Annotated in this window: 34 protein-coding genes (1 of these 34 cut by a window edge); 19 read left to right on the top strand and 15 right to left on the bottom strand. The window is 61.8% G+C overall.

Features of this window, described 5'->3' with window-relative positions:
- Window positions 1–395, top strand: a 395-nt coding sequence (locus MKZ40_RS13525; protein WP_282627931.1) for a DDE-type integrase/transposase/recombinase, incomplete at its 5' end; no start/stop codon positions are given.
- Window positions 396–834: 439 nt separating this feature from the next.
- On the opposite strand, the gene MKZ40_RS13520 is transcribed toward MKZ40_RS13525, so the two are convergent.
- On the bottom strand, window positions 835–2,256 hold the full coding sequence (locus MKZ40_RS13520) for a sodium:solute symporter family protein (protein WP_254627180.1): 1,422 nt from the start codon (window positions 2,254–2,256) through the stop codon (window positions 835–837).
- A 70-nt stretch (window positions 2,257–2,326) separates the two neighbouring features.
- Entirely contained in the window at window positions 2,327–2,632 is a 306-nt protein-coding gene (locus MKZ40_RS13515) for a hypothetical protein (RefSeq protein ID WP_175090360.1), read from the bottom strand.
- A 398-nt stretch (window positions 2,633–3,030) separates the two neighbouring features.
- On the opposite strand from MKZ40_RS13515, the gene MKZ40_RS13510 reads away from it, so the two are divergent.
- The 4 genes from MKZ40_RS13510 (at window position 3,031) to dkgB (ending at window position 7,306) form a co-directional block, all read left to right on the top strand.
- Complete coding sequence (locus MKZ40_RS13510; RefSeq protein ID WP_175090361.1) at window positions 3,031–4,212, top strand: MFS transporter; 1,182 nt, start codon at window positions 3,031–3,033, stop codon at window positions 4,210–4,212.
- A gap of 118 nt (window positions 4,213–4,330) precedes the next feature.
- Window positions 4,331–5,245, top strand: coding sequence for a TIGR03571 family LLM class oxidoreductase (locus MKZ40_RS13505; RefSeq protein WP_175090362.1), 915 nt, complete (start codon window positions 4,331–4,333; stop codon window positions 5,243–5,245).
- 72 nt (window positions 5,246–5,317) lie between these two features.
- Window positions 5,318–6,328: an alcohol dehydrogenase catalytic domain-containing protein gene (locus MKZ40_RS13500; protein WP_175090363.1), complete on the top strand. Its 1,011-nt coding sequence runs from the start codon at window positions 5,318–5,320 to the stop codon at window positions 6,326–6,328.
- A gap of 171 nt (window positions 6,329–6,499) precedes the next feature.
- The gene (gene dkgB, locus MKZ40_RS13495; protein WP_175090364.1) at window positions 6,500–7,306 is read left to right on the top strand and encodes a 2,5-didehydrogluconate reductase DkgB; all 807 of its coding nucleotides are present in this window, start codon (window positions 6,500–6,502) and stop codon (window positions 7,304–7,306) included.
- A 139-nt stretch (window positions 7,307–7,445) separates the two neighbouring features.
- On the opposite strand, the gene MKZ40_RS13490 is transcribed toward dkgB, so the two are convergent.
- From MKZ40_RS13490 to MKZ40_RS13445, 10 genes are all read right to left on the bottom strand, one after another.
- A complete protein-coding gene (locus MKZ40_RS13490; protein WP_175090365.1) occupies window positions 7,446–8,297 on the bottom strand; it encodes an SDR family oxidoreductase in 852 nt (283 codons plus the stop codon).
- The gene (locus MKZ40_RS13485) at window positions 8,294–9,142 is read right to left on the bottom strand and encodes an iron-containing redox enzyme family protein (RefSeq protein ID WP_175090366.1); all 849 of its coding nucleotides are present in this window, start codon (window positions 9,140–9,142) and stop codon (window positions 8,294–8,296) included. The genes MKZ40_RS13490 and MKZ40_RS13485 overlap by 4 nt, the downstream gene beginning before the upstream one ends.
- Before the next feature lie 10 nt (window positions 9,143–9,152).
- Window positions 9,153–10,853: an AMP-binding protein gene (locus tag MKZ40_RS13480; RefSeq protein WP_175090367.1), complete on the bottom strand. Its 1,701-nt coding sequence runs from the start codon at window positions 10,851–10,853 to the stop codon at window positions 9,153–9,155.
- 1 nt (window position 10,854) lies between these two features.
- On the bottom strand, window positions 10,855–11,673 hold the full coding sequence (locus MKZ40_RS13475; RefSeq protein WP_175090368.1) for a thermostable hemolysin: 819 nt from the start codon (window positions 11,671–11,673) through the stop codon (window positions 10,855–10,857).
- 160 nt (window positions 11,674–11,833) lie between these two features.
- The gene (cydC, locus tag MKZ40_RS13470; RefSeq protein ID WP_282627930.1) at window positions 11,834–13,579 is read right to left on the bottom strand and encodes a thiol reductant ABC exporter subunit CydC; all 1,746 of its coding nucleotides are present in this window, start codon (window positions 13,577–13,579) and stop codon (window positions 11,834–11,836) included.
- The gene (cydD, locus tag MKZ40_RS13465) at window positions 13,560–15,347 is read right to left on the bottom strand and encodes a thiol reductant ABC exporter subunit CydD (RefSeq protein WP_282627929.1); all 1,788 of its coding nucleotides are present in this window, start codon (window positions 15,345–15,347) and stop codon (window positions 13,560–13,562) included. Before cydD ends, cydC begins: the two co-directional genes overlap by 20 nt.
- Entirely contained in the window at window positions 15,334–16,332 is a 999-nt protein-coding gene (gene cydB, locus MKZ40_RS13460) for a cytochrome d ubiquinol oxidase subunit II (RefSeq protein WP_175090369.1), read from the bottom strand. Before cydB ends, cydD begins: the two co-directional genes overlap by 14 nt.
- Window positions 16,333–16,336: 4 nt before the next feature.
- On the bottom strand, window positions 16,337–17,743 hold the full coding sequence (locus MKZ40_RS13455; protein WP_175090370.1) for a cytochrome ubiquinol oxidase subunit I: 1,407 nt from the start codon (window positions 17,741–17,743) through the stop codon (window positions 16,337–16,339).
- Window positions 17,744–18,308: 565 nt separating this feature from the next.
- The gene (locus MKZ40_RS13450; RefSeq protein WP_175090371.1) at window positions 18,309–19,553 is read right to left on the bottom strand and encodes a GGDEF domain-containing protein; all 1,245 of its coding nucleotides are present in this window, start codon (window positions 19,551–19,553) and stop codon (window positions 18,309–18,311) included.
- On the bottom strand, window positions 19,550–21,049 hold the full coding sequence (locus MKZ40_RS13445) for a GGDEF domain-containing protein (RefSeq protein WP_175090372.1): 1,500 nt from the start codon (window positions 21,047–21,049) through the stop codon (window positions 19,550–19,552). The genes MKZ40_RS13450 and MKZ40_RS13445 overlap by 4 nt, the downstream gene beginning before the upstream one ends.
- 544 nt (window positions 21,050–21,593) lie before the next feature.
- Here MKZ40_RS13445 and MKZ40_RS13440 point away from each other — a divergent pair.
- The 4 genes from MKZ40_RS13440 to MKZ40_RS13425 all read left to right on the top strand — a co-directional run bounded on the left by MKZ40_RS13440 (window position 21,594) and on the right by MKZ40_RS13425 (window position 25,113).
- Window positions 21,594–22,529: a 3-keto-5-aminohexanoate cleavage protein gene (locus MKZ40_RS13440; RefSeq protein WP_131432243.1), complete on the top strand. Its 936-nt coding sequence runs from the start codon at window positions 21,594–21,596 to the stop codon at window positions 22,527–22,529.
- Window positions 22,526–23,479, top strand: a complete 954-nt coding sequence (locus MKZ40_RS13435; protein WP_175090373.1) for an L-carnitine dehydrogenase — start codon at window positions 22,526–22,528, stop codon at window positions 23,477–23,479. Before MKZ40_RS13440 ends, MKZ40_RS13435 begins: the two co-directional genes overlap by 4 nt.
- Complete coding sequence (locus tag MKZ40_RS13430; protein ID WP_175090374.1) at window positions 23,479–23,946, top strand: thioesterase family protein; 468 nt, start codon at window positions 23,479–23,481, stop codon at window positions 23,944–23,946. The genes MKZ40_RS13435 and MKZ40_RS13430 overlap by 1 nt, the downstream gene beginning before the upstream one ends.
- 120 nt (window positions 23,947–24,066) lie before the next feature.
- Window positions 24,067–25,113 carry an alpha/beta hydrolase gene (locus MKZ40_RS13425; RefSeq protein ID WP_254627175.1) on the top strand — a complete coding sequence of 349 codons (1,047 nt, stop codon included), beginning with the start codon at window positions 24,067–24,069 and terminating at the stop codon, window positions 25,111–25,113.
- A 99-nt stretch (window positions 25,114–25,212) separates the two neighbouring features.
- On the opposite strand, the gene MKZ40_RS13420 is transcribed toward MKZ40_RS13425, so the two are convergent.
- Window positions 25,213–26,136: a hypothetical protein gene (locus MKZ40_RS13420; RefSeq protein WP_175090375.1), complete on the bottom strand. Its 924-nt coding sequence runs from the start codon at window positions 26,134–26,136 to the stop codon at window positions 25,213–25,215.
- A 138-nt stretch (window positions 26,137–26,274) separates the two neighbouring features.
- A complete protein-coding gene (locus MKZ40_RS13415; protein WP_054557162.1) occupies window positions 26,275–27,231 on the bottom strand; it encodes a GlxA family transcriptional regulator in 957 nt (318 codons plus the stop codon).
- 539 nt (window positions 27,232–27,770) lie between these two features.
- Here MKZ40_RS13415 and MKZ40_RS13410 point away from each other — a divergent pair.
- From MKZ40_RS13410 to tdh, 6 genes are all read left to right on the top strand, one after another.
- Window positions 27,771–29,573, top strand: coding sequence for a BCCT family transporter (locus MKZ40_RS13410; protein ID WP_282627926.1), 1,803 nt, complete (start codon window positions 27,771–27,773; stop codon window positions 29,571–29,573).
- A gap of 465 nt (window positions 29,574–30,038) precedes the next feature.
- Window positions 30,039–31,736: a BCCT family transporter gene (locus MKZ40_RS13405; RefSeq protein ID WP_175090376.1), complete on the top strand. Its 1,698-nt coding sequence runs from the start codon at window positions 30,039–30,041 to the stop codon at window positions 31,734–31,736.
- 280 nt (window positions 31,737–32,016) lie between these two features.
- Entirely contained in the window at window positions 32,017–33,495 is a 1,479-nt protein-coding gene (locus MKZ40_RS13400) for a BCCT family transporter (RefSeq protein WP_175090377.1), read from the top strand.
- A gap of 434 nt (window positions 33,496–33,929) precedes the next feature.
- Window positions 33,930–35,441, top strand: a complete 1,512-nt coding sequence (locus tag MKZ40_RS13395; protein WP_175090378.1) for a Na+/H+ antiporter NhaC family protein — start codon at window positions 33,930–33,932, stop codon at window positions 35,439–35,441.
- 124 nt (window positions 35,442–35,565) lie between these two features.
- A complete protein-coding gene (locus MKZ40_RS13390) occupies window positions 35,566–36,804 on the top strand; it encodes a glycine C-acetyltransferase (RefSeq protein ID WP_175090379.1) in 1,239 nt (412 codons plus the stop codon).
- Window positions 36,801–37,826 (top strand): L-threonine 3-dehydrogenase, encoded by a 1,026-nt coding sequence (gene tdh / locus MKZ40_RS13385; protein ID WP_175090380.1) that lies wholly within the window; start codon window positions 36,801–36,803, stop codon window positions 37,824–37,826. Before MKZ40_RS13390 ends, tdh begins: the two co-directional genes overlap by 4 nt.
- A 15-nt stretch (window positions 37,827–37,841) precedes the next feature.
- On the opposite strand, the gene MKZ40_RS13380 is transcribed toward tdh, so the two are convergent.
- A complete protein-coding gene (locus tag MKZ40_RS13380) occupies window positions 37,842–38,783 on the bottom strand; it encodes a LysR substrate-binding domain-containing protein (RefSeq protein ID WP_175090381.1) in 942 nt (313 codons plus the stop codon).
- Window positions 38,784–38,914: 131 nt separating this feature from the next.
- On the opposite strand from MKZ40_RS13380, the gene MKZ40_RS13375 reads away from it, so the two are divergent.
- From MKZ40_RS13375 to MKZ40_RS13360, 4 genes are all read left to right on the top strand, one after another.
- On the top strand, window positions 38,915–39,376 hold the full coding sequence (locus MKZ40_RS13375) for a DoxX family protein (RefSeq protein WP_175090382.1): 462 nt from the start codon (window positions 38,915–38,917) through the stop codon (window positions 39,374–39,376).
- A gap of 49 nt (window positions 39,377–39,425) precedes the next feature.
- Window positions 39,426–40,151: a pirin family protein gene (locus MKZ40_RS13370; RefSeq protein ID WP_175090383.1), complete on the top strand. Its 726-nt coding sequence runs from the start codon at window positions 39,426–39,428 to the stop codon at window positions 40,149–40,151.
- Window positions 40,152–40,370: 219 nt separating this feature from the next.
- Window positions 40,371–40,775: a YkvA family protein gene (locus MKZ40_RS13365; protein WP_175090384.1), complete on the top strand. Its 405-nt coding sequence runs from the start codon at window positions 40,371–40,373 to the stop codon at window positions 40,773–40,775.
- Between the two features lie 184 nt (window positions 40,776–40,959).
- Window positions 40,960–41,295, top strand: the start of a protein-coding gene (locus MKZ40_RS13360; RefSeq protein ID WP_217485932.1) for a hypothetical protein. Its footprint extends 339 nt past the window's final position; only the first 336 of its 675 coding nucleotides appear in the window; its start codon is at window positions 40,960–40,962; its stop codon lies off the right edge, out of view.

The following is a 41,295-nucleotide window of genomic DNA, read 5'->3' as shown; positions in this document are numbered from 1 at the left end:
CGCCGAACACGGAGCTGGTAAAGAAAGCGCTGACCATGGCCTACGAATCGCGTGGAGAGCCACGGAATATCCTGTTTCATTCGGATCAGGGTTGCCAGTACACCAGCCGGGCATTCCGGCAGATGCTCTGGCGCTACCGAATGACACTGAGTCTCAGTCGCCGTGGCAATTGCTGGGACAATGCCCCAACAGAGCGCTTCTTCAGAAGCCTGAAAACGGAATGGATACCAGAGATCGGCTATCCCGATGTTGCTGCGGCGAAGCGATCTGTCACTGATTATATGATCGGTTACTACAGCAGCCTCCGACCGCACAAGCATAACGATGGGATACCGCCGAATTTGGCAGAAAAGAACTACTGGAATGCTCAAAGCTCGGTGGCCAAAAGCACTTGACCACTACAGCTTCCCGCATGTGGTCCGGTCGCAAATACCAGTCATTGAACAGAAACAACACATAGATACCTATCGCCACCAACCCCATCAAGGCGAGCTTATGACTACGAGCCTGATGAATATCCTGCTCGAAGCGGGCCTCAATCTCGACCGGGAAACGCACTCCAGGACCGCCCTTATGCTGTATCTGTCGTTCCACCTGCACCATCAGGTCATTCATTAACATCCCCTCCAAGAGGAGTGACAATCAATGAGCTCATTCTAGGTGTGGCGATTCAGATCGTTAAGCAATCAGATACAAACGTGACAATCGTTCACAACCTCGCCATACGCAGAGTCTGTCAACATATTTCAGACAACTGTTCTTGAGCCAAACGCTCGGTTATCAGCGGAGTGATGCCCCCCGACATCACTCCGCCATGACCTACCAGGCTGCTTATCAGCGCTTGAGACTCCAAGGGGCGGCGATGCGGAAGAAGCGCAACGTCACCGCCTCATCCACCGGCCGGGTCAGCAATGACACCAGCACGAAGACCGGCAGGTTGAGCATCAGCCCCCAGAAACCGGCATGCAGGCCCAGCGGATGCGGCCATACGACGGTAAACAGCACCGTGACCACGAAGCCGGCACTGATGCCGCTGATGACACCTGACGCCGAAGCGCGCGGCCAGAAGAACATGCCTAGAAATGCCGGCAATACCTGAGAGGCAAAGCCCAGCCCGATCAAGAGGATCATCACCAGGTTGCCCGGCTCCCAGATCGCAAGCGGCGCCACGATCAGGAACATCACCGGGAAGATCAGCCAGCGCGCCAGCCTGCCAGCGCGTTGGTCATCAAGCTTGAGGCCCGGCTGCAGCACATCACGACTCAAGCTCAGGGCCACCGAGTGGATGAAGGGCTCGCTTGAGGACATCGAGGCCGCCAGCGTGCCCGCGCCCAACAGACCCACCAGCCAGACCGGCATGTTGGCCATCGCGTATTCGAGCACCACGGTGTCGGCGCGCGCAAGCTCTGGCAGGCTATAGATACCGATGAAGCCGACCACCACCAGCGGCAGGATCACCACATAGTAGGTCGGCAGCCAGCTGGCACTGCGGCGGATGGTGTCGGCGGAGGCGGCACTCATCCATTGGGTCCATACCGGCGGCATGAAGGACAGCATCGAGACGATGATCGAGGTGGTCCAGAAGCTGAAGCTCATGTCGCCGCCGGCGCCGGGCAGACGCAGATACTCCGGGTGGCTGGCCTCAAGACGCGTGAACACGCCACTGAACCCCCATTCGCCGGTGGAGAGATAGGCCGCCCACAGGCCGATCACCCAGGCAACGACCAGCATCAACACGCCCTGGAAGGCATTGGTACGCCCGATGGCGCGCTGGCCGCTGACGAACAGATAGACGGCAATCGCGCTGAGCACCAGTAACACGCCAGCCCAGAGCGGAATGCGCCCGCCGCTCATCACCAGCAGGATGTAGGCCGAGCCGATGGTCTGCAGGACCGCATAGGCGATGGAGGCAATCGACATCACCAGCGCCGACAGCGCGCCCAGCAGCGGGCTTTGATAGCGGTCCGCGATCGCGCTTGCCTGGGTGACATGACCGAACTGCTCGCCGAACTTCCACACCTTGGGGCCGAAGTACCAGGCCACCAGCGCCAGATAGGCCAGATAGATGGCGACATAGAACACCGGCACGCCCTTGCTGTAGGCCCAGCCCGGCGCGCCCATGAAGGTATAGGCACTGACGCTGCCGGCGGCGATCAACAGATAGAGCGTCACAGGCCCCATCGAGCGCCCGGCAACTCCCCACTGCTCCAGCGTGTCCATGCGCCGGCCGCCCCGCGCCCCGAGACCGATGGCCATGGCGAGGACGACATACCCTAGGGTGACCAGCAAGGGCACGCTGTCATGCACGGGCGAAAAGGCATGCGGATCAATCACGCGGCGCCTCCGTCTCATTCGCCAGCGGGTCCTTGGTCATCAGGCCTTTGGCCCACGGGCCTTTCGTCAGCGCGTCGTCACCGTGGCGACGGCGCAACAGGCAATTGCCCAGCAGCATCGCACCACTGCAGGCGAAGATGATCAGGTAACTCCAGATGATCAAGGACGGCATGCCCCACAACAGGGTCTGCTGGTTGATCCAGCCGATCACCGGCCAGACGCCCATCACGACCAGTAGCAGGAAGATCACCAGCAGGCTCCAGCCCCGCCAGGTCGAGGGCACGACGAGGCGTGGCAAGGAACAGGGGGTCTCTGCAGCCCGGGCATCAGGCTGAGAGGAAGACAAGGTGTCAGGCGCGGCCAAGACGATCTCCGATGTGAACAGGGAGTGAATGAAAATTCTCGGCGCGCAGTGTAGCCGCTGCGCCCCGCCCTGTGGAGTCACCCTGGTGAATCCCGCTGTTGAGTCGCCCGGTTGAATCAGCCAGTGGCGCCACGTGACACGAAATCGCGCTCGATAAGGCGACACAAGCTGACAGGGACAGCCGCTGCAAGGATGGGAAGAAAAGAAGCTCTCAAGGGTCGTCTTTACGAAAACTGCAAAAGTCTTTCATCATTTGGCGCGTTTATCACAAAGGTAACTCACGGCAGACTGCACAGCATCCAAGACCCACCCATTGCTGATGGAGAACTGCCATGCCCCTTGCCCTGCTGGCGCTGACATTGAGCGCCTTTGCCATCGGGACCACCGAGTTCGTGATCGTCGGACTGGTACCCACCATCGCTCAGGATCTGAGCGTCTCTCTGCCTTCCGCTGGCCTGCTGGTCAGCCTGTATGCCGTCGGTGTCGCCATCGGCGCCCCCGTGCTGACCGCCATGACCGGCCGCTTCAATCGCAAGCTGGTACTGCTGGGGCTGATGGCACTGTTCATCGCCGGCAACCTGCTGGCTTGGCAGGCACCCAGCTATAGCTCGCTGATCACGGCGCGCATCCTGACTGGCCTGGCCCACGGGGTCTTCTTCTCCATCGGCTCCACCATCGCGACAAGCCTGGTGAGCAAGGACAAGGAAGCCAGTGCGATCGCCATCATGTTCACCGGCCTGACCGTGGCTCTGGTCACTGGCGTGCCGCTGGGCACCTGGATCGGTCAGCACTTCGGCTGGCGCGCCACCTTCCTCGTGGTCTCGGTCCTCGGCGTGCTGGCACTGATCGGTAGCGCCATTCTGGTGCCCAACAATCTCAAGAAGAACGTACCGGCCACCTTCGCCCAACAGCTCAAGGTGCTGACTCATCCGCGCCTGCTGCTGGTCTATCTGATCACCATTCTCGGCTACGGCGGCACCTTCACGGCCTTCACCTATCTGGCCCCGCTGCTGCAGAACGTCAGTGGCTTCAATGAAGGCGCCATCAGTCTGATCATGCTGGTCTACGGTGTCTCGGTCGCCATCGGCAACATCCAGGGCGGCAAGCTGGCCGACCGCATGGGCCCGATTCGCGCCCTGACCCTGATCTTCGGTGGCCTGATCGTCATCCTCGGCGTGCTGACCTTCACTGCCGCCAACCCGATCACCGCCGTGATCACCATACTGATCTGGGGTGCCTTCGCCTTCGGCAACGTGCCGGGCCTGCAGGTCTACGTCGTACAACAGGCCGAACGCTTCGTGCCGCAGGCCGTTGATGTGGCCTCCGGCCTCAACATCGCCGCCTTCAACATCGGCATCGCGCTGGGCTCCATCGTCGGTGGCCAGGTGGTCTCCTCGATGGCACTGACCGACACCGCCTGGATCGGCGCGCTGATCGTCACCGCTGCCCTGCTGCTGACCCTGCTGGCCGGTCGCCTCGACAAGCGTCACGCGTCTTCCATCGCGACCGCCTGACTCGTCACCTGCCCGCCCGCAGCCTAATGCCATCACGACGTGCCCCCGATTCCGACAGCTCAGCCTGCTGGCTCGGGGGCACCGTCGTCTACATACCCACTTGCTGAAGGATTCCATCATGATCTCCCCGACCCGCCCGCTGGATCGCCTCACCCAAGGCCCCCTGACCCTGGGCGTCGAACTGCCTCTCGACAATGACTGGGTCCGCACTGACAGAGCCCCCTCCACGCCCTTCGGCGTGCCTGACATGCGCGCCCATGCCGAGCTGATCAAACAGGTCGACAGGCTCGGCTTCCGCGCCGCCTGGCTGCGTGACGTGCCGCTGTTCGACCCCGCCTTCGGCGATGCCGGTCAGGTCTTCGAGCTGTTCACCTACCTGGGCTATCTGGCCAGTCACACCGACAACCTGCTGCTGGGTACCGCCGCCGCGGTGCTGCCGCTGCGCCAGCCGTGGCTGGTGAGAAAGGCCGCCGCCAGCGTGCAGGCCCTGAGCGAAGACCGCCTGCTGCTGGGCGTCGCCAGTGGCGACCGACCGGCGGAATATCCACTGTTCGGCGAGGAGTTCGCGACCCGTGGCGCCGCCTTCCGTCACGCGGTGGATGTCATCAAGGGCCAGGCGGATGATGCCCTGCGTGAAGGTCAGGCCATCCTGCCTGCCGCAACGCGCCCGCCGCTGTTGAGTGCCGGGCTCTCGCAGCAGACGCCGGAGTGGATCGGCCGCGAGATGGACGGCTGGCTGGCCTACCCAGGCACACCGGACGATCACATCCGCCGCGCGGCGCTCTGGCGTCAGGTCGCCGGCGACAAGCCCTACGTCAGTTTCATCCACCTCAATCTGGAAGAAGACCCGCACGCCCCGGTGCGTCGTCATCGCTTCGGGTTGTCGAGTGGCCGCCTTGCCCTCATGGAAGAACTGTCTGCCATGCAGAATGCCGGGGTAAATCACATCGGCTTCCACCTGCGTCGCAATCGCCGCCCGCTCACGGAAACCCTCGAGGAACTGGGTCGTGAGGTGCTGCCGCACTTTTCATGAGGCTGATGGTTCACACTGATCTGCCCCCGCCATGGCGCAAAGGATTACCGTTCACGCTTGCAAGGAGATCCCATGTCAGATTCCACAGAGACCACTACCCCGCAAGACATCAGTCACAGCGCCACTCGGGTACCCGCCTGGATATGGCAAGGCCCGGGAGAGCCTGAGGCGCTCGAGCAGTCAGAGGTGGACATCGGTGCCCCGGGTGACGACGAGGTACTGGTCGCCACACGTGCCATCGGCCTCAATCCCGTCGACTGGAAGTTCATGGCGATGGACAGCGAGCTGTGGCAAGCCGGCCAGATACCCGGCGTCGATGCCTCCGGCGAGGTGATTGCCTGCGGTGCCAATGTCCGCCACGTATCGCCGGGCGATCGCATCGCGGTCCACACCACTCTGGCGGGGCCGGGCACCTTCAGCAAACGCCTGCGTGTCCCGGCGCGCGCCGTGATGCGCCTGCCCGTCACCCTGGGCTTCAATGACGCCGCCGCCTTCCCGTGCCCGGCACTGACCGCCTGGCTTGCCATCGACAAGCTGCCCGTCAAGACCGGGCGACGCCTGCTGATCACCGGCGCCTCCGGCAGCGTGGGCCGCTGGTTGATCCAGCTGGCCAGACAGCGCAACTTCCACGTCATTGGCGTTGCCTCCGAGAAGCGCCACGCGGACCTCAAGGCGCTGGGCGCCGACGAGACGCTTGCGGACGCCGAGCAACTGGACGCGCCGGTCTTCGCCGTGATCGACACCGTCAATGGTGATCACGCCCACAAGATGACCCGCCATCTGGGGGCCAATGGCCACATCGTCTGCATTCAGGACCGTCTGGAGCAGGCGGCCACGCCAGCCTTCGATCGCGCCATCTCGCAGCATGAAGTCGCGCTGGGTGCCCTGCACTGGGCGGGTGATGACGAGGACTGGGCACGCCTGGTCGAGGCGGGGGAAGGTCTGCTCGAAGCGATTGCCGATGGCTCCATGAATCAGCCGGCGCCCTGCGTCGAGTCGTTCACGGCACTGCCGACCTGTCTCGCCGAGCTGAAGGGCGGTGAGCGTCGCGCCCTGAAATTCGTTATCACGGCCAACGAATGAGGTGCATTGCGGGAGGCTCAGGTCGAGAAATGCAGCATTGTTGCGAAAACGGCACTTGACTGATGCGTAGGTACGCCATTGTCGCGCCACTTTTACAGCCCCAGTAAACACGACACCACACATGGAAACGCTCCCGTCATTCACGACGGAAACGTCAACAGGAGTTACCGCATGTCGACTACCCTACCGAATCCCGGCTTTGGCACTTTCCGTCTGGAAGGCGATGTCCTGCGTGACAGCATGCAGGCAGCGCTGGACGCCGGTTATCGTCACTTCGATACCGCTCAGTTCTACGGCAACGAAGCCGAAGTGGGACAGGTGCTCGCCGACAGCGGCATTCCGCGCAGCGAGCTGTTCGTCACCACCAAGATCTGGCACGACCGCCTGCAGCCGGGCGACCTGGAGAAGAGCGTCGAAGAGAGCCTTGAAAAGCTCAAGATGGACTACGTCGACCTGCTGCTGATTCACTGGCCGTCGCCGAATGACGAGGTGGCCATGGAGGATTACCTGCCGGCACTCGCCAAGCTCAAGGCTCAGGGCAAGGCCCGTCACATCGGCGTCTCCAACTTCACCTGTGCCCAGTTGGAACGCGCAGTGGGCATTCTGGGGCGTGACGAGCTGATGACCAATCAGGTCGAGGTGCATCCCTTCCTGCAGAACCGCAAGGTACTCGACAAGTGCCACGAGCTGGGTATTCAGGTCACCGCCTTCATGCCACTGGCTGTCGGCAAGGTGATGGATGACGACACCCTCAAGGCCATCGCCGAACGCCACGATGTAAGCCCCGCGCAGATCGCGCTGGCATGGCTCAATATGCAGGACATCGTCACCTTCCCGTCCTCCACCAAGGCGAAGAACATCAAGAGCAACTTCGAGGCCTTCTCGCTGACACTGACCGGCGAGGACATGGCCAAGATTGCCGAGCTGGATCGCGGCGAACGTATCGCCAACCCGGACTTCGCACCCGACTGGGACTGATGACCCTCAGGCCTGTGCCTGATGCCACGTCAAAGAAATGAAAAGGCCTCCCTCGGGAGGCCTTTTGCGTTGCTGTCCAAGGATACTGGCAGACAGACCCCGATCCCGCTCGCACGAATTTGACGTGTTATTCGCATCCTCACGCCTTATGGGAGGTAGCCCCTATCTTTTCATTCGTCTGTGAGAGCGGACCGAGATGACGTTCCATCACTTGACGCTTGCCTATCAATCCACGGTCCAATAGTCTCGGCCACAAACTATTGAGCACAGCGAAGGATCGCTCTGCCCACCCTATCGTTTGACGCACTTGTCCACTAGCCAACTGCTTCACCACAAGTCTCGCAACGCTTTCTGGCTCATCAATGGCATTGCCCAATGCCGCGTTCATCTGCTCAACATGTTGTGGATTGATGGGAGTACGAGTTGCCCGAGGTGCAATGTACTGTATCTTCACGGAACTGCCCGCGAGCTCTCGCGCCAATGCCTCACTGAACCCCCTGAGTCCTGCCTTCGAGGCACAATAGGCAACATTGCCAGGGTGGCCGATATGACCAAGCATCGACCCCACCAGCATCAACTGTGCTTTTTCTGCCAACGCCAGGATCGGCAAGAGCTGCTGGGTCAGCAAGATCGTGCTGGTCAAGTTGATGTCGAGCAATCGTTCCACCTTCTCGCTCGACTGTTGGGCAAACCAGCCAACCTCATTCACACCCGCCAGATGTACCACCAGAAAAGGTCGCTGAGACTGAGGACAGGTCAATAGTGCATCACTCAATGCCTCACGGGCACTGACGTGGGTCAGATCAAGTGCCAGCAAGCTGGTTACCACGCGCTTGGGCAACTCATCACGCAATGCCTCCAACGTGTCACGACGACGCCCTACCAACCATAGTTCACAGCCGAGCCTCGCCAGCTCATGGGCCAGTGCCCGTCCTATCCCGCCACTGGCCCCTGTGATCAATACTCTGGATGCGTGAAGCGAGTGGCTCATGCCAACGCCTCCTTCTCCATGGCGCAATCCGCTGCAAGCGCCGCATCAGTCCAGTGGAATGCATCCTCGAGCGCAGCCTGATGGACACTGGAATAGAGATGATAGAAGGCCTTGGCGGCATGGATAATTGCCTGCTGCTCTCCTTCATCGGTGATACTGTCCATGAGGTTGGCGAAGAACTCCATGTGAGAGATATCAAGCTCGCCATGAGAAAAAAGATAGTGGAAGGCATCATCTCCAAGCCCCAGACTGTCACGCACGGCTCGTCCGGCCCCGCTGGCCACAGCAGTACTGGTCCCCTCCAGCACCAGCACCATCCCGAACATGCTGAGTGGATGACGCCGACGTATGCTGTCGTAGGCATAAGCCACCATCAGCTCGGTTGCCAACAGTGGCGCTCGTTGCACCGCCCTCTCACGAGGGACTCCCGTCGCAGCGAGATCATCCAGTACCCAATGCTCGTGCCCCTTCTCTTCATCAATGTATTCCGCGACGGCCATACGCAGCGCGTCTCGCGAGACATGAGCGGGTTCTGACAACTGCGCCCCACAGGCCATCATGAGCGATACGGTATGGCGCACATGGTGATAGGCTTGAGCCAGGAAGGCGCGATATTCCGCCAGGGTGATCTGACCATTCAGTGCACGGGCCACCAGAGGACCGGATAGCAACTTCTCGCGTTCCGTGGCCGTGGCAGCGACCAACTGGCGGTAGAACCCATCAGGCCGGCCATTGTCGGAGGGGATGCCAGCTCCAGAGGCAGCAGGAGTCTGAGTAGCGACTTCGCCAGTATCCGCCTGCCGATTGACAGATTGGTATGATGAGACGTTGTTGTTTAAGGACATGATCATTTCCTCAGGAAGCACTGTGATGACGTGACAATACGTCAGACTCTTGGGAAGAAGAGGGGCAGGGATAAACGGTCGATGGCGTCGAGATGCGTTGAGCCAATCGCTTGAGATCATCACCACGCCGTTCACGAATACGCGCGCGCCTGAGGCGCCCGTTATCCGTCATTTCACCACTGGCAATCGATAATGGCTGCGTGGTATCCGGTGATGCTTCCAGTACCTGCCAGGCAACAAGTCGGGCGTAATCAGGCAAACGAGAATTGAGCAGGGTAATCGCTCGAGCAATGGCATCCTCCGTACACGTGGAGTCTCCGTTGAGCACCGGTGCCAGCAAGGCAATCAATCCGCATAGACCATCACCCTCCACGAAGGCCTGTCGGATACCGGGAATGAGTGCCAGCTCTGCCTCGATCCATCCTGGCGAGACATTTCGGCCCGAGGAAAGGATCAGCACGTCTCTTTGTCGCCCTTCCAGACACCAGCCCCCGGTTTCGAGACAGCGAGCAAGGTCACCACTGGGCCATGGCTGATCGGCTGACAAGGGATTAAGTTCCCCCAGATAGCCCAGCATGCGACGGCCGTGGATCATCAGCTGTCCCGTATCATCGAGTGAGAGATTCAGGCCCTCAAGCGGCTGCCCGACACTGTCAATTTCGCCTTTTTCCTCCCCAGGTAACGACAGACACACCACGGACCCCAATTCCGACAAGCCATATCCCTGGGCGACCGGCAGGCCAAGCCTTATGGCACGCGCCAGCAGCGAAGCGGGGACCTTGGCTCCACCGACCGCGACCAGCGTCAGTGAGTTGCGCCAAGGTGACTCAATCGGTGAGCTCTCACACAATGCAACCAATACCTGCAGCAGATTAGGGACCAGAATCAGGCTCTGGGGCCGACGTTCATCAAGCCAGGATTCAAGCGTCAGGGCATTGAGCCCTCCACTACCAATCAATCCAGTGCAACTAGCGGTATCCACGATGGCGCAGCGGCCTTGCCACAGTGCCAGCAGACCACCAGCGAGGTTCTCCAGTAGCACTGCCAGCGGCAGGAGAACGCCATGCCGCTTGAGCGTCACGGGCTCCAATCGTACCGATAGACCCTCAAGAACCTTTTCAAGATGCTCAAGCGACAGACAGACTCCCTTGGGCGCCCCTGTCGTCCCAGAAGTGAACGTGATCAATGCAGTGCCGGCAGGGACGGCAGCAGGGACGGATGAGCGCTGTATCAGATAGACCGCCTCACCCTTTTCCAGCGACAGACAGCGGGACCTCCATTCGCCCTCGCCAATCTCATGATCCAGCTGAGCATGCCATGACTCATCGGCCAGACTCTCATTGGAAACTTCTAAATTGACCAGACGAGTCAACGCCCCCGGTTCAGCGCTCGCGATGGCATCAAGTGCCGTAGTAGCCAACAGATGTTGGCACTGTTCGGAACTGAAGAAATTCGCAATAGGGGTAACGACAATACCCGCCCGCCAGGCGGCAAGTTGGATGACAAGCCACTGCGGACTGTTGTCCCCCGCCAACCCCAGATGGCGAATACCAACGGCATTGAAGGCGCCTCCAAGTACCTCGATCGCCTCCCATAGTTGCTTTGCCGTGTAATCTCGATCCTCATGGATGGCATCGCGCCCTATCAGCAAGACTCGCGCAGGGTCGACCTCGGACAGGAGCTCTAGCGTCTCCAGCAGTCGTGAGTTCATCTCAGCACCCTCCGTTAGTGGTAGGAAATGCCGGGAATGGTGAAAGACTTGTCTGCAGAAAGCGTGGTGCTCCAGCCAGCAATCGGCGTCCCAAGGGAGAGCTGCCCATACGCTGAGCCTCATCCAAGGGACGAATCACGACGACGCGAGGATCATGTGCATAATAGCTTCCCCAATCATCCTGACTGTCAAGGCATGTGGGATCGGCCTTGCCCATATCACGCATGGCGATACCCAGACGTGACAGACCATTTCTCACCTCGCGCGAAGCCGTCACCACCAGCCACTCGACCTCGAGACTCGCCAGCACCTCAACCAGAGCCAACATCAGCATCCGTCCTGCACCCGCAGTGGCGCTGCATAGTGCACCGATTTCCATGATCTGATGCCGTTCGATCTGACGTTGCTCAGTGTCGGCCAGCAGCGTCTCGATGCGAACTCCAAGATAGGCTTCCACCCTCAAGGGACCTTCATCGGCGCGCATCAGCCCAGTCACTGCATGAATGTCGACATCTCCGATATCAAGCGAATGGCCATCCTCTGGCTCACCCTGCATCACCAGTAGACGAGAATAGTGGACGTGAATGCGCGCACTATGGTGACGCTGGAAACAAGCTTTCACGAAGGCCTCTGCCTGAGGCCGGCCAGCTATATCGCACCAATACAACTCGTTGCGCACCGTGACATCGGATGGCGCTGGCGTCTCTGAAAACGAAGTGTCTGTTGCTACAAGAGAAGAACTACTGGAACGGATAACAGGCGAAACATCATTGCTGACCGCAACCGTCGCTGTCGTAAGCTGAGAGCTTGAAAATTCCATGGGGCACCTCATCGAGGAAGATGTCCCCAGACTAGGGTCGCCAGCTTAGCGAAGGCTTAAGACAGGAAAAAAGATCGTCACTAGGAAATGCACGGCCTGAGAGGTAACCGTGCATGTCATTCTGCAAGCCAGGTCGATGGCCACAGAGAGGATTCCGGGATCAGAGTTTCTTTTGCGCCAGAACGCTACTCGTTACCGGAAGTGAGTGAACCCGAGTGATGCTCTGCGTACCGGGGCGCGGTGAAGCCAAGTCATGCTCATGCAGCAGATAGATCACCGTTCGCGCCTTGAACCAACCCTCCAGACGCTGTGCCATACGCTGTGTGGTGCGCGCATCCAGGCCGGAAAAGGGTTCGTCCAGAATCAGCAATCCCGGGTCCGTCAGCACGAGACGCGCCAACCCCAGGCGCCGCGCCTGCCCCCCCGAGACCTGCCGGCCGCCCTCACCCACTCGGGTGGCGAGCCCCTGCGGCAACTGGCGTGCCCACCCGGCAAGGTCCACCGCTTCCAGAGCCTGCCAGACCTGCGCATCGCTGGCCTGACGCGCGCCCAGTCGCAGGTTGTCGGCAAGGCTAGCATCCAGCAGCTCCACCTGCTGGGTCAGACAGCCCACCGCATGGGAAAGCGCCTCGGGCGAACAGGCCTCGATGGGCTGATCATTGAGCAGGATGCTGCCGCTCTGCAGGCGCGTCTGACCAGTCAGCAAGGCCGCCAGCGTCGACTTGCCGGAACCGGATGCTCCACAGATGGCCAGTTGGGTACCTGGGACGATATCAAGCGTTACCTCATGCAGCGCCTCGAACCAGGCACCGGGATAACGCCACGACACCTGCTGTATCTGTACCCGGACGGCTCCGCTGGCCAGAGCCTGCTGCCCCTTCAGCGCGCGAGTGGCGAAGGACAGCTCATTGAGACGTTCGGCAGCCCCCAGGCTGGCGCCGGCCTGGGTGAAGGCAGCAGGCAAACCCGCCAGGCCCTCACTCAAGGCCATGGCCGCGAGCGGCAGCATGACCATCACCGCCGGTGTCAGTCGCTCATCCGCCATCCCCTGCATGGCGGCCGCCAGCAACAGCAGCCACGCAAGGCCGATCACCAGACTGGCCAGCCCGTTGCCGATGGCCGCGATCACCGCCAAACGCCACTGATCCTTCAACAGCCGCGATTCGATCTCGTCCAGCCGCTGGCGGGCACTGCCCAGCGCCGCATAGGCTTCAAGCTCCGCCTGACCGCGTAGCGTTTCCATCAGTGCCGAGCGCAACGCCTCCAGGGTCGTGACGCGTCGTCGACTGGCAGCCAGCCCCCAGCGCGCCTGGCCCAGCGTCAACCAGGCCCAGCCCAGCACGAGGAGTCCCGCCAGCCACGCCGCCGTTACCGGCAGCCAGACAGCGACCAGCCCCACCAAGACCGCGATCAGCCCCAGCGCCATCAGTGGCGGCGCTGCCAGACGCAGGTAAAGCGCATCCAGGGTGTCGATATCCGCGGTGAGGCGATTGAGCCAGTCACTGGAACGCCGCGCCGCCACCCGCGCGGGGTCCATCGTCACCAGTGCGGCAAACGCCGTGCCGCGTAGACTGGCCAACAGACGCAGGATGGTGTCGTGGTTGTAGAGCCGCTCCAGATAGCGCGACACGGTGCGCACGACGGCGAACAGTCGAATGCCGCTGCCCGGGGTGTAGACATCGAGTGTCATGGCCGCGCCAGCGGCCAACGCCGCCCCCGTCAGGGCGGACGCGGTGATGAACCAGCCAGACACCGCCAACAGGCCGAGCGCCGAGCAGGCCGTGAGCAGCATCAGCACCACGCCGAGTATCAGGCGACGGCGATAGCGATCATGCAGACGCCACCAGGGAGCCAAGCGCGTAAGCGCCTCGCGCAAGGTCACACTGTCAGTCTCGGGATGTGTCACGCTCGTCCTCCTGTTGGCTCGTCGCTCCGGCTGTCACTGGCAGGATTCGCCCCTCCTCCAGCACCAGGTGGCACGTCGCCATGGCGATCAGCGCCGGATGGTGGGTCGCGATCACCAGAGTTCGCCCTTGCGCGCTCAATCCCTCGAAGCCCGCGATCAGATGACGTTCCGTCTCGGCATCAAGACTAGCGGTGGGCTCATCGAGCAGCACCAGCGCGGCATCGCTCAGAAATACCCGCGCCAACGCCAGGCGCTGTGCCTGACCACCGGACAGCCCACGTCCGCCCTCGCCAAGCGGCGTGTCGATGCCGTGGGGCAAGGCGGCAAGCACGGCCTCAAGCCCGGCGCGCTCAAGCGCGCGGGTGATCTCGGCGTCACTGGCCAGGGGAGCAGTGATCCGCAAATTGTCGGCCAGACTGCCCTGCATCAGCAGCGGGCGTTGATCCATCCAGGCAAGCCGCGTGGAGGGGGCTATCTGACGCTGACCGCTGTCCGGGGCCACGAACCCGGCGATCACCTGAAGCAGGGTCGACTTGCCTGCCCCGGACGCCCCGCTGAAGACCAGCACCTCGCCCTCCATCAGTGCCAGATCCAGCGGCCCGAGTACCTGACCGCGCTCGGGGTGGCTCAGACAGACCTCCGTCAGGCGCAACAGCTCATCTGTCGCTGAGGCGGCAGCGTCACCAGGCGCAGGCTTCGCCACAGGGTCGGCATGGCGCGTCGGCGCGCCATCGGCAGCGGCGAGAATCTCCATCAGCGTCTCGGAGGCGGCCAGCGCCGCAGCGCGATCATGATAGAACTGCGACAGGGTGCGTAACGGCTGGAAGAACTCGGGCGCCAGCAGCAGGATCACCAGTGCACTGAACAGCGTCAGCTCATCGGCGGGCCCGATGGGGATGTCGCCGAGCAGGCCGAAGCCGATGTAGATGGCGACCACGGCGATCGACACCGAGGCAAAGAACTCCAACACCGCCGATGACAGGAAGGCGAGCCGCAAGGTGCGCAGGCTGCGTTTGCGGTAATCATCGGCCACCAGCGTCACCTCACGAGTCGCCAGATCCCCTAGCCCGAACAGCCGCAGGGTGGTGATGGCACGCACCCGATCGACGAAGTGACGCGACAGCCGAGAGACCGCCTGAAACTGGTCACGATTGAGCGACTCGGCCCCCATGCCGACCAATGCCATGAACAGCGGTATCAGCGGCGCGGTCAGCGCCAGCAGGATGGCCGCCAGCCAGTCCTGACTGAGCACGATGACAAGAATCACCAGCGGCGTGATCACCACCAGGCGCATCTGCACATGAAAGCGCGCGAAGTAGCCTTCCAGCGCCTCGACCTGTTCCACCCAGCGCTGGGCGAGCTCGGCACTGTGATAACGGGCAGCGCGGACCGGCCCCAATGTCTCGAGCGCTGTCAGCACCTCGCCACGAATGGCTTGGCGCAGTCGCTGGCTGGCACGCTGGGCCAGCAGCTCCTGTGCCCCCGTCGCCAGCACCCGCGCGCCCAGGAGCGCCAGCAGACCGACGAAGGGCCATATGAGCTCTCCCAGCGCGGCGGGAGACGCGATGGCTTCGCTGATCACCCAGGCGGCAAGCACCAGCTGGGCGACCGTCAGGCCGCCGGCCAGGATGCCGAAGCACGCCGCAAACCCAAGCAGGCGACGCTCTCGCGTCGCCTGCTGTCTCAGCCATCGACCGGCCTGGCTGCATTTTCGGGTGCCCCGATCAGCGTTACCGACCGGGGACTTGACTGATTCAGTGATAGCCACCTTCCTTGACCTTGCCGCGGAACACCCAGTAGCTCCAGGCGGTATAGCCCAGCACCATCGGAATGACGAACAGGACGCCCAACAGCAGGAACAACTGCGATTCCGGCGCGGAGGCAGCGTCCCACAAGGTGATATCCGGTGGCACCAGATACGGCCACTTGCTGAAGATCAGCCCGAGATAAGTGAACAGGAACAGACCCAGCGTCGCCACGAAGGGCTGTCCTTCCAGGCGCTTGCTGGTGGCCCGCCAGATCAATGCCGCGCAGCACAGCGCCAGTACCGGGAAGACCCAGAACACGCCCAGATGATCGAACCAGCGCTCCCGCACATAGTCATCCACGAACGGGGTGTAGAGACTGATGACCCCGAAGCCGACCAGCACGGCAATCAGCAGTTTCGGCGTGATGCGATAGGCCCACTCCTGCACCTCGCCCTCGCTCTTCATGATGGTCCAGGTGGCCCCCAGCAGGGCATAACCTGCCACCAGCGCAAGCCCGGTGATCACGGTGAACGGGGACAGCCAGTCAAAGGCGCCGCCGACATAGACGTGCCCTTCAGTGGCGAAGCCCTGAATATAGGCACCGACCACCACGCCTTGACAGAAGGTCGCCAGGAAGGAGCCGCCGCTGAAGGCGATGTTCCACCAGTGACGATTGCGCGAGGACTTGAAGCGGAACTCGAAAGCGATGCCCCGGAAGATCAGCCCCGCCAACATCAGGAACACCCCCAGATATAGCGCCGGCAGCAGGATGGTGTAGACCGCTGGGAAGGCGGCCAGCAACCCGGCCCCACCCAGCACCAGCCAGGTCTCGTTGCCATCCCAGATGGGCGCGACCGAGTTCATCATCACGTCGCGGGCGTGCTCGTCAGGAGCGAAGGGATACAGGATGCCCACCCCGAGATCGAAGCCATCCATCAGGATGTACATCATGACGCCGAAACCGATGATCAGCGCCCAGATCATTGTCAGATTGATCATTTCCATCAGCTCAACTCCTCACCGTACGGCTGGCATCGTCATCCAGGCTCTCATGGGCGGCAGACAGCGGACGCATCGCGGTCTCGACTTCGTCATGCGGCAGTTCCGGTTGCATGCCACCGCGGATGACGCGGGTCAGGTAGTAGCTGCCGGTCACGAAGACCACCAGATAGACCAGGAAGTAGCCGATCAGAGTGGTCAGCACCATCCATCCGGTGAGTGACGGCGTAACGGCCTCCTGCTGAGTCATCATCCCGTAAACCAACCATGGCGACCGCCCGGCCTCGGTCACGAACCAGCCCGCCAGCACGGCGAAGAATGGCGCAATGGACATCAGGCGCAGCGTCTGCAGGAAAGGACGTGAGTGATAGAGCCTGCCCCCGCGGCGCAGATAGAAACCGATGAAAGCCACGGCGATCATCAAGAGCCCCATCGCCACCATCACGCGGAACGACCAGAACACGAACCACACCGGCGGCTGCTTGTCAGGCGCGACCTCCTTGAGCCCCGGCACCACACCGTCGGGGTCATGAGTCAGAATCAGACTGGCAAGCTTGGGAATCGCGATCTCGAAGTGGTTGGTCTGGGCTTCCTTGTCCGGCCAGGCGAACAGCAGCAGCGGCGCGCCCGACTGAGTCTCCCAGTTGCCTTCCATCGCGGCGACCTTGGTCGGCTGATGTTCCAGGGTATTGATACCGTGCATGTCACCCACCACCGCCTGGGCCGGAGCCAGCACCAGCAGCAACCACATGCACATGGACAAGGCCCGCTTGTTGGCTTCCACGTCGCGTTTGATCAGCAGATACCAGGCACTTACCCCCGCCACGACAAAGCCACCGGTCAGGAAGGAGGCGATCGCCATATGGGCGAAGCGATACGGCAGGGAGGCATTGAAGATTGCAGCGGCCCAGTCCTTGACGAAGAAGTGGCCATCTACCAGCTCCACGCCTGCCGGGGTCTGCATCCAGCTATTGGTGGAGAGAATCCAGAACGAAGAGATGAAGGTCCCCAGTGCCACCATCAGAGCTGAGAACAGATGAACCCCTTCCGGCACCTTGCCTCGCCCAAACAACAGCACGCCGAGGAAGCCCGCCTCCAGGAAGAAGGCCGTCACCACCTCATAGCTGAGCATCGGGCCGATGAAGTTGGAGCTGGCATAACTGAAGTTGCTCCAGTTGGTACCGAACTGGAAGGCCATCACGATTCCCGAAACCACCCCCATGGCGAATACCACGGCAAATACCTTCACCCAGAAGGCGGCAAGTCGATCCCAGGCAGCATTGCCCGTCTTGTAATAAAGCCCGTGCAACAAGGCAACATAGGACGCCAGACCGATAGTAAACACCGGGAAGACGGCGTGGAATGACACGACAAAACCGAACTGTATTCGCGACAGCATCACGGGATCCAGTTCCATGGGCGACTCCTCACGACTTCAAGCTTCAGGATTGCACAGCGCGCGCCTCATCCAGAGACAGAGCACTCTGTGGCAGCGATATCACGGTCAGGCCGTGATCACACGATAGACAGGCTCAATGCTTTTTACTGACATACGGAGCATAGAAAACAACGTTCTAACATGCACGATGACGTATTGCCGCAGGCCTGGCCGTACCCATCATCATCAAATGCTGCGTGACAGGGCCCGCCATATTGCATGGCAGCATCTCCGTATTTTTCACTCAGATCACTTCCACTTACCACCTTTCTTTCGCTGCATAACCGTATTTATTGACGCATATCAAGATACCCAAACACCGAGCTTCAGACACGGCCAATGATAATCAAAATCAGTGCCGGAGCAGCTTGACTGCCATTGGACGCCCCCACTGATTCGAGCACTTACATTAATATAGACTTATGTAAAGACATACCCTTTCGAGAATACATGTTATTTGCTTCCATGCCTCGATTGCTTTTTTGCCAAACCTCTTACTTTGCCCTCTTCTTCTTGTTCTGTTCCACCACTCTGGCGCAGTCACTCACCCCACGACACACCGATCACGGCCCTGATGCTTGGCATCATATAATGCTGCATCGGCGGCACGTACAAGGTCGGTGAAGTTGGTGTGCTGCTCAGCCTTGTAGCACACCGCCCCGACACTGACGGTCAGTACTTTCGCCACGGAGCTTTCGGGGTGGATGAGCTTGAGCGCACGCACCTTGCGACGGATGCGTTCGGCGCAGGCCCGCAATTGCCGCTCGGTCACTGACTCCAGCAGAACCAGGAATTCCTCGCCGCCATAGCGCACCACCATGCCCGGCTGCGGGCCGATGGCGGCCTGGAGGGCCTCGGCGACCTGCCGCAGGCAGTGATCCCCTTCCACATGGCCATGATGGTCGTTGTAAGTCTTGAAGTAATCGACATCCACCATCAGGATCGCCAGCCCATTCTCACGGGTCAGGTCCGCCCAGCGCTGGGCCAGATCCCGTTCCAGGTGACGCCGGTTGTAGACGCCCGTCAGTGCATCGCAGTTGGCTTCTCGGGTAAGGCGCTGACCGGCAGCACGCTTCTCCTCCAGCAACAGTCGCTCACGCTGGCGCAGCAACCACACCTGCCGCTGATTGTGCTCGAGCTGGTAATTGGCCAATAGCGAAAGTCCCGTGGTGCTGACGAATATCACCATCGCCAGCAGCTCCAGCCCCTCCTGACCGGCAGGTTCCAACACGATCACCCCGGCCATGATGAGCGTGCAGGTCAGCGACGCCGTCAGTGCCTGGGGGAAGCGCAGCCGAAAGAGAATGTTGCCGACCATCGGAAAGAAGCCGAACAACAGCGTATCGACATGCGAAAGCTCGGTGCGCGAGAGCTGCAACAGGATGGCGCTGACCAGCATGGTGTTGATCACCAGCGCAGTCATCAGCCATTCCTTGAGCCGCATGGAAGACGCGCGCTGCACCAGCGGCAGCACCAGCATGGCCACCACGCAGACACAGCCCAGCCGCAGCATGGCGGCCAGTGCCAGGTCCTCACTGCGATGAATGGTGTCACTGATCAGGAAGGTGGCATACATCACGAAGGCGAAGATGCCGGAATACAGCAAGCCACGCGTGCGCGAGACGCGTGTCTCTTCCACATACCGGGTCTCGAGGGCATCAGGAAACATGAGCCGCCAGCGTGACGCGCCATGACCGTCGATCAGCCCCTCGACGACCCCGCGCTCGGCGGCCACCGCCGCGGGCATCATCGCCTCACGGCCGCCGGGGAGTCGCTTTTGACTTCTCATGACAGGCCCGCTCCGCCCATCGGCGGCCTGTGATCAGGCAGCTCAGCCTTCTGTTCATCGTGCTGCGCATTCTGCCGCTTACCCTGCGGCGCAGCCTGGCGCTCGTCATGAAGGCCATCACGCAGGTCATCACTGACCTGGGCGCGCGCCTTGTCATGGCCGTTGCCACGTTGCACGCAGGTACGGTTGCGGCCATGGCGCTTGGCACGATAGAGCCCCTTGTCGGCCTGATCGACCCAGCGGCTGAGCAGCGTCTCGACCGCCATGTCACGCGTCATCTCATCCTCCATCCCCTCGCCCTCGAGCAGGTACGACAAGGGGATGACGCAAAGCCCCACACTCAGGGTGACGACGCCGAGTTCCGACTCGCGGTGAGGCAGCTTGAGCGACTTGATGGCATAGCGCATCGCCTCGGCCAGGCTGCGCGCATGCTCGAGATCCCGCACGGCCACCAGGGCGGTAAATTCCTCGCCACCGAAGCGGACGACGCTGGCCAACGCAGCCTCTTTCCCCTCGAGAGCACCGGCGTTGCCAGCGCCTTTTTCTCTGTCCAGTGTTTCGTGCAAGGCCTGGGCGATCTGATACAGGCAGTTGTCGCCCGCAACATGTCCGTAGTGATCATTGAAGGCCTTGAAGTGATCGACATCCATCATCATCAGCGCCAGACATGGTAAGGGTGGCACCGGATGGGACGCTGACACGCCGTTCTTTGCCTGCTGAGCATCGCCATGGTGCTGCTTGAGCACCTCGATCAGATGACGGCGATTGTAGAGCTGGGTCAAGGGGTCGAAGCTGGCCATTTCCTGCAGCTCGGCATTGCGCGACTCGACATCCTGCAGACGCAGTTGATCGATGGAGGTCATCAGGTAGGCATGGCGGGCCGAGAACTCTATGCGAAAGCTGGCAACCAGCGAAAACAGGCAGAACGCCATGAAAACGAAGGCGATCGCGAAGTCCATGTGGGCATAGGGCATCGCGACACTCAGCGCTACGCTCATCACGATGGCCATTCCCCCTGCCGACAGCACCAGAGCCGAGACGAAACGAATCTGCATCAGGACGATACCGATCAGTGGCACCACGCCCAGCGCATAGAGTTCGAGGAAGCAGCGCAGGTGATTCTCGCGCACCGCCAGCCACGCCGCCAGGCCGATCACGCCCCACAGGGTCGCGACCAGCAGCGCCTCGCGCCCGGCGGAACGACAGACCTCGCTCTTGAGGACCAGCACGAGTATCGCGAGTGCGATGCAGACATACAGGCGCAGCATCACGGCGAGATTCTCTGTCACCGGCATCACGATCGGCGCATAGACGGTGTCATAGAGCACGAACATCAGCTGAAAGATGATCAGGCTCCAGCAACCCATTACGGCACGGCTTACCCGCCGACGATGCTCGAACTGCTCAAAGTCTCTCTCGAGTTCAGGGGCAAAGCTCAGCTTCGCAGGGGTCGTGGCACTCAGGTGCTGCTCCAATATTGCCATTCGTGAAGGCATGTCTGATTTCCCTTCAATCGTCCTGCTTTCTTTATCACATGCGCCGATGTTGAAAGCACGCTGACGGAAATGACAAACGCCTCAGGTCCGTGTTGATACCCCGCTGATGGACGAAAATCCAACGAAAACACCGGGCCTCGATGAGGCCCGGTGTTCTAGATACAGCTGACTGCGCTAACTGGCTCAACCGATGATGGCGTTGAGCAGCAACAGGATAATGATGGAAATGGCCCAGGCGAGTGTCGTCGGCTTAGATGCGCCCTCTAGCTGTACCTCCCTCAAGACGCAGCCCGATAGGCTCAGGCGCTAGGCGTCTAACCGATGCATTCGCGTCCATCAGGGCGGGTTGGCGCCCGGCCTGAGCAAAGTTGACGTAAAACGCAAAGTATCCGGCGTCTTCCGATCATCTCACTGCCCTCAACTTCACGACACTGTGTTCAACAAAGGCGCAGAGGCGATGCGACCGGGACGTGCAGGTTGACGTCTGGTGACATGGCCGCTGCGACTTACCGCAGACAAGTGTTCTGACACGTGAGGCCCGACGATGAATCGCAAGACTATCCTGACATGCGCCATCACTGGCGCGGGTGATACCGCCAGCAAGAACCCGAATGTTCCGGTGACGCCGAAGCAGATCGCCGATGACTGCATCGCGGCCGCCAAGGCCGGTGCCAGCGTGGCTCACATTCACGTGCGTGATCCGGAGACCGGCGGCATCAGCCACTCCACCGAGCACTTCCGTGAAGTCATGGACCGTGTGCGTTCCGCCGACACCGACATCGTCATGAACATCACTGCAGGTGGCGGCGGCGACTGGATTCCGGACGTCAACGACCCGACTCGCGGTGGCCCGGGCACCGACATCCAGACCCCGGCCGAGCGTCACGCGCCGATCCAGGAACTGCTGCCGGAACTGTGCACCCTGGACTGCGGCAGCCTGAACTTCGGCGACATGGTCTACATCAACACCGCTGACTGGCTGCGCGAGCACGCTCGTCTGGTGCAGGCCGCTGGCGTCAAGCCGGAGCTCGAGTGCTTCGATCTGGGCCACGTCTGGTTCGCCCGTCAGCTGCAGCAGGAAGGTCTGCTCGACGACGACCTGCTCTTCCAGCTGTGCCTTGGCATCCCGTGGGGCGCGGAAGCCGACACCGAAACCATGCTGACCATGAAGAACAAGCTGCCGACCAACTCCAACTGGGCTGCCTTCGGCATCGGCCGCATGCAGATGCCGATGGTCGCACAGGCCGTGCTGCTGGGCGGTCACGCTCGCGTCGGTCTCGAAGACAACCTCTATCTGTCCAAGGGTGTGATGGCGACCAACGCGCAGCTGGTCGAGAAGTCCTCCGGCATCATCGAGAACCTGGGTTCCAGCGTGATGACCCCGGCCGAGACGCGTGAATTCCTCAAGCTGCGTGATCCGTCCACCGGCAAGACCGCTGGCGATATCGCCGCACTCGAAACCGCTGGAGGTGTCGCATGAGCCAGTTGTCTGTCGTAGGAACCGGTGTCATCGGCAATGGCTGGATCTCTCGTGCGCTGGCCAATGGCTGGGATGTGGTCGCCTTTGACCCGGCGCCGGACGCCGAAGCCCGTACTCGCGCCTTCGTCGCGAATGCCTGGCATGCACTGGAAAAGGATGGCCTGGCAGAGGGTGCCTCCGTCGAGCGTCTGCGCTTCGCCGCGACCCTCGAGGAAGCCGTGATCGGCGCCGATCTGATCCAGGAGAACGTGCCGGAGCGCCTGCCGCTCAAGCAGGAAATCCTCAGCGCCATTGATGCCGCTGCCGAAGAGCACGTCGTGATCGGCTCTTCCACCTCCGGCTTCAAGCCGACCGATCTGCAGCAGGACTGCAAGAAGGCACCGGGCCGCGTCATCGTCGCTCACCCCTTCAACCCGGTCTATCTGCTGCCGCTGGTCGAGCTGGTCGGTGGCGAGCACACCTCACCGTCACTGCTGGAAGGCGCTCGCGATGACTACCAGCAGCTGGCGATGCGTCCGCTGATCGTGCGTCGCGAGATCGAAGGTCACATCGCTGACCGCCTGATGGAAGCGCTGTGGCGGGAGGCCCTGCACCTGGTCAACGACGGCGTCGCCACCACCGAAGAGATCGACGCGGCTGTCGTCTATGGCTGTGGTCTGCGCTGGTCGCTGATGGGCACCTTCCTGACCTTCCACCTCGCGGGTGGCGAGCAGGGCATGCGTCACATGCTCGAACAGTTCGGCCCGGCCCTGAAACTGCCGTGGACCAAACTCGAAGCACCGGAACTGACCGACGAGCTGATCGACAAGGTCGTGGAAGGCTGCGAATACCAGGCAGCAGGCCGCCCGGTCGCCGAGCTGGACCGCCGCCGCGATGACTTCCTGGTCGAGCTCTTGAGCCTGACCCGCAAGTACTGGCCGGAAGCCGAAGGCCTCGAGGGGCGTATCTGATGGACCTGCTCGAGATCACGGTGCCGCATGAGTGGGTCGACTATAACGGCCACATGAACGATGCCGAGTACGCGCGCGCCTTCTCGATGGCGGTCGAGGCGCTGATGGAGCACGTGGGCCTGGGGGAGGAAGGTCGCAAGGAGCACGATCTGACCATCTACACCCTGGAGACGCACCTGTGCTATCTGGCGGAAGCGCACGAGGGCCAGATGCTCAAGGTCAAGGTGCTGCTGCTGGACCATGACGCCAAGCGCCAGCACGTGCTGTTCACCCTGACCGATGCCGATGGCGGCGAGATCGCCACCAGCGAGCAGATGTTGATGGCGATGAGCATCAGTGGCGGTCGTCCCACCCCCTGCCCAGAAGCGGTCGCGGAGCGCATTGCCGCCCTGCCCCAGTCGGCAGACAGCGATGACTGGCCCAAGGCGGCCGGTCGTCGTATCGCCATCCGCCGCAAGACGGCCTGAGACATGTGACAATCGGTGTCCGATTCGGATAACAAGTCGCTGATTCAGCGTCGAAACCCGCACCCTGCCAGTCTTCTGGCGGGGTGTTATTGTCTTGGGACACCCGCCGAGAGCCGATTCATGACCATGACGCCTTCCCCCATCACCTGTCGTACCTTCATCAATGACTTCGCACGTGGCATGGATGAAATGGTAGAGATGCCGCTGGCAGACGCCCGCAAGCGCTATGAACAACTGTGCCAGCAACTTGGTGCGCCACTCGCGGAGGGCATCACGTCTCATGAAAATCATGTCGAGGTCGCCGGCCGCGCGACGCCGCTGCGCCTGCGCCACTTCATCCCGGAGGTGGCACGCAAGGCGGATGGCAACCTGCCGGCACCGGTAGTGTTTCTGCACGGCGGGGCCTGGCAGATAGGCTCGCCGGAGAGCCATCAGGGCATCGCCTCCAGTCTGGCCGCCCAGCTGGGGCGTGAAGTGGTCAGTGTCGATTATCGCCTGCTGCCAGAAGCCAGCTATCGTGACGCACTGGCGGATTGTCTGGCGACCATCGAGCACCTCTCCGCCACTGTCGAACCGGTGGCCATCGTCGGTGACAGCGCCGGCGCTCGACTGGCGATGGATGTGGCGCGCCGACTCGATACCGAGATGCCCAACATCGGCCTGCAGGGCACGCGCATGCAAAGCCTCGGCACCCACGGCGCGGAAATGGAGAAGGCCCACCATCAGGAGAATCCGCCCCCCGAGAAGCCCACACGCTATGTGCTGGGGCTGATCTACCCGCCGATGGACCCGGTCTTCGTGCTGGCTAAAGAAAATGAGTTCGCGCTTGGCTCGGACGCCCCGCTGCTTGGCCGTGAGGAAGTGGTCAGCATGTGGCTGACCGTCGCCGAAGGCGACCGCTCTGCCAGCTACTCGCCCTCGCCGGCCCATTCCCAGCAGCCGCCGGCACGCCAGATCGAAGTGCTGGCCGCCGAGCATGATCCGCTGACCCAACCGCTGGAAGCAGCGTTGGATGTCTGGCGCTGGCGCGGTGCCGATGTCGGTTATCGCTGCGCACGCGGCATGGTGCATGCCGCACTACATGCGCATCACGCGCTCCCCGAGATGCAGCACGCCTGGCGGGCCTTCTGTGAAGCCCTCGATCGACGCCTGTGCGACCTGGACTGACGCAGACTTCCCGCGCACATATGGATACCCAGCTACGCAAACGCCCAGCCGAGAGCACCGTGACTGGGCGTTTGCGTGACAGGCGGCAACGTTCGAGCCTCAAGTCGTCGCTTCCGTTCTCAGACTGGCCGCTGACATGAAGCGCAGCTCGATGGCGACCGGGCACTGACGGATGCGCTGATGCCACTCTTGCTCCAGCCGCTCCCGCGTCATGCCCTGAGACGAATCATCCGTCAGCACGACCACGACGATCAATCTGAAATTGGCCTCCAGGATGCGGTCCACCAACAGCGCTTCGTAGAGCAGACTTTGCAGCACCGTCTGCGCTCTGGCGTAGTGCTTGAGCACCTTCACTTCAATGAACGTGAAGGGAGCACCATCCCCCTCGAGCAGTGCATCAAAGCAGGCATCGGTCTCGCCGACACGCACATGCCGCGTCATCGCGCCGCTCGTACTACCGCCACCACCCGCCGTGGAGGACTCCTGCATCTGACGCAGCACCGCATCCTTCAGCCGGGTCACCTGCTGGCGATGATGATCCAGATGCTCGGCACGCGATAACGGCGCCTTCTCGTCGGTGCCGCCCTGAGGGCTCAACAGCTGCGCAACATCGGCATCGTCGACGGCCTGACCGCTATCCTCATCTGCGGCTGATACCTGAGCCTCGGCGTCTACTCCGCCCTGCTGCCAATCACTCTCCCCCAGCGACGCCTGCACCTCGCGAGTCAGACGCTGCTCCTGCTCAGCTGGCGATAGCGTGCGCATGAAGGAGCGGTCCTTGTCGTAATCCCCCGGCGCATACAACTTGCCGTGATGATGCGTCACGAGTCGATAGAACACCGCCAGCACCAGCAGCGGAAACACCACGATGAAACCGATCAGCGGCCAACGCTCCGCCACCGTCAGCATCTCGGCCGCCGAATTCAGCAACAGACTCGCGAAGCCATAGATCAACGAGATGAACAACGCGATGATCCCCAGCGGGTTTCGCGCCAACTGCCGGGCATATTTCACGAACTGCATGCGCGCTCCATTCCTTGGGGCTTGCTGAGAGCATCTTCATGTAATGGAGGCGAGCAGCCTGATAATGCAAGAGGCCCGCCTCACCACTGCATCACGATTAACGTCAGCGTCATCACGCCGATGGCGACCAGCCAGGCCTCAGCGCGTCTGGCGAGGAGAGTGCCCGAAGTGGTTGCGGTAGGCTCGCGAGAAGCTGGAGCTGGAGGTAAAGCCGCTCGACAGTCCGACCGAGAGAATATCGAGGTCGGTTTCCTTGAGCAGATGCCGCGCCCGCTCCAGGCGCAGCCGCAGGTACCAGGCTCGCGGCGAGGTCGACAGCTCCTGCTCGAACAGGCGCTGCAACTGGCGCAGCGAGACGCGACAGCGCTTGGCCAGCTCCTCCAACGACAAGGGGGTGTCCAGGTTCTGCTCCATCAGGGCGACCGCATCGACCAACTGGCGCTTGTGGGTGCCCAGGCGGCGCGCCAACGTCATGCGCTGCTGGTCCGTCCGCGTGCGCATGCGGTCGTGTACCAGCTGCTCAGAGACATCCACCGCCAGCGCCGTGCCGTGCCGGCGGGCAATCACATCCAGCGCCATGTCCATCGCGGCTGCCCCACCGGCACAGGAAAAGCGCCGCGCGCCCAGCTCGAACAGCTCATCCGAGGTACTGATGGTCGGGAAGCGCTCACGAAACGCCGGCAGGCTTTCCCAGTGCAGCGTGACGCGCTCGCCATCGAGCAGTCCTGCCGCCGCCAGCAGAAAACACCCGGTATCCAGGCCGCCCAGCACACAGCCTCCACCATCGAGACGATGCAGCCAGCCCGTCAGGGCACGATTGAGGTGCGCCTCGGGCTCGAAACCGCTGCACACCGCCAGCGAAGGCAGAGAGCGAATGTCGAGAATGCTGTGGTCGGCGACCAGCGTCATGCCACTGGAAGACGTGACCGGCTGGCCATCCTCACTGATGAGCAGCCAGCGAAACAGCGGCTTGCCACTGATGCGATTGGCGATGCGAAGAGGCTCCACGGCCGCGAAGAACGCCATCATCGAGAAGCGTGGCAGCAAGAGAAACCCGATGGTTTCCGGTAGTGGGCCGATGTAATCGAGTCGCATCGTGCAGTGGCTCCAGAGAGTGAGAAGGTGAATCCGCCCTGCCCGGCGACTGAGCGCAAGCAGCGTCAATGACATCCTGAGGGCAAGCCCCTGAGGTGCAGGCTCGGCTCACGCCCCTGCACCGCCGGAATGATATCCCGAAAGCGCCCATCAGACGGCCAACATTGTCGCTTTCGGGCAATAAAGAGTCGTATCACATCAAGAATATCATTGCATAATTTCTGTCTCTCAGACAGCTGCAACGCTCCTGCGCGATAGACCCTGCCAATGCGTCGGCGTGACCAAATGGGCTCGCTGGCGAACGCGCTCTCGCGACACAGCCAATTTTCCAGAAGCTGTAGCCATCAAAATCATTTCCATACATAATATATTGTAATGCTTTGAAGGAGTTAGCGTCTTTCGCCGCCTCTCGACAATCATTCACGTCTTCATCTCGTTGCCTTATCGACAACAATTTTTCGCAACAGATGAACGGTCATTCCGCCGTGACCGCGACAGGGAACGCTGGCCCTACGACCAGCTCGAACAGGAGATATTGCGTGACCCCACCTCAGCCTGATCCCGCCTCACCTGACATTGCCAGTACCAAAAACGCCAGTAACAAAAACGCCACCTCCAACAACACCACCTCTGGCGGCAGCGCCTCGGCAATCGTCGGTTCTCAGCGCTACCATTCACCGGACCTGAGCCTGCGCGTCGAGACCTCCGGCCCGCTCAAGGGCATGCACAAGGGCATGACCCTGACCTCCGCCGGCCTGCTGCTGCTTTTCGTTCTCGCCACCGGCCTGGCTCCCGAACTGTCCTCCAGCCTGTTCGGCGCCGCGCGCGCCTGGATCGAATCCACCTTCGGCACCTATTACCTGGTGACCATCGTCGGTCTGATCGGCCTGTGCATTGCCCTCGTCTTCTCCCCCTGGGGCAAGCTGCGCCTGGGCGCGCCGGATAGCCGCCCCGAATTCTCGCGCTTCACCTGGGTCTCGATGCTGCTCTCGGCAGGCGTCGGGATCGGCATCCTGTTCTTCGGCGTCGCCGAGCCGATGCTCTACTTCGACAATTCCGGCGGCTTCGGCTATCCCAACAACCCGCACGCTGACCTCGCCGGCCATATGGCGATGGATCACGCCCGCGCCGTCGACGCGCTCAAGCAAGCCTTCTTCCACTGGGGGCTGCACGGCTGGGCGGTCTATGTCATCGTCGGCATGACGCTGGCCTACTTTGCCTATCGCCGCAATCTGCCGCTGGCACTGCGCTCCGCGCTCTATCCGCTGATCGGTGAGCGCATCTACGGCCCCATCGGCCATGCCGTCGACATCATGGGCGTGCTGGGCTGCGTGTTCGGTATCGCCACCTCGCTGGGGCTGGGCGTCAGTCAGATCGCCGTCGGCCTCAACCGCCTGACCGGTATCGACTCGGGTATCGGCACCCAGGTCGTATTGATCGCGATCATCAGCGTCATCTCCATCGTCTCGGCGGTCTCCGGCGTCAAGCGGGGTATCCGCATCATTTCCGAGCTGAATGTCGGCGTGTCCGTCATCGTGGTCGGCAGCTTTCTGATCGGTGGCCCGACCCTGTGGCTGATCAGCATGTTCGGCGAGACGGTCGTTTCCTACGTGCGTGACGTCATCCCCATGGGCCTGTGGGTCGCGAGCACACCGGTCGAGCGCGACTGGCAGGATGCCTGGACCATCTTCTACTGGGCCTGGTGGCTGGCATGGGCTCCGTTCATCGGTCTGTTCATCGCGCGTATCTCCAAGGGCCGCACCCTGCGTGAATTCATCCTCGGCGTGCTGATTGCCCCGCCGCTGATCATCTTCATCTGGCAGACCCTGTTCGGCGGCACCGCCCTGCATCAGGAACTGAACGCAGCCATGGGTCCGGGCACCGGCCAGCTGATGGGCATGATTCGCGACTGGAATCTGCCAGAGGCGCTGTTCGCCACCGCAGATGCGCTGGTGAGCAATGGCATTCTCAGCACCGTGCTGACGTCACTGCTGATCTTCCTGCTGATCAGCTGGTTCGTGACCAGCTCCGACTCCAGCACCCTGGTCATCACCACCATCCTGTCGATGGGCGATGAAGACCCGCTGCCGCGTCACCGCATCTTCTGGGGTGTCTGCATCGGCTCCGTCGCGGCGGTGCTGCTGATGGCAGGCGGGCTCAAGGCGCTGCAGACGGTCCTGATGGCTGCTGCCTTGCCGGTCAGCTTCGTGATCCTCGCCATGACGCTTGGCCTGCTGGTCGCGCTGGTCGATGAATCACGCAGTGCAATCAAGTCGCGTCGTCGGCCCAAGAGCGGCCCGCAAGCCACGCCGCGAGCGGTCAGCCAGACCAACGCGGGCTAAGGACTGCAGAAGAGTCACACTCTTTGGTAGTGATTTGTCATCATCAAGTCACCAATGCCCGCTCAGGCCAACACCTGAGCGGGCATTGTCATTTCTGGCATCTTTTGCATGCCCTTGACGTCGTGTTGCGGCAAATAGCCGTCGCCTTTCTTCAACGCCCACACACCGCACCTGACTAGTCTGGAAGGCGCAACCCTCGGCCTGACAGCCGGTTGCGTTGCTGACAGGACACTGACAGCAAAGGTGCCCAGCTAGGCACGCATGACACTCTTGGCACTCTCGTGATTGGCCATCCCCGGCATTGGCCTGATCGAGAACACCACCCCCTACTTTCGCCACTGGCCTTGCCCGTACCGCTTTCGCTCTCAAGGCTTCAAGGCATTCAGGCCGCAGCAGGAGCGACAGCTCAAACAGCAATTAGAACGACAGCTCACACAACAACTACAACAATTCAGGAGTCTTCTCATGGCAGCGACAGACCATGATCCGCTCGGTGATCACGCACCACCCCCTTCGCAGAACAATGCCCTCACGGCACATCTCCATGTGGAAACCAGCGGCCCGCTCAAAGGCATGCACAAGGGCATGACCCTGACCTCGGCCGGCCTGTTGCTGGCATTCGTCGTCGGGGCCGGCCTCTCTCCCGATGGGGCGGCCGCCATCTTCGGTGCCGCACGCAGCTGGATCGAACATACCTTCGGTACCTACTACCTGGTGCTGGTGGTCGCGATGATCGCCCTGTCGTTGGCACTGGTATGCTCGCCCTGGGGCAACCTGCGCCTCGGCCCCAAGGATAGTGCCCCGGAATTCTCGCGCTTCACCTGGATCTCGATATTGCTGTCGGCAGGAGTCGGCATCGGCGTGCTGTTCTTCGGTGTCGCGGAGCCGATGTTCTATTTCGACAACTCCGGTGGCTTCGGCTACCCCAACAACCCACATGCGGATCTGGCCGGTGCCACCGCCATGGACCACGCCCGCGCCGTCGAGGCGCTCAAGGTGGCCTTCTTCCACTGGGGGCTGCATGGCTGGGCGATCTACGGCATGGTCGGCATGACACTGGCCTACTTCGCCTATCGCAAGAAACTGCCGCTGGCGCTACGTTCAGCGCTCTATCCGCTGATCGGTGATCGCATCTACGGCCCGATCGGCCATGCCGTCGATATCATGGGCGTGCTGGGCTGCGTGTTCGGTATCGCCACCTCGCTGGGCCTGGGCGTCAGCCAGATCGCGGTGGGCCTCAATCGCCTCACCGGCCTGGATGCCGGCATCGGCACCCAGCTGGCATTGATCGTCGTGATCAGCGCGATCTCCATCGCCTCGGCGGTCTCCGGGGTCAAGCGCGGCATCCGTTACATCTCGGAGCTCAATATCGGCGTGTCGATCATCGTGGTCGGCAGCTTCCTGGTCGGTGGCCCGACGCTTTGGCTGATCTCGCTGTTCGGCGAGACGTTGCTGGCCTATCTGCGCGATGTGGTGCCGATGGGGCTGTGGGTCGCCGAGACCCCGGGCGAGAGCAGCTGGCAGGAAGGCTGGACCATCTTCTACTGGGCCTGGTGGCTGGCGTGGGCGCCTTTCATCGGACTGTTCATCGCCCGCATCTCCAAGGGCCGTACCCTGCGGGAATTCATCCTGGGCGTGCTGATCGCCCCGCCGCTGATCATCTTCATCTGGCAGGCGCTGTTCGGCGGTACCGGCCTGTATCAGGAGCTGACGGCCAGCATGGGCGCCGGCAGCGGTGAGCTGATGACGCTGGTACGCAACTGGAACCTGCCCGAAGCGCTGTTCGCCACCGCCGATGCCCTGACAGGCAACGACGTGCTGGGCATCATTCTCTCGGCACTGCTGATCTTCCTGCTGATCAGCTGGTTCGTGACCAGCTCGGATTCCAGCACTCTGGTGGTCACGACCATCCTGTCGTTGGGCGATGAAGAACCGCTGGCGCACCACCGTATCTTCTGGGGCATCTGCATCGGGCTGGTGGCCGGTACGCTGCTGATGGCAGGCGGACTCAAGGCGCTGCAGACCATCCTGATGGCTGCCGCCCTGCCGATGAGCTTCGTGATCGTGGCAATGACGCTGGGCCTTGTGGTGGCGCTCTATCAGGAATCCGGCAACGCACTGAAAAGGTTCAGGAAACCTGCACAGCATCACACAGGCCCTTGAGCCCACTCAAAGCCCCTCACTCGACCCGAGTCCGTCGTGCCAGCAGGCAACGGCGGGTCTTGAGCCATGTCTTTCACGTCAGGCGTTGCACGAAACACATAATGTCGTGTTATGGAAAATACTGGTCGTCAATAAACAAAAATTCACCAGAGGGCAGGATAGGCTTATGAGGTCCTTGCCACCCACAGGAGTCAGCCATCGTTATCTGCCCTCGCTTGACGACTTATTGCTGCCGCCAGCTTGCCAGTTCGACAACAACAACTTCAGGAATCGCGCTCTCATGACGACCGACACTTCCTCCTCCCGCCAGCCCGAGGCCACCACGGATTCCGTCTGCGGCCTGGGGGACACAGACTCCGCCAAGGGCAAGTACCTGACCTCGATCGCCACCGTCGCGGTCATCACGCTGCTGATCGGCGCCGCCGCCCTCTTCCCGACGGGATTTCTCGCGGCCCTGGACGCCGTCAAGACCTCGGTGATCGGCAACTTCGGCTTCATCTTCACCTGGCCGGCCTTTGCCGTGTCGCTGCTGCTGGTCGCGGTCTGCTTTACCCCACTGGGCAAACTGCGCTTCGGCGAAGGCGAACCGGAATTCCATACCCTGAGCTGGATGGGCATGCTGTTCGCCACTGGCATGGGTATCGGCCTGCTCACATGGGGCGTGCTGGAGCCCAAGTATCATACCGATGCCGGACAGAGCACCGACATGGCGCTGCTCAACGCCTTCAATCACTGGGGCCTGCTCGCCTGGGCGGGCTACTTGGCCATCGGCGCGCTATTCGCCCACGCCATGTACAACATGCAGATGGCCAAGCCCGCCGAAGAACTGCTGGGCAACGGCCTGTGGAGCAAGCTCAACCTTGTCAGCCTCGTCGTTTCCACCGTCATCGGCCTGTCGCTGTCCTTCACCTACGCGACCACCCCGATCCAGCAGGGGCTGGTCAAGCTGGTCGGCATCGAGTTCAGCCCGACCCTGATCATCTGTGTACTGGCCATGTGCGCTATCGTCTCCTCCGCCTCGGGCCTCAAGCGCGGCATCAAGTGGCTGAGCAACTACAACACTCTATTCGCCATCATTCTGATGATCGGCGCACTGGTGCTGACCGTCCCCGGCGACATCCTCTCCACCTTCGTGCGTCTGGTGCCGGAATACCTGCTCAAGTACCCCGCAATGGCCACCGATATCGGCCTGGGCGATCCGGAGCGCAAGACATGGCTGGCTGACTGGCTGTATGCCTTCGAGGCGGCCTGGTATGGCTGGTTCATCTTCACCGGCGTCTTCATCGCCCGCATTTCCAAGGGCCGCACCCTGCGTGGCATGGTACTGGGCGTGATGCTGGTGCCGACCCTGTTCTCATGCCTGTGGTTCGTGGTGTTCGGTCTCGGCAGTCTGAGCCTGGGCGTCGATGACGTGTTCAAGCTGATCGATACCATCGACACCACCGGTATCCTCTCACTGATACTGACGCTCAACATCCTGCTGTTCTTCATCACCAGCGCCGACTCCGCGGGCTTGGTGTGCGAGATGCTGACCGTCAAACGCTCACGCGCCTTCTGGATCATCGCCATGGCCGCCCTGGCCGTCGTGGTCAGCTGGCTGGGCGGCGATGTCTACAAGACCCTCCTGAGCCTGATCTCGGTCGCCGCCATCCCCGTCGCCTTCGGCATCTTCGCCCTGGTGATCGCCTTCGTGATCCGCGTACGACGTGATCGGGCCTCCCAGGCAATCCCGGCACCGGCGACACTCGCTCAGCGCTGAACCGCCATGGCGTGAGGTGATCCGCAGCGCACACTAGTGCGATGCCGTCTGCCCAACACAACGGCCCTGCCCTCGAATGAGGTGCAGGGCCGTGTCACGTCTGATGGACACCTTTTTTCGCTACCCGCCACGAACGACACGTCTTGCGCCTTCGCCGCATTGACAGTCCATCAGCACACACTGATAGGCTGAAATGACTGGCAGAACGCTGGATTTTCAGCGCTTCATGCTGGAAAGACATCAAACATCCACAAGCCTTGCTGGCGTTTGTATTGCTGACAAGGCCATGCGGACATCGCCATTGCGCTCTGGCATGTGCCGAGTGCAATCCGATGCAAGGTGAAGCAAGTGCCTTGCCATTCGGAAGATCGTCTTGCCCAGCGACTGCCTCAAGTCGTCACCCAACAATCACAATGACGTAGACAGGTAATGACATGTCCCCGACTTCACAGCAGAGTCCTGGGCAGCAGAACGCTGCTCACCCGCCCAATGACGCATCACACGTAGCGCCTGGCTCCCCTTCGCTGACATTCCGCTTCGGTGCCTGGGGCGCCGCCATCCCGTTGATCTTCTTTGTCGTCTGGGCAATCACGACCAGCGTGCTGGGGCTGTCCTCTGAAATCGGCCTGGTCATGGGGGCACTGTTCGGGCTGACCCTCGGTCTGTTCTTCTGCACCAGTCGCTGGGAGGACTATGCCAACGGGCTGTTCGATGGGCTGACGCAGCCCATCGGGGTGGTCGCCATCGTCGCCTGGTTCTATGCCGGGATGTTCGCTCAGGTTCTGCAGGTCGGGGGACTGGTCGAAGGGCTCGTCTGGCTGGGCGGCATCTCGGACATGACCGGGGGCTGGTTCGTCGGGCTCACCTTCCTGCTCGCAGCCGTGTTCTCGACCGCTGTCGGTACTGGTTACGGCACCACGGTCGCCTTCTGCACGCTGATGTATCCGGCCGGTATCGCGGTGGGCGGTGATCCCACCCTGCTGTTTGCCGCAATTCTGTCCGGTGCCATCTTCGGCGATAACCTGGCCCCGGTGTCAGACACCACCATCGTCTCCGCCACGACCCAAGGCGCGGATGTCCCCGGCGTGGTGAAAAGCCGTTTCAAGTACTCGATTGCAGCAGCCTTGCCGGCGCTGGCGTTGTTCGTGATCTTCGGCGACAGCGAGCAAGGCGGAGTCACCGACCCCGCGGCGGTTCAATCGATGCAGGAGGCCGCCGATCCAGCGGGACTGATCATGCTGGCGCCCTTTGCACTGGTACTGATACTGGCACTGCGTGGACAGCACCTGCTGACCTCTCTGACCTGGGGCATCCTGCTCGCCATTCCTGTCATGCTGATCGCCGGCACCGGCAGCCTGCCACAGATCATCGCCTTCGATTCCGAGGCCGATGGCGTCATGACTGGCGCATTGGTTCGCGGCGTCGAAGGTTACGTCAACATGGGCATCCTGATCCTGCTGATCGTCGGTGCGGCCCACCTGATGACCCTCGGCGGCACCATGGAGCATGTCACGCGCCTGCTGATGCGCTGGATCAAGCAATCCATGCGCCGCGCCGAGCTGGCCATCTGGGGGATCGTGGCGCTGCTCAACAGCGCCATCACCATCAATACCGCCGCCGAAATCGCGGCCGCGCCCTTCGTGCGTGCGCTGGGCACCCGGTACCGCATCCATCGCTATCGCCGCGCCAACATGCTGGACGCCGTGACCTCCGCACTGGGCTACATCTTCCCTTGGGGGGCACCGGTGCTGTTGGGCTGGTCGACAATCCAGTCCATGCAGGGCACCTACGATTGGCTGCCCACCGTCTCGCCGACCGCCGTCTTCCCGTTTGTCTTCCAGGGCTGGTTCCTCGTGGCCATCATGCTGCTGGCTGCCATTACCAGCTGGGGGCTGACCTTTGAGGACGAGGATGGCAACGAACTCAAGGAGCACCCGGCCAGCTGAGCGCCCGATCCGCACCACGCCGCTGACAGACCCCGACTACGCTGAAAGCCTGTGCCATCACGTTTCCCGCAGGCGTTCAGCGTCCATCGGAAACGAACAGGACAACGACAGACAGGAGTGACGCATGCCAGCCAGTTTCCACGACCACCTCAGCCGTCAGATCAATGAACTGCAAGAAGAAGGTCTCTACAAGCAGGAGCGCGAGATCACCTCGCCCCAGCGTGCCAGCCTCAGAGTCGCGAGCGGTGATGAACGCGAGGGGCAAGGGTCGGAGGTGATCAACTTCTGTGCCAACAACTATCTGGGCCTGGCCGATAGCCCCGAGCTGATCGCGGCCGCGCAGCAGGCGCTGGAGCGTGATGGCTTCGGCATGGCCTCCGTGCGTTTCATCTGCGGTACTCACCATCAACATCGCGTGTTGGAAAAGCGCCTCGCGGCCTTTCTCGGCATGGACGATGCCATCCTCTATTCCTCATGTTTCGACGCCAATGGTGGCCTGTTCGAGACACTCTTCGGCCCTGAAGACGCCATCATTTCCGATGCGCTCAATCACGCCTCCATCATCGATGGCGTGCGCCTGTGCAAGGCCAGCCGCTATCGCTATGCCAACAATGACATGCGCGAACTCGAGGCCCGCCTCAAGGAGGCGGACGCCGCTGGCGCACGCTTCAAGCTGATTGCCACCGACGGTGTCTTCTCGATGGATGGCGTGATCGCCAATCTCAAGGGCATCTGCGAGCTCGCCAGACGCTACGATGCGTTGGTGATGGTGGATGACTCCCACGCCACCGGCTTCGTAGGGGCCAACGGGCGTGGCAGCCACGAATACCATGACGTGATGGACCAGATCGACATCATCACCACCACCTTCGGCAAGGCACTGGGCGGGGCCTCGGGCGGCGTGACGGCCGCACGCGGGCCCATCGTCGAGTGGCTGCGCCAGCGCTCGCGCCCTTATCTATTCTCCAATTCGCTGGCGCCGCCCATCGTGGCGGCGACCCTCAAGGCGCTGGACAAGGTCGAGGACAGCGCCGAGGCGCGCCAGAAGCTTTGGGAGAACGTCGAACGCTTCCGTCGCGGCATGCAGGAGGCCGGCTTCACCCTCGCGGGTGCCGGTCACGCCATCATTCCGGTGATGATCGGCGATGCACGGCTGGCGGGCGACTTCGCCAATCGCCTGCTGGAGGCCGGTATCTACGTGATCGGCTTTTCCTATCCGGTGGTGCCCAAGGGACAGGCGCGCATTCGCACCCAGATCTCGGCGGCGCATACCCCGGAGCAGATCGAGACGGCCATTGCCGCCTTCACGCGCATCGGCCGCGAGATGGGCGTGATCGACTCCACGACGGGAGGTGATGCATGAAGGCGCTGGCCAAGCTCAAGGCCGAACCCGGCATCTGGATGACCGAGACGGCCGTGCCGGAAATCGGCCACAACGATGTGCTGATCAAGATCCGCAAGACCGCGATCTGCGGCACGGACATGCACATCTATCAATGGGATGAGTGGTCGCAGGCGACCGTGCCGGTGCCGATGGTCACCGGTCATGAGTATGCAGGGGAGATCGTCGCACTGGGCAGCGAGGTGCGCGGCTATGAGATCGGCGACCGTGTCTCGGGCGAAGGACACATCACCTGCGGCCATTGCCGCAACTGCCGCGCGGGGCGTCGTCATCTGTGCCGCAATACCGAGGGCGTGGGCGTCAACCGTCCCGGCGCCTTCGCCGAATACCTCGCCCTGCCCGCCTACAACCTCTTCAAGTTGCCGGATGAAATCAGCGATGACCTGGCAGCCATCTTCGATCCCTTCGGCAATGCCGTGCATACGGCACTGGCCTTTGATGTGGTCGGCGAGGACGTCTTGATCACCGGTGCCGGGCCCATCGGCATCATGGCGGCGGCGGTCATCCGCCATATCGGGGCTCGCCACGTGGTGATCACCGATGTGAATGACTATCGACTGGCACTCGCCGAGCGGATGGGCGCGACCCGCACCGTCAATGTCAGCCGCGAATCCCTGAAGGAGGTGATGGCAGAGCTCGACATGCATGAGGGCTTCGATGTGGTGCTGGAAATGTCCGGCGTGCCTTCCGCCGTCGAGCAGATGCTCGATGTCATCAATCATGGCGGCAAGATCGCCATGCTGGGCATTCCGCCCGGCGAGATGGCCATCGACTGGACCAAGGTCATCTTCAAGGGGCTGACCATCAAGGGCATCTATGGCCGCGAGATGTTCGAGACCTGGTACAAGATGGCCAGCCTGATCCAGTCAGGTCTGGATCTTTCGCCCATCATCACCCATCGCCTGAGCGTCGCAGACTTCCAGCAGGGCTTCGAGATCATGGGCTCCGGTCAGTCGGGCAAGGTAGTGCTCGACTGGGACTGAGGGCGTCTGTTCGTGTCAGTCTCCACGCAAGTCAGTCGTCGCCTCGCGCGGCAACAGTCCGAAGGTCTCGCCCATGCCGGGGGCGGCAAGGCGCTCAAGGAACCATTTGAGCGCCTTGCCCTGACGACCACTGCGCCACGCGAGCGAGAGATCGAGCGGCGCGCGCTGCGTCTCCAGCGAAAGCACGACCAGACTGCCCTCCTCCAACTGGCGATGGATTCGATGCCGCGGCAGATAGCCGACCCCCAGCCCCTTGCGCTGAACCTCGATCTTCTGCGCCGTGGTCTTGACAATGATCTGACTGCGGCCATCCAGCAAACCGGAAGAATGGCCGGGCAGGCTGCGCGAACTGTCCGCCACGATCACGGTGGGATACTCCTGCAGCGCCTCGATGGCAATCGGCTGCGTCAGCCGGGTCAGCGGATGATCTGACGCCACGACGAAGACAGGCTCTATTGCGCCGAACCGCCGGCACGCTAGCCCCGACACCGGTGGCTCGCCGGGCACGCCGATCACCAGATCACAGCGATTGTCATGCAGCGCATCCCAGGCACCCGCCATCACCTCCTCGCTCAACACCACCCGCGTGCGCGGCTGGATGGCCTGGAATTCCTCCAACAGCGGATAGAGCGCCTCCGGATCAAGAATGGTATCGACGCAGATACGCAGCTCGACCTCCCAGCCAGCTCCCGCCTGACGCGCCAGCGCCGTCATCTCCTCGGTGGCCAGCAGAATGCGCCGCCCATGCGCCAGCACCAGGTGGCCCGCATCAGTCAGCTCAGCCTTGCGACGCGAGCGATCGAACAGCGGCACGCCCAGCTCTTCCTCCAGCTTCTGGACCGAATAGGAAATCGCCGAGGGCACGCGATGCAGTGTCTCGGCGGCCGCGGCGAAACTGCCGCGTCGCTCGATGGCATCCAGCACGCGCAGGGCGTCGAGTGTGATGGGTGAGACCATGGTTCAAAAATTCTGATTATTTAGACCAGAATCCTCCGTTATTTTTTTGATAAGCCGCATTCTATAGTAGCTCCATCGATCAAACACACTGATCTGAAAAACCTCATATCCCCTGATCAATGGAGCCACACATGTTCAAGTCTGCCCTCTCTCGCCTGATGACCACCGATTCCAGCCTCGCAAGCCTGGTGCTGCGTGTCCCGACCGGCATCATCTTCATGGCCCACGGTTCACAGAAACTGTTCGGCGCCTTCGGCGGCTACGGTCTGGAAGGCACCGGTCAGTGGATGGCCTCCATCGGTATCGAACCCGGCTATCTGATGGCGCTGCTGTCCGGCAGCGGCGAGTTCTTCGGCGGACTGGCGATCCTGATCGGCCTGCTGACACGTCCGGCGGCTGCCGTGCTGGCCTTCACCATGCTGGTCGCCATCCTGACCGTGCATATCGGCAATGGCCTGTTCATGAGCAACAACGGCTACGAATACGGACTGGCACTGCTGACCATCGCGGCGAGCCTGGCGATCACCGGCGGCGGCAAGCTGTCCCTTGACCGGATACTGCAACCGGGCAGCAACGCTGTGCGCGAAGACTGAAGCCTGCTTCACTTACCGGCAGACACCACGACACTCTGAGGAGGTTGCCATGTTCACGTTACGAGCAGCGGCAGAACGCGGTCATGCTCGATTTGGCTGGCTGGAAAGCCGCCACAGCTTCTCCTTCGCCAGCTACTACGACCCGGCTCACATGGGCGTCTCCGTATTGCGCGTAATCAACGATGACCACGTGGCGCCGGGCGCGGGCTTCGATCCGCACTCGCACAGCGACATGGAAATCATCAGCTATGTGCTGTCAGGCAACATCGAGCATCGCGACAGCATGGGCTCACGGCACACCTTGGGGGCGGGCGAAGTCCAGCTGATGAGTGCCGGGACGGGCATTGAACACAGTGAGTACAACGCCTCGTCCCTCGAGCCGCTGCGCTTTCTGCAGATCTGGATCACGCCACAGGCCAAGGGGCTGCCGCCGCGCTATCAACAGCAGCCCTTCGTCGCCCGCGACGGTCTCACCCTGCTGATCGCACCACCGGCGCAAGCCGCGCCTGGGATGCTGACCATCAATCAGGATGCCCGGGTGTATCGCATCGGCCTGCAAGGGAATGACGAGCAGCGCGCAGCACTGGAACTGCCGCTGGATAGCGAGCGCCGCTACTATCTGCACGTCATCGACGGGTCGGCGACACTGAAGGGCAAGGGTCAGCAGAGCCTGCCACTGTCCGCGGGGGATGCCGTCACGCTGGATCATGAACCCGAGGCCACTCTCGATGAGGCGCGAGGTCTGCATGCGCTGCTGTTCGACCTGCCCGCTTGAGCCGGCCTTTGATGGCATCGGGCCATGATTGTCCTCTAGACCCACGACGCCTCCCCGCCCATATGACTGTCGGCGGGGAGGCGTCGTTATGGCATGTCCGCATGGGAGAACACCTGGCAGGGAACGTGGCTGGGCGACATCTGTCATAGGGAGTCATGATACGATCAAGCGCGAGGCTGGCCGTCATCGCCATCCTCGTGAGCTGACGGAGGAAACCCAATGAGCAAGGACACGACCATTACGTCCACTCCACCCGAGACACCCGGATTGCCGGCACCGGATGCACAGCCCCTCACGGCCCACGCCTCCGAGTACAGCGAGGAAGGTTTCTGGCACAAGGTCTCGTCGGTCGCCCGCAAGGCCGGCCAGACAGCACTCAATCCCGCCCTGCGCATGTATTTCGCGGCGCAGGATTCCGATACCCCTGTCTGGGCCAGAACCACCATCTACGGCGCGCTGGGCTACTTCATTTCCCCCATCGATGCCCTGCCGGACTTCACCCCCCTGCTGGGTTACACCGATGACATCACCTTGATGGCGGGCGCGGTAGCCATCGTGGCGGCCCATATCAAGCCGGAACATCGCGCACGCGCGGACAAGGTGCTCAAGCGCTGGTTCGACTGAGCTGACGCCTCTTGCGAGCCTTCACATAGACAAATGCAACATTATTCAACAAAAGTTGACAAAGGTTGAAAGGCGTTGTCTGGCCCGTGTTTAGCCTCATGACATGCGCATGTTACGGTTAGCGACAACTTCGCCACGCCCGAGAATTCGTCATATGCCCGTCACTCGAATGCCCAAGCCATTGATGAAACTCGCTGTCGCGGGCACCGCCCTCATGATGCTGGCCGGCTGCGCATCGCGCGCGCAGATCGATGTCCCGAAGGTCGCGCCAGTGGAAGCGCAGGCCTACCAGCACAAGGTGTTCTATTCCGACGTCTATTACAGCCAACCACAGGCCAACCTGTTTTCTGGCGCAGCCCAGCAGGCCATGCAACCACTGGGCAACATCAAGCTGTCGCGCATCTGTTCACCGGCGATGACCCACTTCGATCAATTGCTGCGTGAGCAATTGCCCGCGTCTTCGCGCATCACCCATGATGCGCGTGCCAGCGACTACCGCCTGCGGGTGGAAATCCAGGCC

The sequence above is a fragment of the Cobetia sp. BMC6 genome (assembly GCF_029991385.1).
Taxonomy (GTDB): Bacteria; Pseudomonadota; Gammaproteobacteria; order Pseudomonadales; family Halomonadaceae; genus Cobetia.
Note: the sequence above shows the minus strand (reverse complement) of the source record. Positions and strands in the feature narration are given on the sequence as shown.

Excerpts from the sequence above, each read along its gene's own strand:
- MKZ40_RS13520 (WP_254627180.1), bottom strand. The coding sequence starts at position 2,256 with ATGGCCATCGGTCTCGGGGCGCGGGGCGGCCGGCGCATGGACACGCTG.
- MKZ40_RS13510 (WP_175090361.1), top strand. The coding sequence starts at position 3,031 with ATGCCCCTTGCCCTGCTGGCGCTGACATTGAGCGCCTTTGCCATCGGG.
- MKZ40_RS13505 (WP_175090362.1), top strand. The coding sequence starts at position 4,331 with ATGATCTCCCCGACCCGCCCGCTGGATCGCCTCACCCAAGGCCCCCTG.
- MKZ40_RS13500 (WP_175090363.1), top strand. The coding sequence starts at position 5,318 with ATGTCAGATTCCACAGAGACCACTACCCCGCAAGACATCAGTCACAGC.
- dkgB (WP_175090364.1), top strand. The coding sequence starts at position 6,500 with ATGTCGACTACCCTACCGAATCCCGGCTTTGGCACTTTCCGTCTGGAA.
- MKZ40_RS13490 (WP_175090365.1), bottom strand. The coding sequence starts at position 8,297 with ATGAGCCACTCGCTTCACGCATCCAGAGTATTGATCACAGGGGCCAGT.
- MKZ40_RS13485 (WP_175090366.1), bottom strand. The coding sequence starts at position 9,142 with ATGTCCTTAAACAACAACGTCTCATCATACCAATCTGTCAATCGGCAG.
- MKZ40_RS13480 (WP_175090367.1), bottom strand. The coding sequence starts at position 10,853 with ATGAACTCACGACTGCTGGAGACGCTAGAGCTCCTGTCCGAGGTCGAC.
- MKZ40_RS13475 (WP_175090368.1), bottom strand. The coding sequence starts at position 11,673 with ATGGAATTTTCAAGCTCTCAGCTTACGACAGCGACGGTTGCGGTCAGC.
- cydB (WP_175090369.1), bottom strand. The coding sequence starts at position 16,332 with ATGGAAATGATCAATCTGACAATGATCTGGGCGCTGATCATCGGTTTC.
- MKZ40_RS13455 (WP_175090370.1), bottom strand. The coding sequence starts at position 17,743 with ATGGAACTGGATCCCGTGATGCTGTCGCGAATACAGTTCGGTTTTGTC.
- MKZ40_RS13450 (WP_175090371.1), bottom strand. The coding sequence starts at position 19,553 with ATGAGAAGTCAAAAGCGACTCCCCGGCGGCCGTGAGGCGATGATGCCC.
- MKZ40_RS13445 (WP_175090372.1), bottom strand. The coding sequence starts at position 21,049 with ATGCCTTCACGAATGGCAATATTGGAGCAGCACCTGAGTGCCACGACC.
- MKZ40_RS13440 (WP_131432243.1), top strand. The coding sequence starts at position 21,594 with ATGAATCGCAAGACTATCCTGACATGCGCCATCACTGGCGCGGGTGAT.
- MKZ40_RS13435 (WP_175090373.1), top strand. The coding sequence starts at position 22,526 with ATGAGCCAGTTGTCTGTCGTAGGAACCGGTGTCATCGGCAATGGCTGG.
- MKZ40_RS13430 (WP_175090374.1), top strand. The coding sequence starts at position 23,479 with ATGGACCTGCTCGAGATCACGGTGCCGCATGAGTGGGTCGACTATAAC.
- MKZ40_RS13425 (WP_254627175.1), top strand. The coding sequence starts at position 24,067 with ATGACCATGACGCCTTCCCCCATCACCTGTCGTACCTTCATCAATGAC.
- MKZ40_RS13420 (WP_175090375.1), bottom strand. The coding sequence starts at position 26,136 with ATGCAGTTCGTGAAATATGCCCGGCAGTTGGCGCGAAACCCGCTGGGG.
- MKZ40_RS13415 (WP_054557162.1), bottom strand. The coding sequence starts at position 27,231 with ATGCGACTCGATTACATCGGCCCACTACCGGAAACCATCGGGTTTCTC.
- MKZ40_RS13405 (WP_175090376.1), top strand. The coding sequence starts at position 30,039 with ATGGCAGCGACAGACCATGATCCGCTCGGTGATCACGCACCACCCCCT.
- MKZ40_RS13400 (WP_175090377.1), top strand. The coding sequence starts at position 32,017 with ATGACGACCGACACTTCCTCCTCCCGCCAGCCCGAGGCCACCACGGAT.
- MKZ40_RS13395 (WP_175090378.1), top strand. The coding sequence starts at position 33,930 with ATGTCCCCGACTTCACAGCAGAGTCCTGGGCAGCAGAACGCTGCTCAC.
- MKZ40_RS13390 (WP_175090379.1), top strand. The coding sequence starts at position 35,566 with ATGCCAGCCAGTTTCCACGACCACCTCAGCCGTCAGATCAATGAACTG.
- tdh (WP_175090380.1), top strand. The coding sequence starts at position 36,801 with ATGAAGGCGCTGGCCAAGCTCAAGGCCGAACCCGGCATCTGGATGACC.
- MKZ40_RS13380 (WP_175090381.1), bottom strand. The coding sequence starts at position 38,783 with ATGGTCTCACCCATCACACTCGACGCCCTGCGCGTGCTGGATGCCATC.
- MKZ40_RS13375 (WP_175090382.1), top strand. The coding sequence starts at position 38,915 with ATGTTCAAGTCTGCCCTCTCTCGCCTGATGACCACCGATTCCAGCCTC.
- MKZ40_RS13370 (WP_175090383.1), top strand. The coding sequence starts at position 39,426 with ATGTTCACGTTACGAGCAGCGGCAGAACGCGGTCATGCTCGATTTGGC.
- MKZ40_RS13365 (WP_175090384.1), top strand. The coding sequence starts at position 40,371 with ATGAGCAAGGACACGACCATTACGTCCACTCCACCCGAGACACCCGGA.